Source organism: Streptomyces sp. NPDC048211 (assembly GCF_043202315.1).
Classification (GTDB): domain Bacteria; phylum Actinomycetota; class Actinomycetes; order Streptomycetales; family Streptomycetaceae; genus Streptomyces.
The window spans coordinates 172,789-229,820 of sequence record NZ_JBIDAD010000004.1; the positions used below are offsets into that span (position 1 = coordinate 172,789).

Sequence of the window (57,032 nt, forward strand, 5' to 3'; positions counted from 1 at the left end):
CCTAGCGTCATGAGGCATGGCTTCCCGATCACATCGTGCAACCAATCGTGCCGGCAGCGGCCGCGTCAGCCGCCCCGACGGCGGTGGGCGTGGCAGCGGCATCGCCATCGTCAGCCGCCCATTCGGCGGGTCCTCGTCCTGGGGCGGGTCAGGACCCGGTAGCGGGCCGGGGCGCGTCCCGGCCTCGGACGGTCGGGCCCGGAGCGGTGCGGGCACCGGGCCGGGCCGGCGGCGGGCGAGGGGGCGCACCGCCGCGGCCGCAGCTTCGCGCAGTCGAGCGGACGCGCTGATGGCCGGCGGCTACGGGGGGCGGGTCGCGCGGCCGGTGGTGGGGGTGGGCGCGGGGCTGGAGGCGGGGGTGGGCAGGGCTTCGCCGACGGCCGATGCGGCGATGGGCGGGAGTTCGCCGACGGCCGATGGGGCGATGGTGGCGGGACCGGAGATGGCTACGGGAACGGCGGGGGTGGCTGACCCGGAGATGGCTACGGGAACGGCGAGGGCGGCGCGTACGGCGCTGGGTTCTCGCTCCTCAGCGGTAGCTCCTTCCTCAGCGGGGGCGGAACACGGGGGTGCACCCGCGCCGCCGGTAGTGCCGCGGGCGGGGGGTGCACCCGCGGCGCCGGTAGTGCCGCGGGCGGCGATGCGCGCGGCCGCCGCAGCCGGGTCCGGGTCTGCGTCCGCGTCCGCGTCCGCGGCCAGCTGTGCGCCTGCGCCTGCGTTCGTTCCTGCGTCCGCGGCCAGGCCCGCGTCCGCGTCCGGAGTGGCGTCGTCGCCGCTCGTGTCTGCGATGGCGGACGCACCTGCCTCGTCGGGGGGCCGGGTTCCGGATTCCCGTCCGGTGAGCGCGGATTGGCTGCGGAGGGCACTTCCGGCGGTGCGGGAACGACTGCCGCTGTGGCTCCAGCTCAGGTGCGGCCTGGAGCCCAGGACCCTGGCCGCGCTCACCGTCGTCCTGGTCGCTGCAGCGGTGTTCGCCGCGATGCATTTCTGGTCCGAGCGCCCCGCATCCGTACGAGCTCCGGAGCACGTCGGCGAGGCCGTGCACGCGCCCATGGCGGAGCTGGAGGAGGACGGTGGCGCGGGTGGGCCCGGCACGCCGGAGCCGTCTCCCGGGACGCCACCCGCCACCGGTCCGGGCGGTCAGGTCGTGGTGGACGTGAGCGGGAAGGTGAGACGGCCCGGGATCCACCGGCTGCCGGCCGGAGCCAGGGTCGCCGACGCGCTGCGCGTGGCGGGTGGGGCCCGGCCGGGGGTGGACCTCGACAGCCTCAACCGGGCCCGGGTTCTCATGGACGGGGAACAGATCATCGTGGGCGCCCCGCCAGGCCCGCCCGCCGCAGGCGCTGGGGGCGTCGCCCCCACCGCCGCCGGACCGGTGAGCCTCAACACCGCGACGGTGGAACAGCTCGATACCCTGCCGGGCGTCGGTCCCGTGCTCGCCCAGCACATCATCGACTACCGCACCCAGCACGGAGGTTTCCGGTCCGTCGACGAGCTCCGCGAAGTCAACGGCATCGGCGACCGCCGATTCACCGATCTCCAGCCACTGGTGCGACCGTGAGTGCCCAGGACGTCCACACGGCATCGGGCCGTCGGCTGGGCAGCTCCCACCCGCGACAGGAAGGTCCGGTCGACCTGCGGCTGGTCCCGCCGGCCCTGGCGGCCTGGGCGGGCGCCGCACCGGCCCTGGACGCGCCCGGCCACTGGGTGGCGGTGGGCGTGGTGTTCTGCGTCGGGGCAGCCATGGTCCTCCTGGCCGTACCCGGCTTCCGCCCGGACTTCCGCCCGCCCTTCCGCGCGGGGTTCGCGGTGGGGTTCGCGGCTGGGAAGGACCATGAGGAGAGCGGCGGCGGTGGCCGATGGCGGCTGCACACCACGGCTGTCGCGGCGGTGCTGCTCTGCGCGGCAGCCGGGGCGGCCTCCGCCGGTCTGCACAGGGCCGATGCGCGACAGGGGCCGGTGCCCGGGCTGGCCGGGCGGTTCGCGCGCATCGACGCGGAGGTCACCCTGACCTCCGATGCCCGCCGCACGGCCCCCCGAGTGCGCGGCGACCACAGCACCCCCGCCTCCCTGCTCCTGGACGGGGAGATCGTCCGGCTGGCGAGACCCGGTGGTACAGCCGTCCGGCTGCGTACGCCGGTACTGGTCATCGTCACGCCCGCAGGTGCTGCCGGACAGTGGCAACGGCTGCTTCCCTCCACGCGGCTGCGGGTCAGCGGCCGGCTGGCCCCGCCACTGCACGGCGGGGAGCGCGCCACCGCCGTGTTGCGCGCCGAAGGAAAGGGGCCGCCCCGCGTCATCGGCCCGCCGAGCCGGCTCCAGCGCACGGCGGGCGGATTGCGGGCGGGCCTGCGTACGGCGACGGAGGGGCTCGGCCCCGATGCGCGGGCGCTCCTGCCCGGACTGGTCGTCGGCGACACCACGCGCGTCACACCGGAACTGCACGAGGCATTCCGGGCGACCGACCTCACCCACCTCATGGCGGTGTCGGGTGCCAACCTGGCGATCCTGCTCGTCCTGCTCATCGGACCGCCCGGCAGCGCCCTGCGCGTCGAACGCCGCGGACTGGCACCCGCGTGGGGCATCTCCCTGCGGGGGACCGCTCTGCTCGGCGGCGGACTCACCCTCGCCTTCGTGCTCGTGTGCCGGCCGGAACCGAGCGTGCTGCGGGCTGCGGCCTGCGGTCTGATCACTCTGCTGGCCATTGGTACCGGGCGGCGCAGATCGTTGATTCCCGCGCTGGCCGCCGCTGTTCTGCTCTTGGTGCTCTACGACCCATGGCTGGCGCGCAGTTACGGCTTCGTGCTGTCGGTGCTCGCCACCGGCGCCCTCCTGACCCTGGCCCCGCGATGGAGCGAGGCGCTGCAACGACGCCGGGTGCCCGTGCGGTTGGCGGAGGCGCTGGCTGCCGCGGCTGCGGCGCAGGCCGTGTGCTCGCCCGTCGTGGTGCTGCTCGCCTCCCGGGTGAGTCTGGTGGCGATCCCGTGCAATCTGCTGGCCGAGTTCGCGGTGGCGCCCGCCACGGTGCTCGGGTTCGCCGTGCTGGCCCTGGCGCCGGTGACCATGGCGGGCGCCGAGCTGCTCGCCCGGGTGGCGGGGTGGCCGACGGAGTGGATCGCCGCCGTGGCCCGGACCGGAGCCGGGCTCCCCGGGGCGGAGGCCGACTGGCCCGACGGGCGGCCGGGGGCGCTGCTGCTGGCCGCGCTGACCGTGCTCCTGGTGCTGTTCGCGCGGCGCATCGGGCGCCATCCCTGGCTCTGTTCGGCCGCCGCACTGCTGCTCGTCCTGGCCGTGCTCCGGCCGGTGCCACTGACCCGGGTGCTGACCGGATGGCCGCCGCCCGGCTGGGCGCTCGCGATGTGCGACGTCGGTCAGGGGGATGCCGTGGTGCTCGCGGCGGGCCCCGGTGCGGGTGTGGTCGTCGACGCCGGACCCGATCCCCGGCTCGCCGACCGGTGCCTGCGCGACCTGGCCGTCACCCGCATCCCACTGCTGCTGCTCACCCACTTCCACGCCGACCACGTGCGCGGCCTGCCCGGTGTGCTGCGGGGCAGAACGGTGGGCACGATCCAGACGACGAACCTGGACGAACCCCCGGAACAGGCGGCGTTCGTCCGGAGAACGGCCGCGGCGGCCGGCATCCCCGTGACGGGCGCCGCCCTTGGTGAGCGGCGCCGGATCGGAGCGCTCACATGGCAGGTGCTGTGGCCGCCGGGAGGCCCGACCACCGCGACGGGCCCAGCCGCCGGGCCCCTATCGGAGGAGCCGAACGACGCCAGCGTCACCCTGCTCGTACGGACCGGCGGGATCACGCTGCTCCTCCTCGGCGACCTCGAACCTCCGTCCCAGCAGGGCCTGTTGCGCAGCAGCCCCGCGTTGCCGAGGGTGGATGTGCTCAAGGTCGCCCACCATGGCTCCGCGCACCAGGACGCGGCACTGCTCCGCAGCACACACCCGAGGCTCGCGCTGGTGAGCGTGGGCCGGGACAATCCGTACGGGCACCCTGCCGCGCGGACGGTCGAGGCGCTCAGATCCGGGGGAGCGGTGGTCCTCCGCACCGACCGGGACGGTGCGATCGCGGTGACGGGTGCCGGGCCGGGGCTGAGGGCGGTGGGGCGGTCATGACGGTGCACCGGGCCGGGTTTGCCGGTAGTGGGGCGGCCGTCGGCGGCCGGGCCGGAGCTGAGGGCGGTGGGGCGGTCATGACCGGGCGTTCACTCCAGCCATCGGCCGTCCGCCATCAGTTCGCGTCCGGCGAGTTCGTTCGCCTCCCGCCACGCTCTCACCGCGTACGGAGTGAAACGCAGGTACACCCAGGAGGTACGGCCCCGCACATCCCAGTCGAGCTTCGCGGCGAACGCGTCGCCCGACTCCGCAGGAAGGTCCGCGCCCTCGACGACCTCCACCGTCGCCTCGATGAGGACCACATCGCGGGTGGGGCCCAGTGCGATTCTGGCCCGCCCGTCCGGCGTCACGTTGACGGCCGTCGGATTGGTACGCCGGGTGGCCATCAGCAAGGTCCCCCGGTCCCACACGAACGAAAGCGGCACCAGAGTCGGTACTCCGTCGGCCGAGGCGGTCGACACCCAGGCGTCCGTGTCCTTCTCCAGGTGATCGAGTACATCCTGCTTGCGCTGTTCGCGGCTGCGCGCCGGCTCAGGACTGGTCATGGCCGTCACGCTAGTGAAGGCGCCCCGCATCGCACCTCCGTCGCCGGACCTACGACCACCGGCTTATGGCAGGCCGCCGCTCCCCGGGACAGACTGCCCGCATGGACCCGCACCTTCCGCAGACCATCGACGCCTACCTGGCGCGCATCGGCACCGTCCGCCCCGCCCGGCCCGATGCCGAGGCGCTGCGCGAGCTGCAACTGCGCCACCTCGTCGCCGTGCCCTTCGAGAACCTCTCGATCCACCTCGGCGAGGACATCGTGCTGGAGGAGGAGGCGCTCCTCGACAAGGTCGTGGCGGACCGGCGCGGCGGGTTCTGCTACGAACTCAACGGCGCCTTCGCCGTATTGCTGCGGTCGCTCGGCTTCCGCGTCACGCTGCTCCAGGCGCGGGTCCACGGTGAAGCAGGGCGGCTCGGCATCCCGTACGACCACATGGCGCTGCGGGTCGAGACGGATGACGGCACCGGGCCCTGGCTCGCCGATGTCGGCTTCGGCGACCACGCCCAGCAGCCTCTCGTGCTCGACGACCGCACGGACCAGGTGGACCCGCGCGGCACCTTCCGGATCGCGCAGGCCCCCGCCGGGGGTGGCGAGGACTACGGGGACGTCGAAGTGCTGCGGGATGGCGTGCCCCAGTTCCGGCTGGACCCGCGGCCCCGTGCGCTGGACGACTTCCGGGCCGGAGCCTGGTACCACCGGACCTCACCCGATTCCGGTTTCACCCGGTCGCCGGTCTGCTCGCGCTTCACCGTCACCGGGCGGATCACACTCAAAGGCCGACGGCTGCTTACGACGGTGGGCACGGAGCGCCACGAGACGCGGCTGGGAAGCGACGAGGAAGTACTCGCCGCCTACCGCGACCACTTCGGAGTGCTCCTCGAACGGCTTCCGCCCGAAGGAGGTGTCGCCGTTTCCGCGCCGAATGGGTGACACACACAAACGGAACGATCAATTCGGACCTTCGGTAACACCTCCACCCAAGTTCATGCGAGCTGCTCTGTTTGCCTCGAACGCCACAATGGTGATCGAATGCATGCTCGTCGGCGGGCCGCTGCTCCGACAACGACGTCCAGTTCTCCGGCCCGAGGTGAAACCGCCCCCGGGAGTGCGTGGAGATGTTCGGCCGTTGGCTCGGAAACAAGGGTGCGACGGGTGCCGTACGCGGCAACGCCCTCGCCGGACTTGCCGTACCGGACTCCGCGGGTGTCCTCAGCTGCCGGGTGCTCGACCCCGTCAACGAGGCGGTGCGGCAGGCGGAGTTCATTGTCACGGATGCTGCGGGACGCAAGATCGTCGGCGGGGAGACGGACCCGTTCGGCAATGTCCTCGCCACGGTGCCGGCGGGGGATTACCGGCTGGCTGTCACGGCGGAGGGGTTCACCCCGTTCCACGGTTCGGCCGCGGTTTCAGAAGGCGCTCACGCGGGCCTGGGCGATGTGACCCTGCAGGTCTCCGCACCCCCGCAACTGCCCGACCCGGGCGAGTGGGAGATCGAGCCGATGCACTCCCAGATCGGTTTCACGGCCCGGCACATCGGGATGGCCCGCATCCACGGCCGGTTCAACAACTTCGCCGGTGCGGTCCGGATCGCCGACCGCATGGAGAACTCGGCGATGCACGTGATCATCGACGCGGCCTCGATCGACACGAACGTCCAGATGCGCGACGACCACCTGCGCTCGGGCGACTTCCTCGACGTGGGCCGCTATCCGACGCTGGAGTTCTACAGCGACCGTTTCGTGCACCGGGGCGGCACCCGCTGGGGTGTGAGCGGTGCGCTCACCCTGCACGGGGTGAGCCGCACGGTGACGTTGGACACCCAGTACCTCGGCATCGGCAACGGCCTGGAGGGCGAGACCCGCGCCGCCTGCCGCGCCACCACCGAGCTGCACCGTGAGGACTTCACCCTCACCTGGCAGACGATGCTGGCCCGTGGCATCGCCGCGGTCGGCTCCAGCATCTCCATCGACATGGACATCCAGATCGTTCCGAAGAGCTGACCGACCCGGTGGTGCCCGCCTTCGGGCACCACCTCGGAGCGCTGTCCCGGAGCAGCCACTCCGGGACAGCGCTCAGGGAGCCTCCAGCCAGCCCTCGTACTCGGCGGCGAACGCATCGAGTGCCGTGGAGTCCAGGCGCCGGTCCGGATCCTCCACGACCACCAGCCACTGGGCGTCCTCGGCGTCGTCCTCACCGGCCAGTGCGTCGCGTACGAGCTGCGGCTCCTCGGCGACCCCGAACCGGTCGTGCAGCTCTTCGGCCGCCTCCTCCGCGGCATCGCGGTCGGGCAGCACCAGTACATGTCTCACATCGCTCACCCGCCCATTCTCGGGTACGTGCCGAGGGGCCCCGGCCGCAGCCCGGCTGTCAGTGGCCCGTGGGATGCTGGACGGCGATGGCCACCAGAAGGAATTCCACCGACGACCCGCTCGCCCCTCTCACGCTCGCCGTGGGGCAGGAGGACCTGCTCCTGGACCGCGCCGTGCAGCAGGTGGTGGCGGCGGCCCGGGCAGCCGACGCCGACACGGACGTCCGGGACCTCACCTCCGACCAGCTCCAGCCGGGCACTCTCGCCGAGCTGACGAGCCCTTCGCTCTTCGCCGAGCGCAAGGTGGTGATCGTGCGCAACGCGCAGGATCTCTCCGCCGACACGATCAAGGACGTCAAGAAGTATCTCGACGACCCGGTCGAGGAGATCACCCTCATGCTGCTGCACGCGGGCGGCGCCAAGGGCAAGGGACTGCTCGACGCGGCGCGCAAGGCCGGAGCGCGAGAGGTGGCGTGTCCGAAGACCACCAAGCCCGCCGAGCGCCTCTCCTTCGTACGGGGCGAGTTCCGGACGCTCGGACGCTCCGCCACGCCCGAGGCGTGCCAGGCGCTGGTCGACTCCATCGGCAGTGATCTGCGGGAGCTGGCGAGTGCGGCGTCACAACTTGTCGCGGACGTCGAAGGCACGATCGACGAAGCCGTCGTCGGGCGCTACTACACGGGGCGCGCGGAGGCGTCGAGCTTCACGGTCGCCGACCGCGCGGTCGAGGGGCGGGCCGCGGAGGCCCTGGAGGCCCTGCGCTGGTCACTGTCGACCGGTGTGGCCCCGGTCCTGATCACCAGCGCACTCGCCCAGGGGGTTAGGGCGATCGGCAAGCTCTCGTCGGCACGCGGGGGGCGGCCGGCGGATCTTGCCCGTGAGCTGGGCATGCCCCCCTGGAAGATCGACCGCGTGCGCCAGCAGATGCGGGGATGGACGCCGGACGGGGTAGCGGTGGCACTGCGGGCGGTCGCGGACGCCGACGCGGGCGTCAAGGGCGGCGGTGACGACCCGGAGTACGCGCTGGAGAAGGCCGTGGTCGCGGTGGCCCGGGCCGCGCGGGCTGGGCGATAGGCCCCGGCGGGTTGGTGGGCCCGGCGGGTGCGGGTTCCCGGAAGGCCGGGGCATTCCCTCAACGGCCGAGCGGGCTCGAACGTGCTGTTCGGGCGTCTGCAGTCGCCGGACGGGCTTGAAGCTGCGGTACTGGCGTCCTCGATCGCCGGCCGACTGGAGTCGGTCGCGCTGGATGCACCGCACCCTCCAGCCCTCACGGTGCGAGCCCCGCTGCAACGGCCCGCTGCAACGCCGCGTGCGAGCCCCGCTGCAATGCCACGCGCGAGCCCCGAGCTCACACAAGAGCCCCGCTCCCGCGCACACGCACACGCACACGCACGGGCATGCCGAAGGCCCCGGTCGACCCCCTGGGGAGGGGGACGACCGGGGCCTTCGTTCTGTGCTTGGTGCGCCGCACCCGCGTGGCGAACGCAGGTTCGGTGTGCGGCGCGGGGTGCCGGTCAGGAGCGGGAGAGAGGGCCCGCTTGGTCCGTTCCGGCGATCACATCAGAATGCTCAGCCCTGGAGGGTGGCAACCTTGGTGGCCAGCGCCGACTTCTTGTTGGCGGCGGCGTTCTTGTGGATGACACCCTTCGAGACAGCCTTGTCGAGAGCGCGCGAAGCGTCGCGAACGGCCACAGTGGCCTTCTCGACGTCGCCCGCAACGACGGCCTCGCGGGCCTTGCGGATCGCGGTCTTGAGCGAGGACTTGACGGCCTTGTTACGCAGGCGCGCCTTCTCGTTCGTCTTGTTCCGCTTGATCTGGGACTTGATGTTCGCCACGAAAGAGCCTTTTCAGGTTCGTTGGATCTTCGATGTGTGTCCTTGCGGCCCGAGAGCCACGAGGCACAGCTGTCCACGGTAGCAGCCGCACTCCGACCGGCCCAAACCGGTCTTCACCCCGCAGGCGTGGGACGATGGAGGCTACGTACAGATCCGACCGACCCGACATCGACCCGAGACACGGCGTTCGGCGTCTCAAGAATCAGGACCCTGCGTGCCCGCGACTCCTCTCCACGTGCCCGAGCCGAGCCGTACCGACCCGGCGCTGATCCGCAATTTCTGCATCATCGCGCACATCGACCACGGCAAGTCGACCCTTGCCGACCGGATGCTCCAGCTGACCGGTGTGGTCGACCAGCGGCAGATGCGCGCTCAGTACCTCGACCGGATGGACATCGAGCGCGAGCGTGGCATCACCATCAAGTCACAGGCGGTGCGACTGCCCTGGGCTCCCACGACCGGCGAGGGCGAGGGCAGCACCCACATCCTCAACATGATCGACACTCCGGGACACGTCGACTTCACCTACGAGGTCTCCCGGTCGCTGGCTGCCTGTGAGGGCACGGTCCTGCTGGTCGACGCCGCGCAGGGCATCGAGGCCCAGACGCTGGCCAACCTCTACCTGGCGATGGAGAACGACCTCACCATCGTCCCGGTGCTCAACAAGATCGACCTGCCGGCCGCCCAGCCCGAGAAGTTCTCCGAGGAGCTGGCCAACCTCATCGGCTGCCAGCCGGAGGACGTCCTCAAGGTCTCCGCGAAGACCGGGGTCGGCGTGGACGCGCTGCTGGACCGGGTGGTCCGGGACGTCCCGGCGCCCGTCGGCAAGGCCGATGCCCCGGCCCGCGCGATGATCTTCGACTCCGTCTACGACGCGTACCGCGGTGTCGTCACGTACGTCCGTGTCGTCGACGGCCAGCTGAACAAGCGTGAGCGCATCCGGATGATGTCGACCGGAGCCACCCACGAGCTGCTGGAGATCGGGGTGTCCTCCCCGGAGATGACCCCGTCCGACGGCATCGGCGTCGGTGAGGTCGGCTACATCATCACCGGTGTGAAGGACGTCCGGCAGTCCAAGGTCGGTGACACGATCACCTCCCTGAACAACGGGGCGAGCGAGGCGCTGGGCGGTTACAAGGACCCCAAGCCGATGGTGTTCTCGGGTCTGTACCCGCTGGACGGATCGGACTACCCGGACCTGCGCGAGGCGCTGGACAAGCTCCAGCTCAACGACGCCGCCCTGGTGTACGAGCCGGAGACCTCCGCCGCGCTCGGTTTCGGCTTCCGCGTCGGCTTCCTCGGCCTGCTCCACCTCGACGTGGTCCGCGAGCGGCTGGAGCGCGAGTTCGGTCTCGACCTCATCGCGACCGCCCCCAACGTGGTCTACCGCGTCGAGATGGAGGACGGTACCGAGCACACCGTCACCAACCCGAGTGAATTCCCCGAGGGCAAGATCGACAAGGTGCACGAGCCGGTCGTCCGGGCCACGGTCCTGGCGCCCAGCGAGTTCATCGGCGCGATCATGGAGCTCTGCCAGCAGCGCCGCGGCACCCTCCTCGGCATGGACTACCTCTCCGAGGACCGGGTCGAGATCCGCTACACCCTGCCGCTCGCCGAGATCGTCTTCGACTTCTTCGACCAGCTGAAGTCCAAGACCCGGGGTTACGCCTCGCTCGACTACGAGCCCACCGGTGAGCAGTCCGCCCAGCTCGTCAAGGTCGACATCCTGCTGCACGGCGACAAGGTCGACGCCTTCTCCGCGGTCACGCACAAGGACAAGGCGTACGCGTACGGCGTCCGGCTCGTCGCCAAGCTGCAGAAGCTCATCCCGCGGCAGAACTTCGAGGTGCCGATCCAGGCGGCCATCGGCTCCCGGGTCATCGCCCGTGAGACGGTCCGCGCCATCCGCAAGGACGTCCTCGCCAAGTGCTACGGCGGTGACATCTCCCGTAAGCGGAAGCTGCTGGAGAAGCAGAAGGAAGGCAAGAAGCGGATGAAGATGGTCGGCAACGTGGAGGTGCCGCAGGACGCGTTCATCTCCGTGCTGTCGACCGACGAGTCCGCCGGGGAGACCAAGGCCAAGAAGTAGTACGGAGGCGTGGGGCGAGAGGCGGCACGGCGCTTCGCCCCCACGTCCTACCGGCCGGTAGACGCACGGGTCCCCGCATCGCAGAACGCTGCGCCGCGGGGGCCCGTTCGTTATGAAGCGGCGTCCCGCTGCCTCTTACGCGGGGCGCGCGGGCGCTTTACTCTGATCACGGCTTCGTAGTTACTCGCCAGTTAAACAAGCAGGATCAAGCACGCAGACGTAAGCGGAGAGCGCACCGCAACCAGCAGCCCGTCGTGAAGCACTGCCGCAGGCCCGGAGGATGTCGTGAGCGACACACAGACCATGATCGAGAACCGTCCGCCCTCCGTGGCGACCCTCTTCATCGACCGGGTGGCAGCCACCCCGGACGGAGAGGCCTACCGCTACCCCGTCCCCGCGGCCGCCGGTGAGGGTCCCGACGAGTGGAAGTCGCTCAGCTGGGCGCAGGCCGCCGAACGGGTCTATGCCGTGGCGGCCGGGCTGATCGCTCTGGGCGTGCAACCGGAGGAGCGCGTCGCACTCGCCGCGAGCACCCGGGTCGAATGGATCCTGACCGACCTCGGGGTCATGTGCGCGGGCGCCGCGACCACCACGATCTACCCCTCGACGAACGCGGAGGAGTCGGCGTTCATCCTCGCCGACTCCGAGAGCAGGGTGCTGATCGCCGAGGACGCCGCGCAGCTGGCCAAGGCCCGCGAGCGCCGCGCCGAGCTGCCGAACCTCGCGCACGTCGTCGTCATCGACGCCGAGGGCGCCGGACCGGCCGAGGGCGACCCGGAGGGCTGGCTGCTCACGCTGGCCGACCTGGAGGCCCTGGGCACCGAGCACCTGGCGAAGAACCCGGCCGCGATCACCGAGCGGGTCGACGCGATCACCCCCGAGCAGCTGGCGACCCTCATCTACACCTCGGGCACCACCGGCCGCCCCAAGGGCGTACGGCTGCCGCACGACAACTGGTCGTACATGGCCAAGGCGATCCTCGCCACCGGGCTGATCAGCAAGGACGACGTCCAGTACCTCTGGCTGCCGCTCGCGCACGTCTTCGGCAAGGTCCTCACCTCCGGCCAGATCGAGGCGGGACACGTGACCGCCGTCGACGGCCGGGTCGACAAGATCATCGAGAACCTGCCCATCGTCCAGCCGACGTACATGGCGGCCGTCCCGCGCATCTTCGAGAAGGTCTACAACGGCGTCGCGGCCAAGGCCCGCGCCGGTGGCGGGGCCAAGTACAAGATCTTCCTCTGGGCGGCCGGGGTCGCCCGCGAGTACGCGAAGGTCTCCCAGGACAACTTCCGGCGCACCGGCACCGCCTCCGTGCCCTTCGCGCTCGGCGCCAAGCACAAGGTGGCCGACACCCTCGTCTTCGCCAAGATCCGCGAGGCGTTCGGCGGCCGGCTCCGCGCCTGCATCTCCGGCTCCGCCGCACTCGCCCCCGAGATCGGCTTCTTCTTCGCCGGCGCCGGCATCCACATCCTGGAGGGCTACGGCCTCACCGAGACGAGCGCGGCGTCCTTCGTCAACCCGGGCGAGGCCTATCGCACCGGCACCGTCGGCAAGCCCCTGCCCGGCACCGAGGTCCGGATCGCCGACGACGGCGAGATCCTCCTGCGCAGCCCCGGCGTGATGCAGGGGTACCAGGGGCTGCCGGAGAAGTCGGCCGAGGTGCTGGAGGCCGACGGCTGGTTCCACACCGGCGACATCGGCGAACTGTCCGTGGACGGCTATCTGCGGATCACCGACCGCAAGAAGGACCTGATCAAGACGTCCGGCGGCAAGTACATCGCGCCGGCCGAGGTCGAGGGCCAGTTCAAGGCGGTCTGCCCGTTCGTCTCCAACATCCTGGTGCACGGCGCGGACCGTAACTTCTGCACCGCGCTCATCGCCCTCGACGAGCCGACCATCCTCGGCTGGGCCGCCGAGAACGGCATGGAGGGGAAGTCGTACGCGGACGTCGTGTCCTCCCCGCAGACCGTCGCGCTCATCGACGGCTACGTGAAGCGCCTCAACGAGGGGCTGCAGCGCTGGCAGACCATCAAGCAGTTCCGGCTGCTCCCGCGCGACCTCGACATCGAGCACGGCGAGGTCACCCCCAGCCTCAAGCTGAAGCGGCCGGTCGTCGAGCGCATCTACAAGGACCTGATCGACGGCATGTACGCGGGCTCCCGCGAGGCGTAGCGGCCGGCCTTACGGCCTGCTCCCGGCAACCGGCCCCCGCGTCACGGACGCGGGGGCCGGACCTCGTCCGGGGGCTGTGTTCTCCTACCCACTTCCGTAACTCGTCGCGTATGCGAGGGGCCGATCTGTCACTCTGTCCGTGTCGTCAGCGGCGCATAGGGCCTGTACCGAGTTACCCCGTGGCGTCGCGGGGCAACTCGACACAGACCCTGACGGAGAACAGACAGAGCGAGAACAGGTCAGGAGCCGCCCTGTGGGGTCCATTCCCTTGCAGCGGGACATCGTGCAACGTCCCGGAACCACTGGCGCGTCCACGGGCGCACAGCCCGTCGCCCGGACGAGCCTGCCCGGGAACCTGCTCGCGCCTTCCGCGGCCCGGCGGTTCGTCGCGGCGGCCCTCGCCGAGTGGAGCGGGCTCGGACTGCCCGCGGCCGTCGGCTTCAGCGAGCGGCTGTCCGACGACGCGGCGGTCGTCGTCAGCGAACTCGTCACCAACGCCGTCGTGCACGCCGGGACCAACGTCGAACTGCTCTTCCGGCTGGAGGAGGCGACCGAGGACGAGGCCTCCGCCCTCGTCCTGGAGGTCTCCGACCACCACCCGGCCCGTGCCGTGCGCAGCGACCGGCCCGAGGAGAACGGCCCCGGAGGCGAGGATGGGCCGGGGGAGCCCGCCGAGTACGGGCGCGGCCTGGAGCTCGTCGCCACCCTCGCCGAACGCTGGGGCATCACCTACCGCACCGGCCTCAAGACCGTCTGGGCCCGGCTCCCCGTCGACGACTGGAACCCCTTCCCCGACGCCCGCCCGGAGGCCGGATTCCAGCGCGGACTGCGCGCCGCCGAACTCCTCGCCCCCACCGCCCGCCGCGCCCTGCGCGACGACGCGGACTGGGCGGGCCGCGGGGCGCTGTCGTTCCTCGCCGAGGCCTCGGACCTGCTGGCCGGCCAGCTCGACGAGGACATCGTGGCCGCCCTCGCCGGACAGTTACTCGTCCCGCGGCTCGCCGACTGGTGCGCGATCTGGCTGGAACCCGAGACCGCGGGGCGTGCGGCCGTCCCGCGGCTCGCCAAGGTCTGGCACGTCGACGAGACCCGGATCCAGCCGCTGCGCACCCTGCTGGAGGGCGACCCCCTCCGGCTTCCCGAGCGGGTCGGGACCGGACCCGTCTCCATGCCGTGGCCCGGCAGCGTCGAGGACGGCGGACAGCCGGACGGGGCCGAAGGTGTCGCCCTCGCCTACCGGATCACCTCGGGCGGCCGCACCCTCGGCGCCGTCTACCTCGGCCGTGAAGGCATCGCCCGCGTCCCCGACGAGGTCACGGCGCTCATCGAGGACTTCGTACGCAGGGTCGGTCTCGCCGTCGGCGCCGCCCGCGCCTACACCCGCCAGGCCACCATCAGCCGCATCCTCCAGCGCGGACTGCTGCCCAGCAAGGTCGCCGACATACCGGGCGTCGTCAGCTCCCTGGTCTACGAGCCCAGCGACGACGGCGTGGTCGGGGGTGACTTCTACGACATCTTCCCGTGCCCGGGCGACCGCTGGTGCTTCGTCCTCGGCGACGTCCAGGGCAGCGGCCCCGAAGCGGCCGTCGTGACCGGGCTGGCCCGCCCCTGGCTGCGGCTGCTGGCCCGGGAAGGCTTCCAGGCCGACGAGGTCCTGGTCCGCCTCAACCGGCTGCTCCTCGACGACGCGATGGAGGCCGCCGAGGCGGCCGCGCTCATGGTCGCCGCCGCCGGAGGCCAGCACTCGGCGGACAGCGGACAGTCCCGGTTCCTGTCCCTGCTGTACGGGGAGCTCGTGCCGCTGGCCGGCGGCGGCGCGCGCTGCACCCTGGTCAGTGCGGGGCACCCGCTGCCGCTGCTGCTGCGCCCCGACGGCACGGTGCGCCCGGCCGCCGAACCCCAGTTGCTTCTCGGTGTCATGGACGACGCCGTGTACGAGACCCAGAGCTTCGACCTGGCCCCCGGCGACAGCCTCCTGTGCGTCACCGACGGAGTGACGGAACGGCGCTCGGGGCCGCTGATGTTCGATGACGGCGACGGGCTGGCCCAGGCGCTCTCCGGCTGCGCGGGGCTGACCGCGGAGGGGATCGCGGACCGCATCAAGCACGCCGTGCACGCCTTCGCCGAGCGCCCGCCGGACGACGATCTGGCCCTGCTGGTCCTTCAGGCGCAGTAACCCCGCGCCGGGCGTGGCGTCCGGTTGCCGGGCGGCGCGCGACAATGGACGGTATGCCTTCCGTACTGCCCGATGGTGAGCCCGTGCCCGACGACGGGGCGCTGCCCCGCCACGCCCTGGAAGGCGCCGCTGAACGCCCGCTCGGCTTCTACCTGCACGTGCCGTACTGCGCGACCCGCTGCGGCTACTGCGACTTCAACACCTACACCGCGACCGAGCTGCGGGGTTCCGGTGGTGCGCTGGCCTCCCGCGACAACTACGCCTCGCACCTCATCGGCGAGGTCCGCCAGGCCCGCAAGGTCCTCGGCGACGACCCCCGCCAGGTCCGTACGGTCTTCGTCGGCGGCGGTACGCCGACCCTCCTGGCCGCCGCCGATCTGGTCAGCATGCTGGGAGCCATCCGCGAGGAGTTCGGGCTCGCCGACGACGCCGAGATCACCACCGAGGCCAACCCGGAGTCCGTCGGACCCGCCTACCTGGAGGAACTGCGCGAGGGCGGCTTCAACCGGATCTCCTTCGGGATGCAGAGCGCCCGGCAGCACGTCCTGAAGATCCTCGACCGCACCCACACGCCGGGCCGGCCCGAGGCCTGTGTCGCCGAGGCCAGGGCGGCCGGCTTCGAGCACGTCAACCTGGACCTGATCTACGGCACCCCCGGCGAGTCCGACGACGACTGGCGCGCCTCCCTCGACGCCGCGATCGGCGCCGGCCCCGACCATGTGTCGGCGTACGCCCTGATCGTCGAGGAGGGCACCCAGCTGGCCCGCCGGATCAAGCGCGGCGAGATCCCGATGACGGACGACGACGCCCACGCCGACCGCTACCTCATCGCGGACGAGGCGATGGCCGCGGCGGGCTTCTCCTGGTACGAGGTGTCGAACTGGGCCCGGACCCCCGAGGGCCGCTGCCTGCACAACGAGCTGTACTGGCGCGGGGCCGACTGGTGGGGCGCCGGACCCGGCGCGCACAGCCACGTCGGCGGCGTGCGCTGGTGGAACGTGAAGCACCCGGGGGCGTACGCACAGGCGCTGGCCGAGGGACGCTCGCCCGGCGCGGGCCGGGAGATCCTCTCCGCGGAGGACCGGCGCGTCGAGCGCATCCTGCTGGAGCTGCGGCTCGTCGACGGCTGCCCGCTGTCGCTGCTCGCCCCGGCCGGTCTCGCGGCGGCGGGGCGAGCGGTGGACGACGGACTGCTGGAGCCCGGACCGTACGGGCAGGGCCGGGCGGTGCTGACCCTGAGGGGGCGGCTGCTGGCGGACGCGGTGGTACGGGACCTCGTGGACTGAGGACCCGGGGCTGGACCGCCCTCAGGCGTCGGCAGGGGCCGTGACGAAGTCGATCAGATGCTCCACGCGCCCCAGCAGCTCCGGCTCCAGGTCCTTGTAGGACCGCACCCCCGACAGGATCCGCTGCCACGCCGCACCGGTGTTTTCCGGCCACCCCAGCGACCGGCACACACCCGTCTTCCAGTCCTGCCCGCGCGGCACCACCGGCCAGCCGGCAATCCCGACGGACGACGGCTTCACGGCCTCCCACACATCGATGTACGGGTGGCCGACCACCAGGACGTTCCCGTCCGAGATCTGCGCCGCGATCCGGGACTCCTTCGAGCCCGGCACGAGATGGTCGACCAGCACCCCGAGCCGCGCGTCCGGGCCCGGCGAGAACGCGCGCACGATCGCCGGGAGGTCGTCGATGCCCTCCAGGTACTCCACGACCACGCCCTCGATCCGCAGGTCGTCGCCCCAGACCCGCTCGACCAGCTCGGCGTCGTGCCGGCCCTCCACGTAGATCCGGCCGGCCCGTGCCACCCGGGCCCGCGCCCCCGGCACCGCCACCGAACCGGATGCCGTACGGGCGGGCCGGGCCGGGCCGCCCGCCGAGGGGCGCACCAGCGTGACGACCCGGCCCTCCAGGAGGAAGCCACGCGGTGTCATCGGGAAGACCCGGTGCTTGCCGAAGCGGTCCTCCAGGGTCACCGTCGGCCCCTCGGCCGTCTTCTCGCACCGGATCACCGCACCGCAGAAGCCGGTGGCGACGTCCTCCACGACCAGATCGGTCTCGGCGGGCACCTCGGGGACGGGGGCGGACTTCTTCCACGGCGGGGTCAGGTCCGGCTGGTAGCTGCGCATCGGACGACGATAAGCGGGGAACGGCCTACGACACGCCGAACCGGGCAGCCAGCTGATCGCGCTGCGCCCGCACGAACGCGGCGTCCACCACCGCCCCGTGCCCCGGCACGTACAGCGCGTCCTCGCCGCCCAGCTCCAGCAGCCGGTCGAGCGCCGCCGGCCAGCGCGCGGGGAAGGCGTCGGGACCCGCCTGCGGTTCGCCGGACTCCTCGACCAGGTCGCCGCAGAACACGATCGCGGGCGAGCCGGGGGCCCCGGGGACCAGCACCGCCAGATCCTGGCCGCTGTGCGCCGGACCCGCGTTCACGAGCAGCACCTCGCGCCCGCCGCCCAGATCGAGCGTCCATTCGGCGCACACCTCGTGACGGGGCGCCACCAGCACATCGGCGGACTCGGCCGCGTCCTGCTCGGCCAGGCCCTGCCGGACCGCGTCGGCGTGCAGCTCGTCCGCCCCGCCCCGCAGCACGTCGGCCATGCCCAGAGCGCCGTACACCTGTGTCCCGGCGAAGGCCGCCGTACCCAGCACGTGATCGAAATGGGGGTGGCTGAGTGCGATATGTGTCACCCTCCGGCCCAGCAGCGACTGCGCCTGGACGCGCACTTCCACCGCTTCACGGAGTGACGATCCGGTGTCGCAGAGCAGCACCCCGTCGGTTCCGGCCACCAGTGCGACCGTTGCATCCCACACGGGAAGGCGCCGTCGGCCCACTCCGTGTCCGAGTCGCTCCCAGCCGAACTCTTCCCAAGAGGCGTCCATACGACGACGCTATCGGCAACGACCTGCGCAGTCTCGCGGTAGCGTGGCCGGTCGCCCTTGCTAGGGGGCTACCCCGTCGCCGTACACTGGCCGGGGGATTGCTGGCACTCGTACGCACAGAGTGCCAGGAACAGACCCGGGAACGGCCCGAGAACCACCGAGGTACACAGCTGGAGGTGTGCGCGATGCTCAGCGAACGCAGACTCGAAGTGCTGCGCGCCATCGTCCAGGACTATGTCGGCACCGAGGAGCCCGTCGGCTCCAAGGCGCTCACGGAGCGGCACAAGCTGGGGGTCTCCCCGGCCACCGTCCGCAACGACATGGCGGTGCTGGAGGACGAGGGCTTCATCGCCCAGCCGCACACCAGCGCGGGACGCATCCCGACGGACAAGGGTTACCGGCTCTTCGTCGACAAGCTCGCGGGCGTCAAGCCCCTGTCGTCGCCGGAGCGCCGTGCCATTCAGAATTTCCTCGACGGCGCGGTCGACCTCGACGATGTCGTGGGACGTACCGTACGGCTGCTCGCGCAGCTGACCCGGCAGGTCGCCGTCGTGCAGTACCCCTCGCTGACCCGCTCGACGGTGCGGCACGTGGAACTGCTGTCCCTGGCCCCCGCCCGGCTGATGCTCGTGCTGATCACGGACACCGGCCGGGTCGAACAGCGGCTGGTCGACTGCCCCGCGCCGTTCGGTGAGACCTCTCTCGCCGACCTGCGGGCCCGGCTCAACAGCCGGGTCGTGGGACGCCGTTTCGCGGACGTCCCGCAGCTGGTGCAGGACCTGCCGGAATCCTTCGAGAGCGAGGACCGGGGAACCGTGTCCACCGTGCTCTCGATCCTCCTCGAATGCCTCGTCGAGGAGACGGAGGAGCGGCTGATGATCGGCGGCACCTCCAACCTCACCCGTTTCGGGCACGACTTCCCTGTGATGATCCGGCCGGTGCTGGAGGCATTGGAGGAGCAGGTCGTGCTGCTGAAGCTGCTCGGTGAGGCCAAGGACTCGGGCATGACCGTACGTATCGGGCACGAGAACGCCCACGAGGGGCTCAACTCCACGTCCGTCGTCGCGGTCGGCTACGGTTCGGGCGACGAGGCAGTCGCCAAACTCGGCGTGGTCGGACCGACCCGCATGGACTACCCCGGAACGATGGGAGCGGTACGCGCAGTGGCACGTTACGTCGGACAGATCCTGGCGGAGTCGTAAGTGGCCACGGACTACTACGCCGTACTCGGCGTGCGCCGCGACGCTTCACAGGACGAGATCAAGAAGGCCTTCCGGAGGCTCGCCCGCGAGCTGCACCCGGATGTGAACCCCGATCCGAAGACCCAGGAGCGGTTCAAGGAGATCAACGCCGCTTACGAGGTGTTGTCGGACGCTCAGAAGAAACAGGTCTACGACCTCGGCGGCGACCCGCTGTCCGCCTCCGGAGGCGGTGGCGCGGGCGGATTCGGACAGGGTGGCTTCGGCAACTTCTCCGACATCATGGACGCGTTCTTCGGCACGGCGTCGCAGCGCGGACCCCGTTCGCGCACCCGCCGCGGCCAGGACGCCATGATCCGGCTGGAGATCGACCTCTCCGAGTCGGCCTTCGGTACGACCAAGGACATCCAGGTCGACACGGCCGTAGTCTGCACGACCTGCAGCGGCGAGGGTGCCGCGCCCGGCACCTCCGCCCAGACCTGTGACATGTGCCGCGGCCGCGGCGAGGTCTCCCAGGTCACCCGGTCGTTCCTCGGCCAGGTCATGACCTCGCGGCCCTGCCCCCAGTGCCAGGGCTTCGGCACGGTCGTGCCGACGCCGTGCCCGGAGTGCGCCGGTGACGGCCGCATCCGCTCGCGGCGCACGCTCACCGTGAAGATCCCCGCAGGTGTCGACAACGGCACCCGCATCCAGCTCGCGGGCGAGGGCGAGGTCGGCCCCGGCGGCGGCCCGGCCGGCGATCTCTACGTCGAGATCCACGAGCTGCCGCACGCGGTGTTCCAGCGGCGCGGCGACGATCTGCACTGCACGGTCACCATCCCCATGACGGCGGCGGCCCTCGGCACGAAGGTGCCGCTGGAGACGCTCGACGGGCTGGAGGAGGTCGACATCCGACCGGGCACCCAGTCCGGCCAGTCCGTCCCGCTGCACGGGCGCGGCATCACGCACCTGCGTGGCGGCGGGCGCGGTGACCTGATCGTGCACGTCGAGGTGATGACCCCGACGAAGATGGACCCGGAGCAGGAGCGCCTCCTGCGCGAGCTGGCGAAAATGCGCGGCGAGGAGCGGCCCACCGGCCAGTTCCAGCCCGGGCAGCAGGGCCTGTTCTCGCGGCTGAAGGACGCGTTCAACGGCCGCTAGATCCGCGTAACGATGTCGTACGGGCCCGGTTTCCGGGCCCGTACCGCATTGCGGACAAAACGTGGCAGCGGGGTGCGCATCACGGGACAGGAAGGACATGACACGATGCGGTCATGTCATCCGCGTTGACCGATCTCTGCCGGTATCCGATCGTGCAGGCCCCGATGGCGGGCGGAACCTCGTGTCCGCAGCTCGTCGCGGCCGTCGCCGAGGCCGGCGGACTCGGCTTCCTGGCCGCCGGGTACAAGACGGCGGACGGCATGTACAACGAGATCAAACAGGTGCGCGGTCTCACCGGCCAGCCCTTCGGCGTCAACCTGTTCATGCCGCAGCCGAACCTCGCCGACCCGGCCGCCATCGAGGTCTACCGGCACCAGCTCGCGGGCGAGACCTCCTGGTACGAGACCCCGCTCGGCGACACCGACACCGGCGGCGACGACGGCTACGAGGCCAAGCTCGCCATCCTGCTGGAGGACCCGGTCCCGGTCGTCTCCTTCACCTTCGGCTGCCCCTCCCGCGACACCCTCGACGCGTTCGCCGCGGTGGGTACGTACACCGTCGTCACGGTCACCTCGCCCGAGGAGGCCCAGGCCGCCCAGTGGGCGGGCGCCGACGCCGTCTGTGCCCAGGGCGTCGAGGCGGGCGGCCACCAGTCCACGTTCCGCGACGACCCGCAGATCGACGGCGCGGGGACCGGGCTGCTCTGCCTGGTGGCCCAGGTGCGCGAGACCGTGCAGATACCGGTCATCGCCGCGGGCGGCCTGATGCGCGGCTCCCAGATCGCCGCGGTACTGGCAGCGGGCGCCGACGCCGCGCAGCTCGGCACCGCCTTCCTGATCTGCCCCGAATCGGGCGCCCATCTGCTGCACAAGCAGGCCCTGACCAACCCGCTGTTCGTCCGCACCACCCTGACCCGGGCCTTCTCCGGCCGTCCGGCCCGGGGGCTGGTCAACCGCTTCGTGCGTGAGCACGGACCGTACGCCCCCGCCGCCTACCCGCAGGTGCACCACCTGACAGCCGTGCTGCGCAAGGCCGCGGCCAAGGCGGGGGACGCGCAGGGCATGGCACTGTGGGCGGGGCAGGGGCACCGGATGGCACGCGAACTGCCCGCGGGCCGGCTGGTCAGGCTGCTCGCCGAAGAACTGGACGCCGCACGGACGGCACTGAGCACGAGGAGTACACAGTGACGGCACCCGTCTTCGTCGTCGAGCAGATGCCGCAGGGGCCGGGGTTCGTCCTGGAAGGCCCCGAGGGCCGGCACGCCGTCTCGGTGAAGCGCCTGCGCGCCGGTGAGGACGTCGTCCTCACGGACGGGAGCGGGCGCTGGGCGGAGGGCGTCGTCATGGCCGCCGAGGGCAAGGACCGGTTGGTGATCACCGACCTGGAGTCCGTCCACGAGGAACCCCGTCCCGATGTCCGCATCACCGTCGTCCAGGCGCTGCCCAAGGGCGACCGCGGCGAGCTCGCCGTCGAGACGATGACGGAGACCGGCGTCGACGCGATCGTGCCCTGGCAGGCCGCGCGCTGCATCACGCAGTGGAAGGGCGACCGCGGCCTCAAGTCCCTGGCTAAATGGCGCAGTACGGCGCGCGAGGCCGGCAAGCAGTCGCGCCGGGTCCGGTTCCCGGAGGTGGCGGACGCGCTGACGACCAAGCAGGTTGCCGCACTTCTGGCCACAGCCGACTTCGCGGCCGTGCTGCACGAGGACCGCGGGTACGACAGCGAGCCGCTGGCCACCGTCGCGCTGCCCGACGAGGGTGAGATCGTGCTGGTCGTAGGGCCTGAAGGAGGTGTGTCGCCGGATGAGTTGGCCGTTTTCGCCGCCGCCGGCGCCCGGACCTGCCGACTGGGGCCGACCGTTCTGCGCACGTCGACTGCGGGCACCGCGGCTACTGCGCTGCTGCTGGGGCGCACGGGCCGCTGGGCGTAGCGGCCGCCCTCCCGGGGCGGTTGTGGCCGCAAGCGGTCTACCGTTCCGTCAGGAGCGGTGGGAAGCTGCCCGTATGGGGACATCAAGGGCATGGGGCCTCAGAAGGGCCCGTCACTTTCCGGCCGCGTTCTGCCTCGCGGCCGCATCCGTCGCGGGCCTCGCCGCCTGTGAACCCGCGGACGGGCTGAACACCGCGTCCATCGCCGTGACCACCGACAGCACCGCCACCCGCGCCCTGGAGCACGAAGGCGTGCGGGTGCAGTGGCTGACCTGCACGGCGAGCATCGACGGGGACGGGGTGAAGGCGGCGTCCGCACGGGCCGGTTCGGCCACCGCCTCCACGCGCCGCGTCGCCGACGTCGACTGCAGCGGCCGGACGAAGGACGGCCGGGACATCAAGGTCACCGGCCAGGTCCGGCAGGCGGTCGACGGCCGCTGCGTGCGCGGTGACCTGACCGCGAAGGCCGGTGCCCGGACCGTGTTCCGGGCCACGCTGCTCGGCAACTGCCAAGCGCCGCCCCCGAGTCCCGCACCGACCGGCGGGGGAAGCGACGGGGGAAGCGGCGGCGGGGGAGGGGCCCGGCCGACGGTCACCGTGACCGTCACGGTCACGGCACCCCCTCAGGGCAAGTGAGCGGCCCCTCGGGGCAAGTGGGCCGGCCGGACGACGGTCTCCGGCCAACCCCGTTCCACCAGGCACGGCAGCGGCCTAGGCTGATCGTTGTGACACAGCCTTCCTACCTCCGGTATCCCCATGTCCAGGGCGACTCGATCGCCTTCACCGCCGAGGACGATGTCTGGCTCGCGCCGCTCGACGGTGGCCGAGCCTGGCGTGTCAGCGCCGACAACCGCCCCGTCGCCCAGCCGCGGATATCTCCCGACGGCACCCTCGTCGCCTGGACGTCCACCCGGGACGGCGCACCCGAGGTGCACCTCGCCCCCGTCGACGGCGGCCCCTCGCGGCGGCTGACCCACTGGGGCGACGCGCGGACCGCCGTGCGCGGCTGGACACCCGACGGCGACGTGCTGGTCACCAGCACCCAGGGGCAGGTCTCCCTCCGGCGCAGCTGGGCCCGGGCGGTCCCGGTCGACGGAGGTCCCGCACGGACCCTCCCGTACGGACCGGTCGGCTCCCTCGCGTACGGCCCCGGCGGACGCGTCCTGCTGCTCTCGGCCACTATGGGGCGCGAGGCCGCCACCTGGAAGCGCTACCGGGGCGGCACGGCGGGCAAGCTGTGGATCGCGGCCGAGGGGGACCCGGCGGAGTTCGTACGCGTCCACGAGGACCTCGACGGCAACATCGAGTGCCCTCTGTGGGTCGGCGACCGCATCGCCTTCCTCTCCGACCACGAAGGCGTCGGCGCGCTGTACTCGTCCCTCCCCGACGGCACGGACCTGCGCCGGCACACCGGCATCGAGGGCTTCTACGCCCGGCACGCCACCACCGACGGCACCCGCGTCGCCTACGCGTCCGCCGGTGAGCTGTGGCTCCTGGACAGCCTGGAGAGCGACGGCCCCCGCCGGCTCGACATCCGGCTCGGCGGCCAGCGCGCCGACCTCCAGCCGCACCCCGTGCACGCAGGCAGCCACCTGCACACCGCATCCCCCGACCGCACCGGCCGCGGCAGCGCCGTCGGGTCCCGCGGTGCCGTCCACTGGGTCACCCACCGCGAGGGACCGGCCCGCGCGCTCGCCGTCGAACCCGGCGTACGGGCGAGGCTGCCCCACACCTTCCAGGCCGACGGCGACCAGCACGTCGTCTGGGTCACGGACGCCGAGGGCGACGACGCGCTGGAGTGCGCACCCGCCACCGGGGCCGGCCCCGGCGCCGTACCGCGCCGCCTCGCCTCGGGCCGGATCGGCCGGGTCCTGGACCTGGTCCCCGCACCCGACGGCAGCCGGTTCGCCGTCGCCGCCCACGACGGGCGCGTCCTGATCGTCGAACGGGAGAGCGGCGAGGTCCACGAGGTCGACCGCAGCGAGCACGGCGACGCCTCCGGGCTCGTCTTCTCGCCCGACTCCGCCTGGCTCGCCTGGTCGCACCCGGGTCCCGAGCCGCTGAGCCAGCTCAAGCTCGCGCACCTGGCCGACCTGTCGGTGTCCGAGGCGACCCCGTTGCGGTTCCGGGACTTCGCACCCGCCTTCACCGCCGACGGAAAGCACCTGGCCTTCCTCTCCGAGCGGGCGTTCGACCCGATCTACGACTCGCACGTCTTCGACCTGGCGTTCATCGGGACCTGCCGGCCGCACCTGCTGACGCTCGCCGCGACCACGCCCTCCCCGTTCGGACCGCAGCTCCACGGCCGCCCGACCGAGAAGGAGAAGGGCGGCGACGGCGAGGACAACCCCACCGCGCTCCCGGTCACCCGCATCGACCTGGACGGCCTCGCCGACCGGATCGTGCCGCTGCCCGTCGAGGCCGCCAGCTACTCCTCGCTCAAGGCCGCGAAGGACGGGCTGCTGTGGCTGCGCCACCCGGTGACCGGGGTCCTCGGCACGAGCGCCCCCACCCCCGACGCCCACCGCCCCGAGACCGTCCTGGAGCGGTACGACCTGGAGAAGCTGCGCTGCGAGGAACTGGCCTCCGACATCGGCCGGTTCGCGGTCAGCGGTGACGGCAAGCGCCTCGCCCTGCTCAGCCACGGAAAACTGCGCATCGTTCCGTCCGACAGCCGCGTCTCCGGGGGCTCCGACGACGACAGCGACGACAACAACATCACCGTCGACCTCTCCCGCGTCCGCCGCACCCTCGACCCGGCGGCCGAATGGCGTCAGATGTACGACGAGGCCGGCCGCATCATGCGGGACAACTTCTGGCGCCCCGACATGGGCGGTGTCGACTGGGAAGGCGTCCTGGACCGCTACCGTCCCGTCCTGGAACGCGTCGCCACCCACGACGACCTCATCGACCTCCTCTGGGAGGTCCAGGGCGAACTCGGCACCTCGCACGCCTATGTGACCCCCTCCGCCGGCTGGCGCGACGACTCCGCCCGGCAGGGCCTGCTCGGCGCCGACCTCTCGCGCGCGGACGACGGGAGCTGGCGCATCGACCACATCCTCCCGTCGGAGACCTCCGACCCCGCCGCCCGCGCCCCGCTCGCCGCACCCGGCGTCGCGGTCCGCGCGGGTGACGCGATCGTGGCCGTCGACGGACACCCCGTCGACCCGCTCACGGGCCCCGCACCGCTGCTCACCGGCTCGGCCGGAAAGCCCGTCGAGCTGACCGTCTCGCCGGTCGACGGCGGCGACCCGCGCCATGTCGTCGTCGTGCCGATCGCCGACGAGGAGGCGCTGCGCTACCACGCGTGGGTCGCCGGCCGGCGCGCGTACGTGCACGAGCAGTCCGGCGGGCGCCTCGGCTACCTCCACGTCCCCGACATGGTCGGGTCGGGCTGGGCGCAGATCCACCGCGACCTGCGTACCGAGGTCGCCCGCGAGGGACTCGTGGTGGACGTGCGGGAGAACCGTGGCGGCCACACCTCGCAGCTGGTGGTGGAGAAACTGGCCCGCCGCATCGTCGGCTGGGACCTGCCCCGCGGCATGCGGCCCTACAGCTATCCGGGCGACGCGCCGCGCGGACCCGTCGTGGCCGTGGCGAACGAGTTCTCCGGCTCGGACGGCGACATCGTGAACGCGGCGATCAAGGCGCTGGAGATCGGCCCCGTCGTCGGCGTACGCACCTGGGGCGGTGTGGTGGGGATCGACAGCCGGTACCGGCTCGTCGACGGCACGCTGGTCACCCAGCCCAAGTACGCCTTCTGGCTGGAGGGATACGGCTGGGGCGTCGAGAACCACGGCGTCGATCCCGACGTCGAGGTCGTCATGACGCCGCAGGACCACGCGGAGGGCCGGGACCCGCAGCTGGACGAGGCGATCCGGATCGCACTGGAGTCGCTGACCCGCACCCCGGCGAAGACGGCGCCGGTGCTGCCGGAGTGACCTGAGGGGGCGGGGCCCGGACCGGGGCTCCGCCCCGGAAACACCCGGGCCCGCCCGCTAGGCTGCCCCCGTAACGGATCATCCGAGACCCAAGGAGCCCCCATGGCAGGAGAACCGCAGCCCGACTGCCTGTTCTGCAAGATCGTCTCGGGTGAGATCCCGGCCACCATCGTCCGGGAGACCGACACCACGGTCGCCTTCCGCGACATCAACCCCCAGGCCCCCACCCACGTCCTGGTCATCCCCCGCGTCCACCACCCCGACGCCGCGTCCCTCGCCGCCGCCGAGCCGCAGATCCTCGCCGACGTCCTGCGCGAGGCCGGACACGTCGCCGCCGACGAGAAGATCGACGGGACCGGGTACCGGGTCGTGTTCAACACCGGAGCCGGAGCCGGGCAGACCGTCTTCCACGCGCACGCCCACGTCCTGGGCGGCCGCGGCCTCCAGTGGCCCCCCGGCTAGAACGGGCCGCCGCCTACCGTGTCCGCACGTGAACTCGTCGTCCTCGGCACCGCCAGCCAGGTCCCGACCCGGCACCGCAACCACAACGGCTACCTGCTGCGCTGGGACGGCGAGGGCATCCTCTTCGACCCCGGCGAGGGAACCCAGCGCCAGATGCTGCGGGCCGGCGTCGCCGCACACGACATCGACCGGATCTGCGTCACGCACTTCCACGGCGACCACTCGCTCGGCCTGGCCGGGGTGATCCAGCGGATCAACCTCGACCAGGTCCCGCACCCCGTCACCGCGCACTACCCGGCGAGCGGACAGCACTTCTTCGAACGCCTGCGGTACGCCACGGCCTACCGCGAATCCGTCGAGCTGACCGAGGCCCCGGTCGCCGCCGACGGACCGCTGGCCACCACGGACACGTACACCCTCAGCAGCCACCGGCTCTCGCACCCCGTCGAGTCGTACGGCTACCGGCTGGTCGAGCCCGACGGGCGGCGCATGCTGCCCGCGAAGCTCGCCGCGCACGGCATCGCGGGCCCGGACGTCGGCCGGCTCCAGCGCGAGGGCGCCCTCGGTGATGTCACCCTCGACGACGTCTCCGAGCACAGGCGCGGACAGCGGTTCGCGTTCATCATGGACACGAGGCTGTGCGACGGCGTGTACGTGCTCGCCGAGGGCTGCGACATGCTGGTCATCGAGTCCACCTTCCTCGACGAGGACGAAAAGCTGGCCGCCGACCACGGCCATCTGACCGCCGGGCAGGCGGCCCGGGTCGCGCGGGAAGCGGGCGTACGGCACCTCGTGCTCACGCACTTCTCCCAGCGCTACCCGGACCCGGCAGTCTTCGAGACCCAGGCCCGGGCGGCCGGGTTCGAGGGCGAACTGACCGTCGCCCAGGACCTGATCCGGGTCCCGGTACCGAGCCGTCACCCGTAACACGTCACCGCACCACCCTGCGTAAGAGAGAAACCGTGCACCTCCCCAAAGCAGAACTCCACCTCCACATCGAAGGAACCCTCGAACCCGAGCTGGCCTTCGCCCTCGCCGCACGCAACGGCGTGCCGCTGCCCTACGCGGACACCGAGGAGCTGCGCACCGCCTACCTCTTCGACGACCTGCAGAGCTTCCTCGACCTCTACTACGCACTGATGGCGGTGCTGCGGACCGAGGACGACTTCACCGAACTCGCCGACGCCTACCTCGCCCGCGCCGCCGCCCAGGGCGTGCGCCACGCGGAGATCTTCTTCGACCCGCAGGCGCACACCGCCCGCGGTGTGCCCATCGGCACCGTCGTCGAGGGACTCGGCCGGGCGCTGGAGAGCAGCGAGGAGAAGCACGGCATCTCCACCCAGCTGATCATGTGCTTCCTGCGCGACCAGTCCGCCGAATCGGCGCTGGAGACGCTGGAGGCCGCGAAGCCCCACCTGCACCGGATCAGCGCCGTCGGCCTGGACTCCGCCGAGGTCGGCCATCCGCCCGCCAAGTTCCGCGAGGTGTACGCGGCGGCCGAGGCGCTCGGGCTGCGCAAGGTCGCCCACGCGGGCGAGGAGGGGCCGCCGGCCTACATCACCGAGGCGCTCGACGTGCTCGGCGTGGAGCGCATCGACCACGGACTGCGCTGCATGGAGGATCCCGAGCTGGTGAAGCGGCTGGTCGCCGACCGGGTGCCGCTCACCCTCTGCCCGCTGTCCAACGTACGGCTGCGGGCCATCGACACCCTGGAGGAGCACCCGCTGCGCGCCATGATGGACGCCGGACTGCTCTGCACGGTGAACTCCGACGACCCCGCCTACTTCGGCGGATACGTCGGAGACACCTTCCACGCCGTCCACGAGGCGCTCGGACTGGAGCGCGAGCAGCTGCGCACCCTGGCCCGCAACTCCTTCGAGGCGGCCTTCCTCGACCACGACGAGGAGCGCAGGGCGCGCTACCTGTCCGAGGTCGAGGCGTACGCGTTCGACTGACCGCCGCCCGACGGGCCGGCCGTCCGGAACGCACTCCTGACCAGGCGCCTGCGGCGCAGTGCGGGAAGGCTTATCTCCGTGACGGCCTGCTCGGGCGCGCCCAGCTTCGGTACCGCCCCGGGCACCGCACCGGTGGTGACCGCGAGCAGGGCCGCCGGTGCGCCACCCCTGCGGCGCACCGAACCCGGCACCAGCGGACGGCCACCGGTGTGCAGGGCCACCGCCGTCACGGGAACCGCGACCAGCAGGGTCACGGTGCCCAGGATCAGCCCCATCACCGGGAAACCGGCCCCCTCGGACAGCACGCTGCCGAGCACCGGACCGCAGGCCACGCCGACCGACGAGGCCGAGCCCGCCAGGACCGCCCAGCGGCCCCGTACGTCCAGGGACGCGGCCAGGCCGATCAGATACGACAGGACCACCGGGTAGACGGTGTTCCAGAGGATCTCGCCGCCCGCGAAGGAGCCGAGGCTCCCGGCCGACGAGCTGAGCACGATGCTCCCGGCGATGATGACGGTGCCCAGACCGATCGGCACCGCCCGCCCGAGCCGGGCCCCCAGCATTCCGGCGCCCATCACGCCGAGCAGACCGGCGCCCAGCGCGGCGGCGAACACCGCGCCGATGGTGACCTCGGAGAGTCCGACCTGGTCCACGCCGATGCGGCTGCTGACCCCCCACAGCGCGTTCTGCGCCATGGACCAGACGAGCATGCCGCCCGCCAGCACCAGGCCCGAGCGGCGGTGCGGCAGCCGTCCCGATGCGGGGACGGCCGGTCCGGCCGGTACCGGGCTGCCGAGCCGGGAGGTGGCCGGCCAGACGAGCAGCGCGACCAGCGCGATCGAGGCGAACGGCAGCCGGTGGCCGCCGCCCAGGTGCGGGATCGTCAGATACAGGGCGCCCGCGGTCGCCGAGACGCTCAACAGCCCCAGGGACGACGTCCGGTGCGGATCGCGCTGGGCGGCGATGCCCGCCGCGGCCACCGCGGTGGCCGTTCCGGACCCGAAACCGCCGACCACGGCGCCCAGGACCACCAGCGGCACGGAACCCGCGAGCGCCGCGCAGCCGTACCCCAGCGCGGCCAGCACCAGGCCGATCCGCGCCGGTCTGCGCGGCCCGTACGTCTCGACGCGGCCCGCCAGGCAGAAGCCCGCCGAGGCCGAACTCAGCAGCAGGGCACTGCCGACCAGGCCGGCCTCGGCCGTGCTGAGACCCAGATAGACGGAGAGCCGTCCCACGATGGTGGGGAGCAGATAGGCGGCGAGGTAACCGGCGGTGAACACGGCTACCAGAGGCCACGCGGCGCGAGGGCGCGAGGACATGGGCGTTCCTGAAGACATGCCAGAGGAGGCGAAGAGAAAGCAGAGGGGGTCATGCGGAAATGCGAGAAAATGCGGGGAATCGGCACACTCGTCGGTGAGATGCCCAACGGTGGTCGCGGGCCAATTTGTATCAAGTGCTCCGGGTCGGCCGAAAGTCGCCCCGCTGTGATCCGGGTCACTTATGCGTTTGCCGCGTTTCTATGCGGGTAACAGCGCATGTTTATGCAGGTCAGCCTCTGTGTGCGGAGAACCGCCACGGACCCGGCGCGGACCCGGCCCCCGCGGAGGGGAATCGGGCACACTGGCCGCAACCGCCACGACCGGGGAGTGCAAGGTGAGCGCAGACATTCCAGACATCGACCCGCTGGACGGGCTGCGCGCACCGCAGGACCCCGGCTGCGACGTCTTCCTCACCGGCACGGTCTTCCTCGACATCATCTTCACCGGCCTGGACAGCGCCCCGGTGCGCGGCACCGAGTCCTGGGCCCGCGGGATGGGATCCAGCCCCGGCGGCGTCGCCAACATGGCCACCGCGCTCGCCCGCCTCGGCCTTCACACCTCACTCGCCGCCGCGTTCGGCGACGACCACTACGGCGAGTACTGCTGGGACGCCCTCGAACAGGGCGAGGGCATCGACCTGTCCCTGTCGCACACCGTCCGCGGCTGGCACTCCCCGGTGACCGTCTCCATGGCGTACGAGGGCGAGCGGACCATGGTCTCCCACGGCCACGAGGCCCCGCCCCCGCCCGCGTTCGCACCTCCCGGAGCCCCCGCCGCCTCCCCCCGGTGCCCGCCCCGGTCCCGCGCCGCCATCGCCTCGCTCGCTCCCGGCCGCAGCGAACCCTGGGTCGCCACGGCGGCCCGCAGCGGCGCCCTGGTCTTCGCCGACGTCGGCTGGGACGAGACCGGCCGCTGGGACCTGGACGGCCTGACCGACCTGGAGCACTGCCAGGCCTTCCTCCCCAACGCCGAGGAGGCCATGCGCTACACCCGCACCGACTGCCCCCGCGCCGCCGCGCACGCCCTCGCCGAACGGGTCCCGCTCGCCGTGGTCACCCTCGGTGCCGAGGGGGCGTACGCGGTCGACGCGGCCACCGGGACCGCCGCCGAGGTCCCCGCGATCGCAGTCGAGGCCCTGGACCCGACCGGCGCGGGCGACGTCTTCGTGGCCGGCTTCGTCACCGGAACCCTCGCCAACTGGCCGCTCGCCGACCGCCTCGCCTTCGCCGGCCTCACCGCGGCCCTCTCGGTCCAGGAGTTCGGCGGCTCGCTCTCCGCCCCGGGCTGGGCGGAGATCGCCGCCTGGTGGCAGCACGTCCGCACCTGCGCCGACCAGGACCCGGCCGCGCTCCAGCGGTACGCCTTCCTCCAGGACCTGCTGCCCGCGGCCGCCCGCCCCTGGCCGCTGCGCCGGGCCGTCCCCACGATCGGCTTCCGCCCTTGACCGGCAGGCTGCCCCCGGCAGGTAAAACCCCTGGTGTTGTCCGTACCAAGTCGTAGGCTGGGTACACCTGAGGTTTTCGAGCAGCGAGAACCGTGCAACGGGAGGTATGTGCAGGCCCGAGGGCCGGCCCATGACTCAGACACCCACACAGCCGCAGGCGCGTGCCCACATCAGCATCCCGGCCGCTCACCCCATGGTGATGCTCCTGGGAGCGGGCGACTCGTTGCTGCGCGTGATCGAAGCGGCGTTCCCGGCGGCCGACATCCACGTCCGGGGAAATGACATAAGCGCGACGGGCAACGCGGCGGAGATCGCCCTGATCCAGCGCCTGTTCGACGAGATGGTGCTGGTGCTCCGCACCGGTCAGCCGATGACGGAGGACGCTGTGGAACGCTCGATCGCGATGCTCAAGGCCAGCGACAACGGCCAGGCGGACGGCACCGAGACCCCCGCCGAAGTGCTCACGCAGAACATCCTCTCCAGCCGCGGCCGCACGATCCGTCCCAAGACGCTCAACCAGAAGCGGTACGTCGACGCGATCGACAAGCACACGATCGTCTTCGGCATCGGCCCCGCCGGTACCGGCAAGACGTACCTCGCCATGGCCAAGGCGGTCCAGGCCCTGCAGTCCAAGCAGGTCAGCCGGATCATCCTGACCCGCCCCGCGGTCGAGGCCGGCGAGCGGCTGGGCTTCCTGCCCGGCACGCTCTTCGACAAGATCGACCCGTATCTGCGCCCGCTCTACGACGCCCTGCACGACATGCTCGACCCCGACTCGATCCCGCGCCTGATGGCGGCGGGCACGATCGAGGTGGCTCCGCTGGCATACATGAGGGGCCGTACCCTCAACGACGCTTTCATCATCCTCGACGAGGCGCAGAACACCAGCGCCGAGCAGATGAAGATGTTCCTGACCCGGCTCGGCTTCGACTCGAAGATCGTCGTCACCGGCGACGTCACCCAGGTCGACCTGCCGAACGGCACCAAGAGCGGTCTGCGTCAGGTCCAGGACATCCTCGAAGGCATCGACGACGTGCACTTCTCCCGGCTCACGTCCCAGGATGTCGTCCGGCACAAGCTGGTCGGCCGTATCGTCGACGCGTACGAGAAGTACGACAGCGACCAGGACGGCCAGGCCGGCAAGGGCCAGGGCCGACGCAACGGGAAGCAGTAGCAGCGCACCATGTCGATCGACGTCAACAACGAGTCCGGAACCGAGGTCGACGAGCAGGCGATCCTCGACATCGCCCGCTACGCGCTCGCGCGGATGAGGATCCACCCGCTCTCCGAACTCTCGGTGATCGTGGTGGACACCGCCGCCATGGAACAGCTCCACATCCAGTGGATGGACCTGCCGGGCCCGACGGACGTCATGTCCTTCCCGATGGACGAACTGCGTCCGCCGTCGAAGGACGACGAGGAGCCCCCGCAGGGGCTCCTCGGTGACATCGTGCTCTGCCCGGAGGTCGCCAAGAAGCAGGGCGAGGACGCGGAGACGCAGCACTCCATGGACGAGGAGCTCCAGCTCCTGACCGTCCACGGGGTGCTGCACCTGCTCGGCTACGACCACGAGGAGCCCGACGAGAAGGCCGAGATGTTCGGCCTCCAGGCGGCGATCGTGGACGGCTGGCGCGGCGAGCACGGGCTCACCGGTCCGTCCCCCGCGCCCACCGTCTCGTGAGCCTGCCGCTCGTCTTCGGGGTCGTCCTGCTGGTCGTCGTCGGCTGGCTGGCGGCCTGCGCCGAGGCCGGCATCGCGCGTACGTCGAGCTTCCGGGCCGCCGAGGCGGTCCGCTCGGGGCGGCGCGGCAGCGACAAGCTGGAACAGGTCGCGGCCGATCCGACGCGCTATCTCAACGTCGCCCTGCTGGTGCGGGTCGCCTGCGAGATGTCGGCCGGGGTGCTGGTCACGTACGCCTGTCTGAAGGAGTTCCCGGAGACCTGGGAGGCGCTCGCCGTCGCCATGGGGGTGATGGTCCTCGTCTCGTACGTCGCCATCGGCGTCTCGCCGCGCACCATCGGCCGCCAGCACCCGCTGAACACGGCCACCGCGGCGGCGTACGTCCTGCTGCCGCTGGCCCGGATCATGGGGCCGATCCCGCAGCTGCTGATCCTCATCGGCAACGCGCTGACGCCGGGCAAGGGGTTCCGCAAGGGCCCGTTCGCCAGTGAGGCCGAGCTGCGGGCGATGGTCGACCTCGCCGAGCAGGAGTCGCTGATCGAGGACGAGGAGCGCCGCATGGTGCACTCCGTCTTCGAGCTCGGTGACACGCTCGTGCGCGAGGTGATGGTGCCGCGCACCGACCTGGTCTGCATCGAGCGCTACAAGACGATCAGGCAGGCGCTGACCCTGGCGCTGCGTTCCGGTTTCTCGCGGATCCCCGTCACCGGGGAGAACGAGGACGACATCGTCGGGATCGTCTACCTCAAGGACCTGGTCCGCAAGACCCACATCAACCGGGAGTCCGAGGCCGATCTGGTCTCCACGGCGATGCGTCCGGCGGCCTTCGTGCCCGACACGAAGAACGCGGGCGACCTGCTGCGGGAGATGCAGCAGGAGCGCAGCCACGTCGCGGTCGTCATCGACGAGTACGGCGGCACGGCGGGCATCGTCACCATCGAGGACATCCTGGAGGAGATCGTCGGCGAGATCACCGACGAGTACGACCGCGAGCTGCCGCCGGTCCAGGCGCTGGAGGACGGCTGCTTCCGGGTGACCGCCCGGCTGGACATCGGCGACCTCGGCGAGCTGTTCGGCCTCGACGAGTACGACGACGAGGACGTGGAGACCGTCGGCGGGCTGCTCGCGAAGGCGTTGGGCCGGGTCCCGATCGCCGGTGCCTCGTCGGAGGTCGAACTGCCCGACGGGCGACGGCTGCGGCTGACCGCGGAGTCCCCGGCCGGCCGACGGAACAAGATCGTCACGGTGCTGGTGGAGCCGGTGGCTCCCGAGGAGGAGGCGACGGCATGACACCGCAGCAGCTCAGGGCGTTCTGCCTGGGGTTCAACGCGAGCGTGGAGGAGTTCCCGTTCGGGCCGGAGGCGTCCGTCTTCAAGGTGCTCGGCAAGATGTTCGCGCTGAGCACGCTGGACGCGCGGCCGCTGACGGTGAACCTCAAGTGCGACCCCGACGACGCGGTGCGGCTCCGGGAGGAGTACGAGGCCGTGGCGCCGGGGTGGCACATGAATAAACGGCACTGGAACACCGTGACGGTGTCCGGGCTGCCGGACGCGAAGCTGCGTGAGCTGATCGAGGACAGTTACGACCTCGTGGTGGCCAAGCTGCCACGGGCGGAGCGGCTGCGGCTCGACCGGGCGTAGGCCGGGTCCGGGCGGGTCACTTCCGCCAGAGCAGGTGGTGTACCACGTCGCTGCCCGGGCTCGGGACCTTCTCCAGGTGGAAGCGGTCGGTCAGCTCCTCGGGGCTCTCCCACAGCCGTTCGCCGGCGCCGATGTCGAGCGGTGCGACGGCGACGTGCAGCGAGTCGACGAGGTCGGCGGCGAGGAACTCCCGGACCGTGGCGACACCGCCGCCGATGCGTACGTCCTTGCCCCCGGCCGCCTCGAAGGCGCGGGCCAGCGCGTCCTTCGGGGACGCGTCGAGGAAGTGGAACGTGGTCTCGCCCTTGGTGATCGAGGGCCGCTCGTGGTGGGTGAGGACGAACACCGGGGTGTGGAACGGGGGCTCCTCGCCCCACCATCCCTCCCAGTCGTGGTTCTCCCACGGTCCGCGCTGCGGGCCGAACTTGTTGCGGCCCATGATCTCGGCGCCGATGTTGTTGGAGAAGTCGCGGGTGAAGTAGTCGTCCAGGCCGAGGGTGCCGCCGGGGTCGGTCCGGTTGGGCCAGTGGGCGGTGGCACCGGCCCAGGAGACGAGCCGGCCGGGGTCGGCGGTGCCGAACGGGCGGTCGAGCGTCTGGCCCTCACCGGCGCCGTAGCCGTCTCGGGAGACACAGAAGTTCTGGACGCGGACCAGCTGTTTCATCGGATCCCCTTCCGATTGCAATCTGCAACCGGTCTGTAAGCTATCTAGACTGCTCCCATGTTGCAACCAGTTCCCTCCGGAAAGCTGCCCGTGTCGCCGGGCCGCTCCGGCTGCCCGATCAACATGACGGTCGAGCTCCTCGGGGACCGCTGGAGCCTGATCGTGCTGCGCGACATCATGTTCGGCGGTCTCACCCACTTCCGTGAGCTGCTCAACGCGTCCATGGAGGGCATCGCCTCCAACATCCTGGCCAACCGGCTCGCGAAACTCGTCGAGGCGGGGCTGCTCACGCGCGACGACGACCCGAGCCACCGCCAGAAGGTCGCGTACCACCTCACCGAGGCGGCGGTGCAACTCGTCCCCGTGATGGCCCATCTGGGCCTCTGGGGTGCGCACTGGCTGAACACTGCGCCGGAACTGACGGTGCGGGCCGAGCTGCTGGCCGCGGGCGGCCCCCCGATGTGGGAGCGGTTCATGGACGAGCTCCGCGCCACCCACCTGACCGGGGCCCCGGCCCGCACCGACGGCGTGCTGGCGGAGCTGACCGCCGCCTACGAGGAAGCGGCCGCCCGGGCGGCGCGCACCCCGTAGGCCCGCCGGCACGGAGAAGCAGCCGCGGCGGCCGGCGCGATCCGATGCGTCACCTCCGGGCGTGAGGGGGCCGGGCGCCCGCGTGCCGGGTCCGTCGCCGCACTTCGTATGCTCGGCACATGACTGAGAGCACCGACCTCGGCGCCGAGGACCGCAAGATCGTCACGCTGGCGCGCAGCGCCCGCGCCCGCAACGGCGTGCCGGAGGGCGCGGCCGTGCGGGACGAGACCGGACGTACGTATGTGGCGGGCACCGTGGAGCTGGAGTCGCTGCGGCTCAGCGCGCTGCGGACGGCCGTCGCGATGGCCGTGGCCAGCGGGGCCACGTCCCTGGAGGCGGCCGCCGTCGTCTCCGAGGCGCAGGCCCCGTCCGACGAGGACCGGGCCGCGGTGCGGGACCTGGGCGGGGCCGACACGCCCGTGCTGCTCGCGGGGCCCGACGGGGTGCTGCGGCTCACCGTGACGGCGGGCTGAACTCCGCAGGACCGCCCTCGCGTGTACGAAACGCCCCGCGCCCACCGGCGCGGGGCGTTCGTGCGGGAGGTGCGGGAAACGCGGATCTTGACATCATCTGATGGCCCATCAGTCGGCGCATTTCGATGCCATTGACTTCTTCCGGACCGAAGTCATCAATGGCTCCCTGCCGACGCGGAAGAGCCGCCGCGCCGGATCCCGCAGGAGGGGGCTCCATGCGTTCAGCCATCCGAAGATCCGACAGCCGAAGATCCCGCCGCCGGGACCGCCAGGACCGCGGCCGCCGCTGGGCCGCCGCGCTGGGTGTCGGCGCGCTGGTCGTCACCGGGGGAGGCCTGCTCGCCGGACCCGCGCAGGCCAGTGCGACGGCTTCGGTCGCGGTGGACTTCCCGACCCACTGCATCCCGCCCGCCATCGCCGGCATCCCGCCGATCGACGGGACGACCTCGGCCGAGATCACCGTCGACAACGCCGCGCCGAAGGTCGGTGACACGGTCACGGTGACGTACACCGTCGTCAGACCGGCCGCGAGCAACCCGGTCGACCTGGCGCTGCCCGCCGACATCATGACGCCGACGGGCAAGGTCACCGTGGGCGGTGCGCAGTCCGCCGACGTCACGGTGGCGGGTCCGAAGAAGAACGGTCCGGTGCCCGGCAAGGGCGAGTTCCCGTCCTTCTCCATGACCGGCACCTTCACCGTCACCGCGCCCGGCGAGATCACGCTCGCGCCCGGCGACTACAACATCCACACCAGCTACATCATGGAGCTGGACACGCCCTGCACGGTCACCGATCCGCCAGCCCCCGTCTCCCAGACGATCATCGCCACGGACGGCGGCGGCCAGGTCAACGAACGGGCCATCCAGCTCGGTACGGCTTCCGGCGCGGCCGGTGACCAGGTCACCGTGACCGGGTCGAAGTTCACCGCGGGCGCGTCCGTCACGCTCGCCGGCCGGGCCGGCGACGCCCAGACCGGTGACACCGCGACGGCCACGGCGGACGGTTCGGGCGGCTTCACCGGGCAGCTCACCGTCAACGACCCGGCGACCACCGGCATCGTCGCCTACGAGGGCGCCGGCTGGGACGCCGCCAAGGGTGCGGGCCCCCAGGCCTACACCGTCACCACGGGCGGCGGTGAGATTCCGGACGGCAGCCAGCGGCTGACCTCCACCGTCGAGCCGGGCACGCTCACCATGGCTCAGGCCGGGGACTCCGTCGCACTGTCGGCGGTCGACTTCGGGCAGGGCGGCGCTTCCACGGGTGCCCTGCAGACGGTGACGGTCAAGGACTTCCGCGGCGGCCCCGCGGGCTGGTCCCTGACCGGCAAGGTCACCGACTTCACGGGTCCGGGAGGGGCGACGATCGGTGCGTCCGCGCTCGGCTGGAGCCCGGCCTGCGCGACGAAGGCCGGCAGCCCGAGCACCTGTGCGGCCGGGTCCGAAGGAACGGTCGGCAGCGCGGGGGCCACCCTGGCGTCCACGCCGGACGGCGCGTTCACCGGCGGTGAGTTCACCGTCGACGCCCGGCTGTCGCTGGACGTACCGGCGTTCACCGCCGCAGGCGCGTACTCCGGAGTGCTCACGCTCACCCTGACGTGAGCCGGTACCACCGCTCACGCGACCCGCGAGCACGCACTCATCACGTGAGCACGCACCACTGAGCACAGGAACGGGACCAGCTGATCCCGTGAGCGAGCACCACCGATCAACCGGTGGGCCGGACGCGCACCCGCCCGGCCCGCCCCGCCCGAGCGTGCACCTGGGGGCCCGCACCGTGCGCAAACTCTCCGTACTCCTCCTGACCGGCGCCCTGCTCCTGCTCGGCGCGCCCATGGCCGGCGCCGCCGACAACGGCAGCTGGTCGGTCTTCCCCGCCACCGCCGACGCAGGCGCGCGGCCGTACTTCTACCTCTCCGCCGACCCCGGCGCCACCCTCACCGACAAGGTGACCGTCACCAACAAGACCGGTGAGCCGCTCACCTTCCGGCTGTACGCCGCCGACGCGTACAACACCGCGCGCGACGGCGGATTCGCGGTCCGGGGACAGAACGAGAAGCAGCGCTCCGTCGGAGCCTGGGCGAAGGCAGGGCGCGACCGGGTCACCGTGAAACCGCACGGCTCGGTCACCGTGCCCGTGACGATCAAGGTGCCCGAGGGCGCCGAACCGGGCGATCACCCCGGCGCGCTCGTGGCCCTGGACGAGCGCATCGACCCCGCCGACGCGGGCGCCGTCGCCGTCGGCATCCAGAAGGCGGTCGGGGCCCGGATCTATCTGCGGGTCAACGGACCGACGATGCCCGCGCTCTCCGTCGACGACGTCCGGGTCGCGCACACCGCGCCGCTGGTCCCGGGCACGGGCAGGTCCCGGGCCGTCATCTCGTACACCCTCCGCAACCGCGGCAACGTCACCCTCAGCCCCAAGGTCGCCCTCAAGGCCGAGGGCCTCTTCGGCCGCACCCTGCTGGCCCGGGACCTCACGCGCATCCCCTCCGAGCTGCTGCCCCGCCAGGAGGTCCGGCTCACCGAGGAGTGGGCGGGCGCGCCGCAGGTGGAGTGGGGCGAGATCAAGCTGACCGCGAGCGCCCGCGACACCCGCGAGTCCGCGTCCGTCTCGTACTTCGCACTGCCCTGGCTGGTCGCCGGGGTGCTGCTGGCGGCCCTCGCCGGGGGCGCCGCACTGTGGATCCGGTCACGCCGCAACCGTCGCCGCACCGCCTGAGAACAGGGTCCGGCGGCCGCGGCGGGCTCCATGGTGCCCCGCGGCCGCCGGGATCGGGGACAATGGGCGCCATGAGCGCTCGACCTAACCCAGAAGCTGCTGCGCAGCAGGCTGAGAACACCGCCCCCCACCGGGCCGGTTTCGCCTGCTTCGTGGGCCGTCCCAACGCGGGCAAGTCCACCCTTACGAACGCTCTGGTCGGCCAGAAGGTGGCGATCACGTCCAACCGGCCCCAGACGACCCGGCACACCGTGCGCGGCATCGTGCACCGGCCGGACGCACAGCTGATCCTGGTCGACACCCCCGGCCTCCACAAGCCGCGCACCCTGCTGGGCGAGCGTCTCAACGACGTCGTACGCACCACCTGGGCCGAGGTCGACGTCATCGGTTTCTGCCTGCCCGCCGACCAGAAGCTCGGCCCCGGCGACAAGTACATCGTCAAGGAACTCGCGGGCATCAAGAAGACGCCCAAGATCGCGATCATCACCAAGTCCGACCTGGTCGAGTCCAAGCAGCTCGCCGAACAGCTGCTGGCCGTCTCCCGCCTCGGCGAGGAGCTCGGCTTCGAGTGGGCGGAGATCATCCCGGTCTCGGCCGTCAAGGACGAACAGGTCGGTCTGCTGGCCGACCTGATCGCCCCGCTGCTCCCTCAGAGCCCGCCGCTCTACCCGGAGGGCGATCTCACCGACGAGCCCGAGATGGTCATGGTCGCGGAACTGATCCGCGAGGCCGCGCTCGAAGGCGTACGGGACGAGCTGCCGCACTCCATCGCGGTCGTCGTCGAGGAGATGCTGCCGCGCGAGGACCGTCCGGCGGACAAGCCGCTGCTCGACATCCACGCCAACGTCTACATCGAGCGGCCCAGCCAGAAGGGCATCATCATCGGCCCGAAGGGCAAGCGGCTGAAGGACGTCGGTACGAAGTCGCGCAAGCACATCGAGGCGCTGCTGGGCACCCCGGTCTTCCTCGACCTGCATGTGAAGGTCGCCAAGGACTGGCAGCGCGACCCCAAGCAGCTGCGCAAGCTGGGGTTCTGAGCGGAGCCACGACCCGGGGGCCGGTGCAGGCGCGCGAAGCCGCTGACGCCCCCCGGAGCCCAGGGTGCGACGACGGCGCGGGGAGCGGGGGCCGTTCCCGAGCTCCCCGAGCCCCGTCAGGTGTGCGCCGCCGGTCTCACGCGCCCTCCTTCAGGACGCGTGAGACCAGGGCGCGCTGCGCGTCGGTCAGCCGCGGGTCCGCGCAGTCCACGGTGCGGCCGTCGACGGTGATCCGGTAGCTGAAGCCGTCCGGAACGCCCTTGCCGGGAGCCTCCCGGCCGTCGGCGAGCGCCGATTCGGCCAGGGCCTCCCAGTCGTGGGCGTCGGCCCGCCCCGAGGTGTCGATCTCGCGGTGGCGCGCGATACCGGCGAAGCCGCCGGTCCTGCTCACCTGGATCCGCATACGGTGTCCTTCCTCGACGGGCCTGTGGTCCGGACCGGGCCGGCTACGCGGTCGGCACGCCCACCTCCGACCAGGCCTTGACGACCGCCTCGACCTCGTCGCCCGCGCCGAAGCGGCTGCGGGCCGCCGCCACGGTCAGCCGGGCGAAGGACGCGAAGTCCGCGTCCACCGCCAGTTCACCACCGGTGAGCACATCGAACCAGAGCTGGCCCGCCCGCTCCCAGGAGCTGCCGCCCAGCGCGGTGGCCAGGAGGTAGAACGCGCGGTTCGGGATGCCGGAGTTGAGGTGCACCCCGCCGTTGTCGTCACCCGTGTGGATGTAGTCGTCCATGGAGGCGGGCTGCGGGTCCTTGCCGAGCACGTCGTCGTCGTACGCCGTACCGGGCGCCTTCATCGAGCGCAGCGCCACACCCTGGACCCGCGGGGCCAGCAGCCCCGCGCCGATCAGCCAGTCGGCCTGCTCGGCGGTCTGGCCCAGGGAGTACTGCTTGACCAGGGAGCCGAACACGTCCGACACCGACTCGTTGAGCGCGCCGGACTGACCGTAGTAGTTCAGATTGGCCGTGTACTGGGTCAGGCCGTGCGCCAGCTCGTGGGCGATCACGTCGATGGCGACGGTGAAGTCCAGGAAGATCTCCCCGTCCCCGTCGCCGAAGACCATCTGCTCGCCGTCGAAGAAGGCGTTGTTGTACTTCTCGTCGTAGTGCACGGAACCGATCAGCGGCAGTCCGTTGCCGTCGATCGAACGGCGGCCGTACGCGCTGAGCAGCAGTTCGAAGGTGGCGCCGAGGCCCGCGTACGCGCGGTTGACGCTGGCGTCGGACGTGGGCTCCTGGCCCTCGGCGCGGACCTTGTGGCCGGGGAGGTCCGTGCCGTGGCGGCAGTCGTAGAGCGTGCGGTGTGGTTTGCCGGAGCGGTTCCCCTCCGGCGCGGGGGTGACGACGGGCCGGACGACGGTGGTCACCTGGCGGCGGGTGCGCCGGGCGGCGTCGGCCTCCAGGGTGCGGCGGGCGGGGCCCGCCAGGACGGGGTCGTCGGACTGCGACAGCTTGTCGAGGACGTGGGGCGGCACGATGGTGCAGAAGACGGGGTGGAACCCGTGCTGAGATCGAGGCTGCATACACACGACTGTGGCAGCGTGTGATCGCAAAGTCACTGGTTGCTACGTGGATTGACGAAATAGAGTGATCCATCACTGTTCACCCGTTACCGGCACCCGATCCCGCATACTGATACGGCACCGACGTCTCGGGCGCCCCTCGGCTAGTCTCGACGCATCATGCGTTTCGGGCTGCTTCTTCTTAGCTGCCGCGGCGAGGGCCTGTAGTCGTAGGCCGACCCCCTCCCCGCGGAGTCTGGTGTTGCAGCGAACACGTCGGCCGTCCCCATGAAGGACCCCGAGGAGCCCTACGCCATGACCGCAGTGAACCCCGCGCAGACCCCCGCCGAGAACGCCGTCGGCCGCCCCACGCCGATCACCAACGCCACGGGGCTGCAGAAGCCGTCCGGGATGCCGGTCCACAAGTACGGCCGGTACGAGGCCGTCGAGATCCCCGACCGCACCTGGCCCGAGAAGCGGGTCACGAAGGCGCCCCGCTGGCTCTCCACCGACCTGCGCGACGGCAACCAGGCCCTGATCGACCCGATGTCGCCGGCCCGCAAGCGCGAGATGTTCGACCTGCTGGTGCGCATGGGCTACAAGGAGATCGAGGTCGGCTTCCCGTCCTCGGGCGAGACCGACTTCGCGTTCGTCCGCTCCATCATCGAAGAGGGCGCGATCCCCGAGGACGTGACGATCTCCGTCCTGACGCAGGCCCGCGAGGAGCTGATCGAGCGGACCGTCGAGTCCCTGCGCGGCGCCCACCGCGCCACCGTCCACCTGTACAACGCCACCGCCCCCACCTTCCGCCGCGTGGTCTTCCGCGGCTCGAAGGACCAGGTCAAGCAGATCGCGGTGGACGGCACCCGGCTGGTCATGGAGTACGCCGAGAAGATCCTGGGCGAGGAGACGATCTTCGGCTACCAGTACAGCCCCGAGATCTTCACGGACACCGAGCTGGACTTCGCCCTGGAGGTCTGCGAGGCCGTCTGCGACGTCTGGCAGCCCGAGGAGGGCCGCGAGATCATCCTCAACCTGCCCGCCACCGTGGAGCGTTCGACGCCGTCCACGCACGCGGACCGGTTCGAGTGGATGTCGCGCAACCTGTCGCGCCGCGAGTTCGTCTGCCTGTCGGTCCACCCGCACAACGACCGCGGCACCGCCGTCGCCGCCGCCGAACTGGCCCTGATGGCCGGTGCGGACCGGATCGAGGGCTGCCTGTTCGGCCAGGGCGAGCGCACCGGCAACGTCGACCTGGTGACGCTGGGCATGAACCTGTTCTCGCAGGGCGTCGACCCGCAGATCGACTTCTCCCAGATCGACGAGATCCGCCGCACCAGCGAGTACTGCAACCAGATGGAGGTCCACCCGCGCCACCCCTACGCGGGCGACCTGGTCTACACCGCCTTCTCCGGCTCCCACCAGGACGCCATCAAGAAGGGCTTCGACGCCATGGAGGCCGACGCGGCCGCCCAGGGCAAGACCGTCGACGACATCGAGTGGGCGGTCCCGTACCTGCCGATCGACCCGAAGGACGTCGGCCGCTCCTACGAGGCCGTCATCCGGGTCAACTCGCAGTCCGGCAAGGGCGGAATCGCCTACGTCCTGAAGAACGACCACAAGCTGGACCTGCCGCGCCGGATGCAGATCGAGTTCTCCCGGATCATTCAGGCCAAGACCGACGCCGAGGGCGGCGAGGTCACGCCGACGCAGATCTGGACCACGTTCCAGGATGAGTACCTGCCCAACCCGGACAACGCCTGGGGGCGCGTACAGATCCGCTCCGGCCAGACCACGACCGGCTCGGACGGCCAGGACACGATCACCGTCGAGGCGAACGTGGACGGCACGGACACCGTGCTCACCGGCACCGGCAACGGCCCGATCTCCGCGTTCTTCGAAGCGCTGCAGGCCATCGGTATCGACGCCCGGCTGCTCGACTACACCGAGCACACGATGAGCGAGGGCGCCAGCGCGCAGGCCGCCTCGTACATCGAGTGCGCCATCGACGGAAAGGTCCTGTGGGGCATCGGCATCGACGCCAACACCACGCGGGCCTCCCTGAAGGCGGTCGTCTCCGCGGTCAACCGCGCCACCCGCTGACCCGGCGCCCGAAAGGGCCCGAAGTCGTACGGTCCGTGAACCCCGCCCCCGCACACCCGGGGGGCGGGGTTCGGCCATCTCCGGGCGGTTGTGACGAGCGAGGTGCTGACGCCGCTTCACGGATGTGGTTAACATCACGTCCAACACGGCAATGTTGCCGGAGCGTTACGGAGGTGTGCGACGTGCGGTCAGCCCTGGGACAACGCGCCATGAAGCTGCGTATCTGCGGCATCCGCACGATGTGGGACACCGTCGGTGACGGCGAGTTCTTCTGCCCCGGCTGCGGGGGTGACCGCAACTACCGCCGCCTGACCGGACGCCGCCGCTTCACCGTCCTCGGCGTGCCGCTGCTGCGCCGCGGCACCGTGGGCCCGGTCGTCGAATGCGCCGCCTGCCACGCCCACTTCGACACCGAGGCGCTCGACCACCCCACCACCACACGGTTCTCCGCGATGCTCAGGGACGCCGTCCACACCGTGACCCTCGGGGTGCTCGCGGCGGGCGGCAGCACCTCCCGCACGGTCCTGGAGACGGCGGTCGAGACCGTGCGCGGCGCCGGCTTCGACGGTTGCACGCAGGAACAGCTCGCCACCGTCGTCGAGATCCTCGCCGCCGACATCGGCCACGGCTCCGCGTTCGACCCCGCGGCCGAGGCGTGCGGCGCGGCTCTCGCCATCGAGCTCCATGAGGCCCTGGAGCCGCTCGCCCCGCATCTCGCTCCCGCAGGGCGCGAGTCGATCCTGCTGCAGGGCGCCCGGATCGCGCTCGCCGACGGCCCGTACAGCCCGGCCGAGCGCGAGGTGCTGACCACGGTCGGAGGGGCGCTGCGGCTGCGCGGCGAGGACACCGCCCGGCTGCTCGCGGCAGCGGCGCGTACGCCCTCCTGATCCCCCTCTCTGCGGCCGGCCCGATACTCCCGCGGGAGTAGCCGGGCCGCCGCACCCTCCCCGGCAGTAGCGGGGAAGTCGGCCCCCGGTGCGACGCGTCGCCCCCGGCCCGACGGGAGTCTGGACATGACCGGACACCCGTACGGAAGGGGGCCTCCCATGACGGCCGCAGCACAGGACCAGGGCGAGCGGACACGGCCACGGAGCAGATGGCGCCTGCTGCCCTGGGCGATCGTCGCGCTGTGGGCCGCCGTGATCGCGGTCGCCGGGCCGTTGGCCGGCAGGCTCGGGGACGTACAGGTCAACCGTGCCGTCGACTATCTGCCGGCGAGCGCCGACTCGACCCAGGTGGCGAAGATCCAGGACACGCTGCCCGGCGGCGAGTCGACCGACCTCGTCCTCGTCTACCACCGCGACGGCGGACTGACCGCCGCCGACCGGGCCTCGGCGGCCCGGCAGACCGCCGAGGTGGCAGGTGCCCACACCCTCACCGCACCGCCGCGTGCCGTGCCGTCGAAGGACGGCACGACCCTGATGTACCCGGTGTCCACGACCGAGCCCGGCCAGGACGACGAGGCGCGGACCGCGTTCGTCGACGACGTGCGCGAGACCGTGAAGGGCGGCGGCGGACTGGGCGTCGAGGTCGGCGGGCCCGGTGCGCTGAACGCCGACGCGCAGAAGGTGTACGGCTCGCTCGGCGGACCCCTCCTCTACACGACCGTCGCCGTCGTCGCGCTCCTGCTGATCCTCATCTACCGCAGCCCGCTGCTGTGGCTGGTGCCGCTCGTCGTCGCGGGCGTCGCCGACGCCCTGTCGATGGCGGTCGTGTACGGCCTCAACCGGGGCTTCGACGTCACCGTCACCGGCCAGAGCTCCGCGGTGATGACCATCCTCGTCTTCGGCGCGGGCACCGACTACGCCCTGCTGCTCGTCTCCCGCTACCGCGAGGAACTCACCCGCACCGCCCGGCCGCACGAGGCGATGGCCGCGGCGCTGCGCGGCTGCGGACCCGCCGTCGTCGCCTCCTCCGCCACCGTCGCGGCGGGCCTCCTGTGCCTTCTGGCCGCCGATCTCACCAGCAGCCGCGGCATGGGCCCCATCGCCGCCGTCGGGGTGCTGTGCGCGCTCCTGGCCATGCTGACGCTGCTTCCCGCCGTCCTGGTGCTCCTGGGCCGCCGGGTGTTCTGGCCGCTCGTGCCCGTATACGGCTCCGAGCCGAGGAAGCGCCGGTCCCTGTTCGCCGCCATGGGCGGCTCGGCCGGGCGCCGGCCCGTCGCGGTCCTGGTGACCGGCGGAGTGCTGCTGGGCGCCCTGGCGCTCGGCGTGTTCCACCTGCCCGGCGACCTCAAGCAGGAGGACTCCTTCACCAGCAGGCCGGACTCGGTCGCGGCCATGGCGACCCTCGCCGACGCCTATCCCGGCCGCTCCGCCCAGCCGATCACCGTGATCGCCCCCACCGAGCGGGCCGGCGCCGCCCTGGCGAAGGCCCGTACGACCGAGGGTGTCGCCTCCGCCGAACGCGGCCGCGGCGACGGGGACTGGACCGAACTGTCCGTCGTCGCCAAGGACCGTCCGGAGTCCGCGGGGGAGCGGCACACCATCCGCGCCCTGCGCGACAGCCTGGACGGCAGCCACGTCGGCGGGCCCGGTGCCCAGCAGATGGACCTGGAGGCGGCCAGCTCCCGGGACCTCGGGACCGTCGTCCCGCTCGTCCTCCTGTCCGTCCTGCTGATCCTGATCGTCCTGCTGCGCAGCCTCGTCGCCCCGCTGCTGCTCGTCGCCGCGGTCGTCGCCGTCTGGGGCGCCGCGCTCGGCATCGGCGGGCTGCTCTTCGAACCGGTCCTCGGGCTCAAGGGCACCGACCCCGGACTGCCGCTGCTCACCTTCGTCTTCCTGGTGGCCCTCGGCGTCGACTACGGCATCTTCCTGATGCACCGGGTCCGCGAGGAGGCCCGGCGCGGCGCCGAACCCACCGAGGCCGCGCTCACCGCCCTGCGCACCACCGGCGGCGTGATCGCCTCGGCGGGACTCGTGCTCGCCGCCACCTTCGCCGTGCTGACCAACATGCCGCTGACCTCTTTGGTCGAGATGGGCTTCGTCATCGCCGTCGGCGTGCTGCTCGACACCTTCCTCGTCCGCACCTACCTGGTGACCTCGGCGAGCGTGGCCCTCCAGCGGAAGATGTGGTGGCCCGGCGCCCTCAGCCGTACCCCCGCCGCACCCGCCCCGCGCGAACCGGAACTCCTCGGGGCACCCTGACAATGCCCCGCCCCGTACCGGAGGATGGCGGCGTGTCCACCACCGCACGCCGCCGCGAGCGCATCCTGGCCGTCGTCAACCGCGACCCCATGCACGCGCCGCATAAGACGCGCACCGACGCCCTCGTAGCCGTGGGCGCCGGTGCGCTCTCCGCCGTCCTCGCCCTGCTCGCCGACGAGGCCGCCGCGCCCGACGCGCTCGGCTGGCTCCTGCTGGCGGCCAGCGCCGCACCGCTCGTGTGGCGACGGCGCAACCCCGTCCTCGCCCTGCTCGCCATGATTCCGCTGCTGATGCTCTACCACGGCCTCGACAACGCCCACACGGCTCCGATGCCGCAGACCTGGATCGCGCTCTACACCGTCGCCGTGACCGGACGCCCGCTGCGCACCCTGCTCACCGGCATCGGCGTGACGTCCGTGATGGTGACGGTGGTGCTGAGCATCGACGCCCATCAGGGGCTCGAACTGCTGCGCATCTCCGGATGGATCGTCGCCATCCTGTTCTGCGGGGTCGACGTGCGCATCTACCGCCAGTACGTCGCCTCGATGCTGGAACGCGCCGAACGCGCCGAACGCACCCGTGAGGAGGAGGCCCGGCGCCGGGTCGCCGAGGAACGGCTGCGGATCGCCCGCGACCTGCACGATCTGCTGGCCCACAGCATCACCCTCATCGGCGTGCAGACCTCGGTCGCCTCGCACATCCTGACCGTCGACCCGGAACGGCTCGACCGGCAGGCGATCGCCGCGTCCCTGGACGACATCGCGGACACCTGCCGTGAAGCCAGGGCGGAACTCCGCACCACCCTCCAGGTGCTGCGCGGCACCGGGAACGGCGGAGACCGGCACGACGCGGACGGCCCGCTGCCCGATCTGGCCGCGCTGCCCGGCCTCGTACGGGCCGCCGAGGCGGCCGGGGCCCGGGTCGACCTCCGGGTGCGGGTACCGGACGGCCGCCTCACCCCGGCGACCGGAGCGGCCGCGTACCGCATCGTGCAGGAATCCCTGACGAACGCGGTACGGCACGCGGGCCCCGCTCCCCGCATCGTCGTCGCCGTCGGACCCGCCGGCACGGGCGCCCTGCGGGTCACCGTCACCGACGATGGCACCGGCCCGGTGGGCGACGGCTCCGCGTCCGGGTTCGGCATCCTGGGGATGCGGGAGAGGGCCCGCAGCACGGGCGGCGCCCTGGCCGCCGGGCCCCGCCCCGGCGGCGGCTTCGAGGTCTCCGCCCTGCTGCCGCTCCGGGCGCAGGGAGAAGTACACGTACAGCGCCACCCGGAACCGGAACAGGCATCGGAGACCGCCTCATGATCCGCGTACTGCTCGCCGACGACCAGACGCTCGTGCGGGCGGCGTTCGCGATGCTCGTCGGCTCCGACCCGGGCATGGAGGTCGTCGCGGAGGCCGCCACCGGTCTCGAAGCCGTCGCGCTCGCCCGCACGTCCCGCGCCGACCTCGTCGTGATGGACATCCGGATGCCCGAACTCGACGGCATCGAGGCGACCCGCCGGATCGCCGCCGACGAGGACCTGGCCGGGGTGAAGGTCCTGGTCCTGACCACGTACGACACCGACGACCACATCGTCGACGCGTTGCGCGCCGGAGCCTCCGGTTTCCTGGTCAAGGACACCCGGCCCGCCGACCTGCTCGCCGCGATCCGGACGGTGGCCGCCGGAGAGGCCCTCCTCTCGCCCGGCCCGACCGCCCGGCTGATCGCCCGCGTCCTCAGCGCGCCGCAGCCCCCGGCCGGTGCCGGACCGGGCGGTCCCGGCATGCTCTCCGACCGCGAACGCCAGGTCCTCGCCCTCGTCGCACGCGGCCTCAACAACACCGAGATCGCCGAGACCCTCGGACTCAGCCCGCTCACCGCCAAGACCCACGTCAGCCGGATCATGGGCAAACTCGCCGCCCGCGACCGGGCCCAGCTGGTGATCGTCGCCTACGAATCCGGGCTCGTCGTGCCCGCGGGCGGCGGCGCGGACGTGGGCTGACCGGACGGGCTCGCGGGGGCGGGCCCGCTGGGCCATCCGCGTACCGGACAATGGAGCCATGAGCTTGTTCCGGGACGACGGCGTGGTGCTGCGCACGCAGAAGCTGGGCGAGGCCGACCGGATCATCACGATCCTGACCCGCGGCCACGGCCGGGTACGGGCCGTCGCGCGCGGGGTGCGGCGCACGAAGTCGAAGTTCGGGGCCCGGCTGGAGCCGTTCTCCCACGTGGACGTGCAGTTTTTCGCCCGCGGCAGCGAACTGGTCGGGCGCGGGCTGCCCCTCTGCACCCAGAGCGAGACCATCGCCCCGTACGGCGGCGGCATCGTCACCGACTACGGGCGCTACACCGCCGGCACCGCGATGCTGGAGACCGCCGAACGCTTCACCGACCACGAGGGCGAACCCGCGATCCAGCAGTACCTCCTGCTCGTCGGCGGCCTGCGCACCCTGGCCCGCGGCGAGCACGAGCCGAACCTCATCCTCGACGCGTTCCTGCTGCGCTCCCTCGCGGTCAACGGCTACGCCCCCAGCTTCGTCGACTGCGCCCGGTGCGGAATGCCCGGACCGAACCGTTTCTTCTCCGTCGCGGCGGGCGGTGTCATCTGCGGCGACTGCCGGGTACCCGGCAGCGTCGTACCCTCGGCGGAGGCCGTCACCCTGCTGAGCGCACTGCTCAGCGGCGACTGGGAGACGGCGGACGCGTGCGAGCCGCGTCATGTCAGGGAGGGGAGCGGGCTGGTGTCCGCCTATCTGCACTGGCATCTGGAGCGCGGGCTGCGCTCACTGCGGTACGTAGAGAAGTGACCAAGGCAGCACAGGCAGATCAGGCACGCAGATCAGGCACAGGGAGCGAGACAGTTCATGGCAGTATCTGGGATTTTCGGCGGCCGTAACCGGCGCGACTACAAGACCCCGGAGCCGCACCCGTCCGGTGCGGTGCCCCCGAAGATCCCCGGCGAACTGGTGCCCAAGCACGTCGCCGTCGTGATGGACGGCAACGGCCGCTGGGCCAAGGAGCGCGGTCTGCCCCGCACCGAGGGACACAAGGTCGGCGAGGGCGTCGTCATGGACGTCCTCAAGGGCTGCATCGAGATGGGCGTCAAGAACCTCTCGCTGTACGCCTTCTCCACCGAGAACTGGAAGCGGTCCCCGGAGGAGGTGAAGTTCCTCATGAACTTCAACCGGGACGTCATCCGCCGCCGCCGTGACGAGATGGACGAACTCGGCATCCGGATCCGCTGGGTCGGCCGCATGCCGAAGCTGTGGAAGTCCGTCGTCCAGGAGCTCCAGGTCGCCCAGGAGCAGACCAAGGACAACGACAAGATGACGCTGTACTTCTGCGTCAACTACGGCGGCCGGGCCGAGATCGCGGACGCCGCGCAGCGGATCGCCGAGGACGTGGCGGCCGGGAAGCTCGACCCGTCGAAGGTCAACGAGAAGACGTTCGCGAAGTACATCTACTACCCGGACATGCCGGACGTCGACCTCTTCGTCCGTCCCAGCGGCGAGCAGCGCACCTCGAACTACCTGATCTGGCAGAGCGCGTACGCCGAGATGGTCTTCCAGGACGTGCTGTGGCCGGACTTCGACCGCCGCGACCTGTGGCGGGCCTGCCTGGAGTTCGCCCAGCGCGACCGGCGCTTCGGCGGTGCGGTGGAGGCGGAACAGAAGGCGGAATCCTCCGGCAGCTGAGGCCCGGGGGTCCCGGGGGCGCCGCCCCCGGGACCATCCCTCGGCGTCAGTCCTCGGCGCTCGCGCACTCCATGCACGTACCGAAGACCTCGACCGTGTGCGCCACGTTCACGAAGCCGTGCTGCGCCGCGATGGTCTCGGCCCACGTCTCCACGGCCGGGCCCTCGACCTCGACGGCCTTGCCGCACATCCGGCACACCAGATGGTGGTGGTGGTCGCCGGTCGAGCACCGGCGGTAGACGGACTCGCCCTCGGTGGTGCGCAGTACGTCGACCTCGCCCGCGTCCGCGAGGGACTGCAGGGTGCGGTAGACGGTGGTCAGTCCGACCGAGTCGCCGCGGTGCTTGAGCACGTCGTGCAGGTCCTGGGCGCTGCGGAACTCGTCCACCTCGTCGAGCGCCGCCGCCACCGCTGCCCGCTGCCGGGTCGACCGGCCGCGTACCGGTGCAGCGTTCGTTCCACTGATCGGCGCCGTCGCCACAGGAGCCTCCTCGTGTCGCCCGTACGTATGTCGGGCCATTGTGCCAGTACGTACCGGTGGCGGGGTCAGACGTGAACGTCGTCCGCCGCCGGGCGGGTGGCCGGTACTTCCAGGGTGCACCGTTCGTCCGCCGTTTCGCGGCGGCGGGTACGGATCCGGGCCAGCGGGGCGGCGAGCAGGGTCAGGGCGATGAACACACCGATGGCCAGCAGCACGATCGTCGCGCCGGGCGGGACGTCCTGGTAGTACGAGGTGATGGTGCCGGCCAGCGTCACCGCGACCCCGGTGACGACCGAGAGCACGAACGTCACCTTGAACGACCGGGTGATCTGCTGCGCGGCGGCGACCGGGACCACCATCAGGGCGCTGACCAGCAGCAGCCCGACGACCCGCATGGCGACGGTGACGGTGACCGCGGCGGTGACCGCGATCAGCAGGTTCAGTACGCGCACGGGCAGCCCGGTGACCCGGGCGAACTCCTCGTCCTGGCTGACGGCGAACAGCTGCCGCCGCAGTCCCACCGTCACCAGCAGCACGAACGCCGCCAGCAGGGCGATCGCCGTGATGTCCTCGGAGGAGACCGTGGACAGCGAGCCGAAGAGGTACGAGGTGAGGTTGGCGTTGGAGCCGGTGTCGGAGAGGTTGATCAGCAGGACACCGCCCGCCATGCCGCCGTAGAAGAGCATCGCCAGCGCGATGTCGCCGCGGGTGCGTCCGTACCAGCGGATCAGTTCCATGGTGACCGCGCCGACGACGGCGACGGCCGTGGCCATCCAGACCGGGCTGGTGGAGAGCAGGAAGCCGAGGCCGACGCCGGTCATCGCGATGTGGCCGATGCCGTCGCCCATCAGGGCCTGCCGGCGCTGCACCAGGTAGATGCCGACGGCGGGGGCGATGACGCCGACCAGCACGGCGGCGATCAGGGCCCGCTGCATGAAGGGAGGGGTGAGGAATTCCATGATCAGCTCAGCAGTCCCGTCCGGACGGGCTCGGAGGCCGCGTGGGGGTGTACGTGGTCGTGGCCGGGCAGGGCGTGCTGCCCGAGGGCCTTCGGGGGCGGGCCGTCGTGCATCACGCAGCCGTCGCGCAGCACGACCGCCCGGTCGATCAGGGGTTCCAGCGGGCCGAGCTCGTGCAGGACGAGCAGCACGGTGGTGCCGGCCGCGACCTGCTCGCGCAGGGTCTCGGCGAGGATCTCCTGGCTGGCCAGGTCGACGCCGGCCATCGGCTCGTCCATGATCAGCAGCTCGGGTTCGGAGGCGAGCGCGCGGGCGATCAGCACCCGCTGGTGCTGGCCGCCGGAGAGGGCGTCCACCGAGTCCCTGGCACGGTCGGTGAGGCCGACGAGCGCGATGGCGCGGTCGACGGCTGCCCGGTCGGCCTTGCGCGGCAGGCGCAGCTTGGTGCGGGACAGCCGCCCGGAGGCGACGACCTCGCGGATGGTGGCGGGCACTCCGCCGGCTGCCGTGGTGCGCTGCGGTACGTAGCCGACCCGGGCCCAGTCGCGGAAACGGCGCAGCGGGGTGCCGAAGAGCTCGACGGTGCCGCCGGTGAGCGGGACCTGGCCGATGACGGAGCGCACGGCGGTCGACTTCCCGGAGCCGTTGGCGCCGAGCAGGGCGACGACCTCGCCGCGGCGCACGGTCAGGTCGATCCCGCGCAGCACGGGGCGTGCGCCGAGGGTGGCCATGGCGTCACGTACGACGATCACGGGTTCGGGTGCGGTGCTGTGGGGCTCGGGCATGAGCGCCTCCGGTGCTGCTGCGCGGTTCGGGCCGGTCCGGCCGGTGGGGTCTGCGGGGTCTGCGGAGTGTGTCGGGTCGGGAGAGCCTGCGGGGGCGCTCACTTCGCGCCGAGAGCCTTCTGCAGCGCGGCGAGGTTGGACTCCATGACCTCGATGTAGTCATCGCCCTTGGACTTGCCGGTGATTCCCTCCAGCGGATCCAGGACGTCGGTCTTCAGGCCGGTGTCCCGGGCGACCGTCTTCGCCGTCTTGTCGCTGGCGAGCGTCTCGAAGAAGACGGTGGTGACCTTCTTCTTCTGCGCGATCGAGTGCAGGGCGCTGATCCGGGCGGGGCTGGGCTCGGCCTCGGGGTCGATGCCGGCGATGCTTTCCTGGGTGAGGCCGTAGCGCTCGGCCAGGTACCCGAAAGCGGAGTGGGTGGTGATGAACGTCTTGGTCGCGGTGTTCTTCAGCCCCTTCTCGTACGCGGTGTCGAGCGCGTCGAGCTCGGCGACCAGGGCGTCGGTGTTCTTGCGGTAGTCCGCGGCGTGCTCCGGGTCGGTCTTCTCCAGGGAGGCGCCGACACCCTTGGCGACCTGGGCGTACTTCACCGGGTCCAGCCAGATGTGCGGGTCGGCGCCGGCCTCGTCGCCCTCGTGCTCGTGGGCGTGCTCCTCGCCGCCCACCTCGGCGCCGTGGTCCTCCAGCGTGGTGAGCTCCGCGGCGTCGACGGTGTGCCGGGACTCGGAGAGCTTGATCGCGTCGTCGACGGCGGGCTGGAGACCCTTGAGGTAGAGGATGTAGTCCGCGTCGCTGAGGCCGCCGACCTCCCGCGGGCTGAGCTCCAGGTCGTGCGGCTCCACGCCCGGCTTGGTGAGCGTGGAGACGGAGACGTGGCTCCCGCCTATCCGCTCGGCCAGGAACTGCATCGGATAGAAGGACGCCACCACGTTCAGCCTGTCGCCGCTCTTGTGGTCCGCGGCGTCGGAGGTGGAGCAGGCGGTGAGGGCGGTGAGGCCGAGGACGACTGCTCCGGCGACGGCGGTCGTGGGTATGAGGCGGCGTACGTTCATGACAGTCATTTTCAACAAAAGTGGAAACGATTGTCAACAAGGCCGATGAGATGCCCTCGGGGCGGACCCGCCGACAGGCCGCTCGGCGGACTGGTCCGATACCGATTTGATCGAAGGGGCGTGCCCGCCGGTAATCTGAGGGATCCGCGTACCCGTCTCCCGACCACCACCCCCCACCGAGGCGCTTCGCGTCACCCCTGTCCAATTTCGTCGTCGTAATGAAGAGAGCACCGTGGCCGCCGACAAGATCGACTCCATCGTCAGCCTGAGCAAGCGCCGTGGCTTCGTTTACCCCTGCAGTGAGATCTACGGCGGCCAGCGGGCCGCCTGGGACTACGGGCCGCTGGGTGTCGAGCTCAAGGAGAACCTCAAGCGCCAGTGGTGGCGCTACATGGTCACCTCGCGCGAGGACGTGGTCGGACTCGACTCGTCGGTCATCCTGGCCCCCGAGGTGTGGGTTGCCTCCGGTCACGTCGCCACGTTCTCCGACCCGCTGACCGAGTGCACCTCCTGTCACAAGCGCTACCGCGCGGACCACCTGGAGGAGGCGTACGAGGAGAAGCACGGCAAGCCGCCGGTCAACGGCCTCGCCGACCTCAACTGCCCCAACTGCGGCAACAAGGGCACCTTCACCGAGCCCAAGCAGTTCTCCGGCCTGCTCTCCACGCACCTCGGCCCGACCCAGGACTCCGGCTCGGTCGCCTACCTGCGCCCCGAGACCGCCCAGGGCATCTTCACCAACTTCGGCCAGGTGCAGCAGACTTCCCGCAAGAAGCCGCCGTTCGGCATCGCGCAGATGGGCAAGTCCTTCCGGAACGAGATCACTCCGGGCAACTTCATCTTCCGCACGCGCGAGTTCGAGCAGATGGAGATGGAGTTCTTCGTCAAGCCGGGCGAGGACGAGCAGTGGCAGGAGTACTGGATGCAGCAGCGCTGGAACTGGTACACCGGCCTGGGCATGCGCGAGGAGAACATGCGGTGGTTCGAGCACCCCGCGGAGAAGCTCTCCCACTACTCCAAGCGCACCGCTGACATCGAGTACCGCTTCCGCTTCGGCGGCAGCGAGTGGGGCGAGCTGGAGGGCGTCGCCAACCGTACGGACTACGACCTCAAGGCGCACTCCAAGGCGTCCGGCACCGACCTGCAGTTCTACGACCAGGAGGCCGGCGAGCGCTGGACCCCCTACGTCATCGAGCCCGCAGCCGGTGTCGGCCGCGCGATGCTGGCGTTCCTCCTGGACGCCTACATCGAGGACGAGGCGCCCAACGCCAAGGGCGTCATGGAGAAGCGCACCGTGATGCGCCTCGACCCGCGCCTGGCGCCGGTCAAGGTCGCGGTGCTGCCGCTGTCCCGCAACCCGCAGCTCTCGCCGAAGGCCAAGGGCCTCGCGGCCGACCTGCGGCAGAACTGGAACATCGAGTTCGACGACGCGGGCGCCATCGGCCGCCGCTACCGTCGCCAGGACGAGATCGGCACGCCGTTCTGCGTCACCGTCGACTTCGACACCCTCGACGACAACGCGGTGACCGTGCGCGAGCGCGACACCATGAAGCAGGAGCGCGTCTCCCTGGACCAGATCCAGGCGTACCTCGGCGCCCGCCTGCTCGGCTGCTGACCGACAGCGTCCCTGGCACGAAGCCCCCGGTTCCTCCCTACGGAACCGGGGGCTTCGTGCACACTGGGCACACTCGCCCTCAGGAGGCTCGGATGCCGTCCATGACCACGAGCAAGGTCAGCAGATGGGACCAGCACGGTCGTGAACACGTCGTTCACGTGCGGAAGTCGGGAGTGCAGCGGCGACTGAGCTGCGACACCTGCGACTGGAGCAAGGCGGTGCAGTTCCTGCCCTGGCTCAAGGCCGAGGAGCACCTCGCCGAGGCCCACCAGGCGACGGTCGACCCGACGGCGACGTAGCGGCGGGGGCCGGAAGGCCGCAGGGCGCGACCGATCGCCTCAGGCGCGCAGGCCGCGCAGCAGGAGGTCCGAGACGGCCGTGAACTCCGCGGCGATGGCGGGCTTCTGCCACTCCGCGGCGTACGCCGGGTCGTGGAAGCGCGCCGTCGCGTCGAAGACGGCCTGGGCGGCCGCCGCGGGGTCCTCCGCGGCGAACTGCCCTTCGTCCACCCCGGCTGCGATGATCTCCCGGAGCTGGGTGACCAGTTCGCGGACGTGCTCCTCCACTACGGTGCTCTCGCCCATCAGCACCTCGTACGTGGCGAAGAGCTCGGGATCGTCGCCCGCCTTGTGTCGCTTGGCCTCGAACAGGGTCTCCAGCCACTTCCGCAGTTTCGCCGGAGCGGGCTGGGCGGGGGCGTGCAGGATCTCGGTGAGTGCCCGTTCCGTACGCGTCAGCCAGCGTCCCGTGACGGCCTCGCGCAGGGCCGCCTTCGTGCGGAAGTGACGGTAGACGCTGCCGTGGCTGACGCCGAGCGCACGGGCCACGTCGACCACCGTCGCCTTCGCGGGCCCGTAGCGACGCAGCACGTCCTCGGTGGCTTCGAGGATGCGCTCGGGAGTCAGCGGGTCGGACGGCGGCGTCATGGTGGTGTGCTGCCTTTCGGGGCTTCGGGCCGGCAGGGCCGGGAAGGGGGCGGCGGGCCGCGCCCCGCTGACCGTACCCGGCGGTCAGCGCTCGCTGTCCAGGTGGGCCATCTGGTTGTCCGGGTACCGGGCACCCGCGGCCGCGCCGGCCGGTACGGCCTGTTCGATCGCGGCGAGATCGGAGGCGTCGAGCCGCACGTTCAAGGAGCCGAGCGCCTCGGTGAGCCGGTCGCGACGGCGGGCGCCCACGAGCGGCACGATGTCCGTGCCCTGCGCCAGGACCCAGGCGATCGCCGTCTGCGCGACCGTGACCCCCTTCTGCTCGGCGATCTTGCGCAGTGCGTCGACCAGGTCGAGGTTGTGCTGGAGGTTCTCCTCCTGGAATCGCGGGCTCATGGACCGGAAGTCACCGGCGGGGAGCTCGCGGTCGCGGGTGAAGTGGCC

General features: G+C 71.6%; 52 protein-coding genes (1 of these 52 running past the window's edge). 37 read left to right on the forward strand and 15 right to left on the reverse strand.

Annotated features, from left to right (window positions below; genetic code table 11):
* Positions 1–874: 874 nt before the first annotated feature.
* On the forward strand, positions 875–1,561 hold the full coding sequence (locus ACGFZA_RS17085) for a helix-hairpin-helix domain-containing protein (protein WP_385270773.1): 687 nt from the start codon (positions 875–877) through the stop codon (positions 1,559–1,561).
* Positions 1,558–4,125, forward strand: coding sequence for a ComEC/Rec2 family competence protein (locus ACGFZA_RS17090; RefSeq protein ID WP_393679897.1), 2,568 nt, complete (start codon positions 1,558–1,560; stop codon positions 4,123–4,125). Before ACGFZA_RS17085 ends, ACGFZA_RS17090 begins: the two co-directional genes overlap by 4 nt.
* A gap of 89 nt (positions 4,126–4,214) precedes the next feature.
* On the opposite strand, the gene ACGFZA_RS17095 is transcribed toward ACGFZA_RS17090, so the two are convergent.
* The gene (locus tag ACGFZA_RS17095; RefSeq protein WP_393679899.1) at positions 4,215–4,670 is read right to left on the reverse strand and encodes a pyridoxamine 5'-phosphate oxidase family protein; all 456 of its coding nucleotides are present in this window, start codon (positions 4,668–4,670) and stop codon (positions 4,215–4,217) included.
* A gap of 101 nt (positions 4,671–4,771) precedes the next feature.
* Between ACGFZA_RS17095 and ACGFZA_RS17100 the strand changes: the two genes are divergently transcribed.
* Both ACGFZA_RS17100 and ACGFZA_RS17105 read left to right on the forward strand, forming a co-directional pair.
* Positions 4,772–5,602, forward strand: coding sequence for an arylamine N-acetyltransferase (locus tag ACGFZA_RS17100; protein ID WP_385270598.1), 831 nt, complete (start codon positions 4,772–4,774; stop codon positions 5,600–5,602).
* Positions 5,603–5,787: 185 nt separating this feature from the next.
* Complete coding sequence (locus ACGFZA_RS17105; protein ID WP_393679902.1) at positions 5,788–6,672, forward strand: YceI family protein; 885 nt, start codon at positions 5,788–5,790, stop codon at positions 6,670–6,672.
* A 72-nt stretch (positions 6,673–6,744) separates the two neighbouring features.
* On the opposite strand, the gene ACGFZA_RS17110 is transcribed toward ACGFZA_RS17105, so the two are convergent.
* Entirely contained in the window at positions 6,745–6,990 is a 246-nt protein-coding gene (locus ACGFZA_RS17110; protein ID WP_385270592.1) for a hypothetical protein, read from the reverse strand.
* A 77-nt stretch (positions 6,991–7,067) separates the two neighbouring features.
* Here ACGFZA_RS17110 and holA point away from each other — a divergent pair, with 77 nt between their 5' ends.
* The gene (gene holA / locus ACGFZA_RS17115) at positions 7,068–8,054 is read left to right on the forward strand and encodes a DNA polymerase III subunit delta (RefSeq protein ID WP_385270589.1); all 987 of its coding nucleotides are present in this window, start codon (positions 7,068–7,070) and stop codon (positions 8,052–8,054) included.
* 495 nt (positions 8,055–8,549) lie between these two features.
* On the opposite strand, the gene rpsT is transcribed toward holA, so the two are convergent.
* The gene (rpsT, locus tag ACGFZA_RS17120; RefSeq protein WP_266778644.1) at positions 8,550–8,816 is read right to left on the reverse strand and encodes a 30S ribosomal protein S20; all 267 of its coding nucleotides are present in this window, start codon (positions 8,814–8,816) and stop codon (positions 8,550–8,552) included.
* Positions 8,817–9,030: 214 nt separating this feature from the next.
* On the opposite strand from rpsT, the gene lepA reads away from it, so the two are divergent.
* From lepA to hemW, 4 genes are all read left to right on the forward strand, one after another.
* Positions 9,031–10,905: a translation elongation factor 4 gene (lepA, locus tag ACGFZA_RS17125; RefSeq protein ID WP_393679905.1), complete on the forward strand. Its 1,875-nt coding sequence runs from the start codon at positions 9,031–9,033 to the stop codon at positions 10,903–10,905.
* Between the two features lie 285 nt (positions 10,906–11,190).
* Complete coding sequence (locus ACGFZA_RS17130) at positions 11,191–13,080, forward strand: AMP-dependent synthetase/ligase (protein WP_385270582.1); 1,890 nt, start codon at positions 11,191–11,193, stop codon at positions 13,078–13,080.
* 268 nt (positions 13,081–13,348) lie between these two features.
* Positions 13,349–15,256 (forward strand): SpoIIE family protein phosphatase, encoded by a 1,908-nt coding sequence (locus ACGFZA_RS17135; protein WP_385271873.1) that lies wholly within the window; start codon positions 13,349–13,351, stop codon positions 15,254–15,256.
* 53 nt (positions 15,257–15,309) lie between these two features.
* Positions 15,310–16,542 carry a radical SAM family heme chaperone HemW gene (gene hemW, locus ACGFZA_RS17140; RefSeq protein ID WP_385270579.1) on the forward strand — a complete coding sequence of 411 codons (1,233 nt, stop codon included), beginning with the start codon at positions 15,310–15,312 and terminating at the stop codon, positions 16,540–16,542.
* Between the two features lie 21 nt (positions 16,543–16,563).
* Here hemW and ACGFZA_RS17145 read toward each other — a convergent pair whose 3' ends face one another.
* A complete protein-coding gene (locus tag ACGFZA_RS17145; RefSeq protein ID WP_393679909.1) occupies positions 16,564–17,388 on the reverse strand; it encodes a DUF3097 domain-containing protein in 825 nt (274 codons plus the stop codon).
* A gap of 25 nt (positions 17,389–17,413) precedes the next feature.
* On the reverse strand, positions 17,414–18,145 hold the full coding sequence (locus ACGFZA_RS17150) for an MBL fold metallo-hydrolase (protein ID WP_385270573.1): 732 nt from the start codon (positions 18,143–18,145) through the stop codon (positions 17,414–17,416).
* Between the two features lie 185 nt (positions 18,146–18,330).
* Here ACGFZA_RS17150 and hrcA point away from each other — a divergent pair, with 185 nt between their 5' ends.
* The 9 genes from hrcA to ACGFZA_RS17195 all read left to right on the forward strand — a co-directional run bounded on the left by hrcA (position 18,331) and on the right by ACGFZA_RS17195 (position 28,770).
* Entirely contained in the window at positions 18,331–19,347 is a 1,017-nt protein-coding gene (gene hrcA / locus ACGFZA_RS17155; RefSeq protein ID WP_219573125.1) for a heat-inducible transcriptional repressor HrcA, read from the forward strand.
* Entirely contained in the window at positions 19,348–20,484 is a 1,137-nt protein-coding gene (dnaJ, locus tag ACGFZA_RS17160; RefSeq protein WP_385270568.1) for a molecular chaperone DnaJ, read from the forward strand.
* Between the two features lie 113 nt (positions 20,485–20,597).
* Positions 20,598–21,671, forward strand: a complete 1,074-nt coding sequence (locus ACGFZA_RS17165; RefSeq protein WP_393679912.1) for a nitronate monooxygenase — start codon at positions 20,598–20,600, stop codon at positions 21,669–21,671.
* A complete protein-coding gene (locus ACGFZA_RS17170; RefSeq protein WP_385270562.1) occupies positions 21,668–22,414 on the forward strand; it encodes a 16S rRNA (uracil(1498)-N(3))-methyltransferase in 747 nt (248 codons plus the stop codon). The genes ACGFZA_RS17165 and ACGFZA_RS17170 overlap by 4 nt, the downstream gene beginning before the upstream one ends.
* A gap of 73 nt (positions 22,415–22,487) precedes the next feature.
* Complete coding sequence (locus tag ACGFZA_RS17175) at positions 22,488–23,048, forward strand: hypothetical protein (protein ID WP_385270559.1); 561 nt, start codon at positions 22,488–22,490, stop codon at positions 23,046–23,048.
* Between the two features lie 89 nt (positions 23,049–23,137).
* A complete protein-coding gene (locus ACGFZA_RS17180) occupies positions 23,138–26,353 on the forward strand; it encodes a S41 family peptidase (protein WP_393679915.1) in 3,216 nt (1,071 codons plus the stop codon).
* A 102-nt stretch (positions 26,354–26,455) separates the two neighbouring features.
* Entirely contained in the window at positions 26,456–26,815 is a 360-nt protein-coding gene (locus ACGFZA_RS17185; protein ID WP_385270553.1) for a histidine triad nucleotide-binding protein, read from the forward strand.
* Positions 26,816–26,833: 18 nt separating this feature from the next.
* Complete coding sequence (locus tag ACGFZA_RS17190) at positions 26,834–27,742, forward strand: ribonuclease Z (RefSeq protein ID WP_393679918.1); 909 nt, start codon at positions 26,834–26,836, stop codon at positions 27,740–27,742.
* Between the two features lie 35 nt (positions 27,743–27,777).
* Positions 27,778–28,770 (forward strand): adenosine deaminase, encoded by a 993-nt coding sequence (locus tag ACGFZA_RS17195; protein WP_385270547.1) that lies wholly within the window; start codon positions 27,778–27,780, stop codon positions 28,768–28,770.
* Here the strand turns inward: ACGFZA_RS17195 and ACGFZA_RS17200 are convergent.
* Complete coding sequence (locus tag ACGFZA_RS17200; protein WP_393679921.1) at positions 28,734–30,089, reverse strand: MFS transporter; 1,356 nt, start codon at positions 30,087–30,089, stop codon at positions 28,734–28,736. The two genes, ACGFZA_RS17195 and ACGFZA_RS17200, sit on opposite strands and share 37 nt — an antisense overlap.
* Before the next feature lie 334 nt (positions 30,090–30,423).
* On the opposite strand from ACGFZA_RS17200, the gene ACGFZA_RS17205 reads away from it, so the two are divergent.
* From ACGFZA_RS17205 to ACGFZA_RS17225, 5 genes are all read left to right on the forward strand, one after another.
* On the forward strand, positions 30,424–31,533 hold the full coding sequence (locus tag ACGFZA_RS17205) for a carbohydrate kinase family protein (RefSeq protein WP_385270541.1): 1,110 nt from the start codon (positions 30,424–30,426) through the stop codon (positions 31,531–31,533).
* A gap of 130 nt (positions 31,534–31,663) precedes the next feature.
* Positions 31,664–32,707 (forward strand): PhoH family protein, encoded by a 1,044-nt coding sequence (locus ACGFZA_RS17210; protein WP_385270538.1) that lies wholly within the window; start codon positions 31,664–31,666, stop codon positions 32,705–32,707.
* Between the two features lie 9 nt (positions 32,708–32,716).
* Entirely contained in the window at positions 32,717–33,214 is a 498-nt protein-coding gene (ybeY, locus tag ACGFZA_RS17215; RefSeq protein ID WP_385270535.1) for an rRNA maturation RNase YbeY, read from the forward strand.
* Positions 33,211–34,503 carry a hemolysin family protein gene (locus ACGFZA_RS17220; RefSeq protein WP_393679925.1) on the forward strand — a complete coding sequence of 431 codons (1,293 nt, stop codon included), beginning with the start codon at positions 33,211–33,213 and terminating at the stop codon, positions 34,501–34,503. Before ybeY ends, ACGFZA_RS17220 begins: the two co-directional genes overlap by 4 nt.
* Positions 34,500–34,853, forward strand: coding sequence for an MmcQ/YjbR family DNA-binding protein (locus ACGFZA_RS17225; protein WP_385270529.1), 354 nt, complete (start codon positions 34,500–34,502; stop codon positions 34,851–34,853). Before ACGFZA_RS17220 ends, ACGFZA_RS17225 begins: the two co-directional genes overlap by 4 nt.
* Before the next feature lie 16 nt (positions 34,854–34,869).
* Here ACGFZA_RS17225 and ACGFZA_RS17230 read toward each other — a convergent pair whose 3' ends face one another.
* A complete protein-coding gene (locus ACGFZA_RS17230; protein ID WP_385270526.1) occupies positions 34,870–35,517 on the reverse strand; it encodes a dihydrofolate reductase family protein in 648 nt (215 codons plus the stop codon).
* 57 nt (positions 35,518–35,574) lie between these two features.
* On the opposite strand from ACGFZA_RS17230, the gene ACGFZA_RS17235 reads away from it, so the two are divergent.
* The 5 genes from ACGFZA_RS17235 to era all read left to right on the forward strand — a co-directional run bounded on the left by ACGFZA_RS17235 (position 35,575) and on the right by era (position 40,336).
* Positions 35,575–36,108, forward strand: a complete 534-nt coding sequence (locus tag ACGFZA_RS17235) for a winged helix-turn-helix transcriptional regulator (protein ID WP_385270523.1) — start codon at positions 35,575–35,577, stop codon at positions 36,106–36,108.
* A 119-nt stretch (positions 36,109–36,227) separates the two neighbouring features.
* A complete protein-coding gene (locus ACGFZA_RS17240) occupies positions 36,228–36,581 on the forward strand; it encodes a cytidine deaminase (RefSeq protein WP_385270520.1) in 354 nt (117 codons plus the stop codon).
* Between the two features lie 215 nt (positions 36,582–36,796).
* Positions 36,797–38,179: a beta-xylosidase gene (locus tag ACGFZA_RS17245; protein ID WP_385270518.1), complete on the forward strand. Its 1,383-nt coding sequence runs from the start codon at positions 36,797–36,799 to the stop codon at positions 38,177–38,179.
* A gap of 175 nt (positions 38,180–38,354) precedes the next feature.
* On the forward strand, positions 38,355–39,299 hold the full coding sequence (locus tag ACGFZA_RS17250) for a WxL protein peptidoglycan domain-containing protein (RefSeq protein ID WP_385270515.1): 945 nt from the start codon (positions 38,355–38,357) through the stop codon (positions 39,297–39,299).
* A 62-nt stretch (positions 39,300–39,361) separates the two neighbouring features.
* Positions 39,362–40,336, forward strand: coding sequence for a GTPase Era (gene era / locus ACGFZA_RS17255; RefSeq protein ID WP_385270512.1), 975 nt, complete (start codon positions 39,362–39,364; stop codon positions 40,334–40,336).
* 136 nt (positions 40,337–40,472) lie between these two features.
* Here the strand turns inward: era and ACGFZA_RS17260 are convergent, their stop codons facing one another.
* Both ACGFZA_RS17260 and ACGFZA_RS17265 read right to left on the reverse strand, forming a co-directional pair.
* Complete coding sequence (locus ACGFZA_RS17260; RefSeq protein WP_385270509.1) at positions 40,473–40,739, reverse strand: protealysin inhibitor emfourin; 267 nt, start codon at positions 40,737–40,739, stop codon at positions 40,473–40,475.
* 43 nt (positions 40,740–40,782) lie between these two features.
* A complete protein-coding gene (locus tag ACGFZA_RS17265) occupies positions 40,783–41,859 on the reverse strand; it encodes a M4 family metallopeptidase (RefSeq protein WP_385270506.1) in 1,077 nt (358 codons plus the stop codon).
* 294 nt (positions 41,860–42,153) lie between these two features.
* Between ACGFZA_RS17265 and leuA the strand changes: the two genes are divergently transcribed.
* The 7 genes from leuA (at position 42,154) to ACGFZA_RS17300 (ending at position 50,770) form a co-directional block, all read left to right on the forward strand.
* Positions 42,154–43,941 carry a 2-isopropylmalate synthase gene (gene leuA, locus ACGFZA_RS17270; RefSeq protein WP_393679934.1) on the forward strand — a complete coding sequence of 596 codons (1,788 nt, stop codon included), beginning with the start codon at positions 42,154–42,156 and terminating at the stop codon, positions 43,939–43,941.
* A 209-nt stretch (positions 43,942–44,150) separates the two neighbouring features.
* Positions 44,151–44,828, forward strand: coding sequence for a TerB family tellurite resistance protein (locus ACGFZA_RS17275; RefSeq protein WP_385270500.1), 678 nt, complete (start codon positions 44,151–44,153; stop codon positions 44,826–44,828).
* A gap of 159 nt (positions 44,829–44,987) precedes the next feature.
* A complete protein-coding gene (locus tag ACGFZA_RS17280; RefSeq protein ID WP_393679936.1) occupies positions 44,988–47,087 on the forward strand; it encodes an MMPL family transporter in 2,100 nt (699 codons plus the stop codon).
* A 2-nt stretch (positions 47,088–47,089) separates the two neighbouring features.
* Positions 47,090–48,397: a sensor histidine kinase gene (locus ACGFZA_RS17285; RefSeq protein ID WP_393679938.1), complete on the forward strand. Its 1,308-nt coding sequence runs from the start codon at positions 47,090–47,092 to the stop codon at positions 48,395–48,397.
* Positions 48,394–49,077 (forward strand): response regulator, encoded by a 684-nt coding sequence (locus tag ACGFZA_RS17290; RefSeq protein ID WP_393679941.1) that lies wholly within the window; start codon positions 48,394–48,396, stop codon positions 49,075–49,077. Before ACGFZA_RS17285 ends, ACGFZA_RS17290 begins: the two co-directional genes overlap by 4 nt.
* Positions 49,078–49,135: 58 nt before the next feature.
* Positions 49,136–49,882 (forward strand): DNA repair protein RecO, encoded by a 747-nt coding sequence (gene recO, locus ACGFZA_RS17295; RefSeq protein ID WP_393679943.1) that lies wholly within the window; start codon positions 49,136–49,138, stop codon positions 49,880–49,882.
* A gap of 57 nt (positions 49,883–49,939) precedes the next feature.
* On the forward strand, positions 49,940–50,770 hold the full coding sequence (locus tag ACGFZA_RS17300) for an isoprenyl transferase (RefSeq protein WP_385270488.1): 831 nt from the start codon (positions 49,940–49,942) through the stop codon (positions 50,768–50,770).
* A gap of 46 nt (positions 50,771–50,816) precedes the next feature.
* On the opposite strand, the gene ACGFZA_RS17305 is transcribed toward ACGFZA_RS17300, so the two are convergent.
* The 4 genes from ACGFZA_RS17305 to ACGFZA_RS17320 form a co-directional block, all read right to left on the reverse strand.
* Positions 50,817–51,251, reverse strand: coding sequence for a Fur family transcriptional regulator (locus ACGFZA_RS17305; RefSeq protein WP_385270485.1), 435 nt, complete (start codon positions 51,249–51,251; stop codon positions 50,817–50,819).
* 65 nt (positions 51,252–51,316) lie between these two features.
* Entirely contained in the window at positions 51,317–52,210 is an 894-nt protein-coding gene (locus ACGFZA_RS17310) for a metal ABC transporter permease (RefSeq protein ID WP_385270482.1), read from the reverse strand.
* Positions 52,211–52,212: 2 nt separating this feature from the next.
* Positions 52,213–52,995 (reverse strand): metal ABC transporter ATP-binding protein, encoded by a 783-nt coding sequence (locus tag ACGFZA_RS17315; RefSeq protein ID WP_385270479.1) that lies wholly within the window; start codon positions 52,993–52,995, stop codon positions 52,213–52,215.
* 98 nt (positions 52,996–53,093) lie between these two features.
* On the reverse strand, positions 53,094–54,047 hold the full coding sequence (locus ACGFZA_RS17320) for a metal ABC transporter substrate-binding protein (protein ID WP_393679947.1): 954 nt from the start codon (positions 54,045–54,047) through the stop codon (positions 53,094–53,096).
* 232 nt (positions 54,048–54,279) lie between these two features.
* On the opposite strand from ACGFZA_RS17320, the gene ACGFZA_RS17325 reads away from it, so the two are divergent.
* Both ACGFZA_RS17325 and ACGFZA_RS17330 read left to right on the forward strand, forming a co-directional pair.
* Positions 54,280–55,662, forward strand: a complete 1,383-nt coding sequence (locus ACGFZA_RS17325) for a glycine--tRNA ligase (protein WP_385270473.1) — start codon at positions 54,280–54,282, stop codon at positions 55,660–55,662.
* Positions 55,663–55,754: 92 nt separating this feature from the next.
* Complete coding sequence (locus ACGFZA_RS17330) at positions 55,755–55,961, forward strand: hypothetical protein (protein ID WP_326736100.1); 207 nt, start codon at positions 55,755–55,757, stop codon at positions 55,959–55,961.
* Positions 55,962–56,000: 39 nt separating this feature from the next.
* Here the strand turns inward: ACGFZA_RS17330 and ACGFZA_RS17335 are convergent, their stop codons facing one another.
* Positions 56,001–56,588, reverse strand: a complete 588-nt coding sequence (locus ACGFZA_RS17335; RefSeq protein ID WP_393679950.1) for a TetR/AcrR family transcriptional regulator — start codon at positions 56,586–56,588, stop codon at positions 56,001–56,003.
* An 84-nt stretch (positions 56,589–56,672) separates the two neighbouring features.
* Positions 56,673–57,032, reverse strand: the 3' portion of a protein-coding gene (locus ACGFZA_RS17340; RefSeq protein ID WP_393679952.1) for an aldo/keto reductase. Its footprint extends 654 nt past the window's final position; only the last 360 of its 1,014 coding nucleotides appear in the window; its start codon lies off the right edge, out of view — the gene reads right to left on this strand; its stop codon occupies positions 56,673–56,675.

Excerpts from the sequence above, each read along its gene's own strand:
- ACGFZA_RS17105 (WP_393679902.1), top strand. The coding sequence starts at position 5,788 with ATGTTCGGCCGTTGGCTCGGAAACAAGGGTGCGACGGGTGCCGTACGC.
- ACGFZA_RS17275 (WP_385270500.1), top strand. The coding sequence starts at position 44,151 with ATGAAGCTGCGTATCTGCGGCATCCGCACGATGTGGGACACCGTCGGT.
- ACGFZA_RS17200 (WP_393679921.1), bottom strand. The coding sequence starts at position 30,089 with ATGTCCTCGCGCCCTCGCGCCGCGTGGCCTCTGGTAGCCGTGTTCACC.
- ACGFZA_RS17210 (WP_385270538.1), top strand. The coding sequence starts at position 31,664 with ATGACTCAGACACCCACACAGCCGCAGGCGCGTGCCCACATCAGCATC.
- ACGFZA_RS17235 (WP_385270523.1), top strand. The coding sequence starts at position 35,575 with ATGTTGCAACCAGTTCCCTCCGGAAAGCTGCCCGTGTCGCCGGGCCGC.
- ACGFZA_RS17095 (WP_393679899.1), bottom strand. The coding sequence starts at position 4,670 with ATGACCAGTCCTGAGCCGGCGCGCAGCCGCGAACAGCGCAAGCAGGAT.
- ACGFZA_RS17285 (WP_393679938.1), top strand. The coding sequence starts at position 47,090 with ATGCCCCGCCCCGTACCGGAGGATGGCGGCGTGTCCACCACCGCACGC.
- ACGFZA_RS17175 (WP_385270559.1), top strand. The coding sequence starts at position 22,488 with ATGGGGACATCAAGGGCATGGGGCCTCAGAAGGGCCCGTCACTTTCCG.
- ACGFZA_RS17310 (WP_385270482.1), bottom strand. The coding sequence starts at position 52,210 with ATGGAATTCCTCACCCCTCCCTTCATGCAGCGGGCCCTGATCGCCGCC.
- recO (WP_393679943.1), top strand. The coding sequence starts at position 49,136 with ATGAGCTTGTTCCGGGACGACGGCGTGGTGCTGCGCACGCAGAAGCTG.
- hemW (WP_385270579.1), top strand. The coding sequence starts at position 15,310 with ATGCCTTCCGTACTGCCCGATGGTGAGCCCGTGCCCGACGACGGGGCG.
- ACGFZA_RS17320 (WP_393679947.1), bottom strand. The coding sequence starts at position 54,047 with ATGAACGTACGCCGCCTCATACCCACGACCGCCGTCGCCGGAGCAGTC.
- ACGFZA_RS17260 (WP_385270509.1), bottom strand. The coding sequence starts at position 40,739 with ATGCGGATCCAGGTGAGCAGGACCGGCGGCTTCGCCGGTATCGCGCGC.
- ACGFZA_RS17265 (WP_385270506.1), bottom strand. The coding sequence starts at position 41,859 with ATGCAGCCTCGATCTCAGCACGGGTTCCACCCCGTCTTCTGCACCATC.
- leuA (WP_393679934.1), top strand. The coding sequence starts at position 42,154 with ATGACCGCAGTGAACCCCGCGCAGACCCCCGCCGAGAACGCCGTCGGC.
- ACGFZA_RS17335 (WP_393679950.1), bottom strand. The coding sequence starts at position 56,588 with ATGACGCCGCCGTCCGACCCGCTGACTCCCGAGCGCATCCTCGAAGCC.
- era (WP_385270512.1), top strand. The coding sequence starts at position 39,362 with ATGGGCGCCATGAGCGCTCGACCTAACCCAGAAGCTGCTGCGCAGCAG.
- ACGFZA_RS17300 (WP_385270488.1), top strand. The coding sequence starts at position 49,940 with ATGGCAGTATCTGGGATTTTCGGCGGCCGTAACCGGCGCGACTACAAG.
- ACGFZA_RS17225 (WP_385270529.1), top strand. The coding sequence starts at position 34,500 with ATGACACCGCAGCAGCTCAGGGCGTTCTGCCTGGGGTTCAACGCGAGC.
- ACGFZA_RS17240 (WP_385270520.1), top strand. The coding sequence starts at position 36,228 with ATGACTGAGAGCACCGACCTCGGCGCCGAGGACCGCAAGATCGTCACG.
- ACGFZA_RS17290 (WP_393679941.1), top strand. The coding sequence starts at position 48,394 with ATGATCCGCGTACTGCTCGCCGACGACCAGACGCTCGTGCGGGCGGCG.
- ACGFZA_RS17165 (WP_393679912.1), top strand. The coding sequence starts at position 20,598 with ATGTCATCCGCGTTGACCGATCTCTGCCGGTATCCGATCGTGCAGGCC.
- ACGFZA_RS17230 (WP_385270526.1), bottom strand. The coding sequence starts at position 35,517 with ATGAAACAGCTGGTCCGCGTCCAGAACTTCTGTGTCTCCCGAGACGGC.
- ACGFZA_RS17145 (WP_393679909.1), bottom strand. The coding sequence starts at position 17,388 with ATGCGCAGCTACCAGCCGGACCTGACCCCGCCGTGGAAGAAGTCCGCC.
- ybeY (WP_385270535.1), top strand. The coding sequence starts at position 32,717 with ATGTCGATCGACGTCAACAACGAGTCCGGAACCGAGGTCGACGAGCAG.
- ACGFZA_RS17280 (WP_393679936.1), top strand. The coding sequence starts at position 44,988 with ATGACGGCCGCAGCACAGGACCAGGGCGAGCGGACACGGCCACGGAGC.
- hrcA (WP_219573125.1), top strand. The coding sequence starts at position 18,331 with ATGCTCAGCGAACGCAGACTCGAAGTGCTGCGCGCCATCGTCCAGGAC.
- ACGFZA_RS17245 (WP_385270518.1), top strand. The coding sequence starts at position 36,797 with ATGCGTTCAGCCATCCGAAGATCCGACAGCCGAAGATCCCGCCGCCGG.
- holA (WP_385270589.1), top strand. The coding sequence starts at position 7,068 with ATGGCCACCAGAAGGAATTCCACCGACGACCCGCTCGCCCCTCTCACG.
- ACGFZA_RS17330 (WP_326736100.1), top strand. The coding sequence starts at position 55,755 with ATGCCGTCCATGACCACGAGCAAGGTCAGCAGATGGGACCAGCACGGT.
- ACGFZA_RS17185 (WP_385270553.1), top strand. The coding sequence starts at position 26,456 with ATGGCAGGAGAACCGCAGCCCGACTGCCTGTTCTGCAAGATCGTCTCG.
- ACGFZA_RS17315 (WP_385270479.1), bottom strand. The coding sequence starts at position 52,995 with ATGCCCGAGCCCCACAGCACCGCACCCGAACCCGTGATCGTCGTACGT.
- ACGFZA_RS17100 (WP_385270598.1), top strand. The coding sequence starts at position 4,772 with ATGGACCCGCACCTTCCGCAGACCATCGACGCCTACCTGGCGCGCATC.
- ACGFZA_RS17150 (WP_385270573.1), bottom strand. The coding sequence starts at position 18,145 with ATGGACGCCTCTTGGGAAGAGTTCGGCTGGGAGCGACTCGGACACGGA.